The organism is Kribbella sp. NPDC049174 (assembly GCF_043197365.1).
Taxonomy (GTDB): Bacteria; Actinomycetota; Actinomycetes; order Propionibacteriales; family Kribbellaceae; genus Kribbella.
Map to the genome: position 1 here is coordinate 392,568 of NZ_JBICSZ010000008.1, position 52,340 is coordinate 444,907.

Annotated in this window: 58 protein-coding genes and 3 tRNA genes (1 of these 61 only partly in view); 38 read left to right on the forward strand and 23 right to left on the reverse strand. The window is 67.3% G+C overall.

Features of this window, described 5'->3' with window-relative positions; genetic code table 11:
* Positions 1 to 201 carry the 5' portion of a hypothetical protein gene (locus ACGFIF_RS33880; RefSeq protein WP_393160166.1) on the reverse strand. The gene continues 21 nt to the left of window position 1, outside the view, so the window shows 201 of its 222 coding nt (coding positions 1-201); its start codon is at positions 199 to 201; the stop codon falls past the left edge of the window.
* A gap of 406 nt (positions 202 to 607) precedes the next feature.
* Between ACGFIF_RS33880 and ACGFIF_RS33885 the strand changes: the two genes are divergently transcribed.
* Together ACGFIF_RS33885 and ACGFIF_RS33890 are read left to right on the forward strand one after the other, a co-directional pair.
* Positions 608 to 1,156, forward strand: a complete 549-nt coding sequence (locus ACGFIF_RS33885) for a hypothetical protein (protein ID WP_393160167.1) — start codon at positions 608 to 610, stop codon at positions 1,154 to 1,156.
* A 507-nt stretch (positions 1,157 to 1,663) separates the two neighbouring features.
* Positions 1,664 to 2,584, forward strand: coding sequence for a DUF4238 domain-containing protein (locus ACGFIF_RS33890; RefSeq protein WP_393160168.1), 921 nt, complete (start codon positions 1,664 to 1,666; stop codon positions 2,582 to 2,584).
* Positions 2,585 to 4,172: 1,588 nt separating this feature from the next.
* Here the strand turns inward: ACGFIF_RS33890 and ACGFIF_RS33895 are convergent.
* The 5 genes from ACGFIF_RS33895 to ACGFIF_RS33915 form a co-directional block, all read right to left on the reverse strand.
* Entirely contained in the window at positions 4,173 to 4,406 is a 234-nt protein-coding gene (locus ACGFIF_RS33895) for a hypothetical protein (RefSeq protein ID WP_393160169.1), read from the reverse strand.
* 78 nt (positions 4,407 to 4,484) lie between these two features.
* Complete coding sequence (locus ACGFIF_RS33900; RefSeq protein WP_393160170.1) at positions 4,485 to 5,483, reverse strand: hypothetical protein; 999 nt, start codon at positions 5,481 to 5,483, stop codon at positions 4,485 to 4,487.
* Positions 5,484 to 5,513: 30 nt separating this feature from the next.
* On the reverse strand, positions 5,514 to 6,077 hold the full coding sequence (locus ACGFIF_RS33905) for an isochorismatase family cysteine hydrolase (protein ID WP_393160171.1): 564 nt from the start codon (positions 6,075 to 6,077) through the stop codon (positions 5,514 to 5,516).
* Positions 6,064 to 7,242: a hypothetical protein gene (locus tag ACGFIF_RS33910; RefSeq protein ID WP_393160172.1), complete on the reverse strand. Its 1,179-nt coding sequence runs from the start codon at positions 7,240 to 7,242 to the stop codon at positions 6,064 to 6,066. The genes ACGFIF_RS33905 and ACGFIF_RS33910 overlap by 14 nt, the downstream gene beginning before the upstream one ends.
* A 119-nt stretch (positions 7,243 to 7,361) precedes the next feature.
* A complete protein-coding gene (locus tag ACGFIF_RS33915; protein WP_393160173.1) occupies positions 7,362 to 7,613 on the reverse strand; it encodes a hypothetical protein in 252 nt (83 codons plus the stop codon).
* A gap of 166 nt (positions 7,614 to 7,779) precedes the next feature.
* Between ACGFIF_RS33915 and ACGFIF_RS33920 the strand changes: the two genes are divergently transcribed.
* The 10 genes from ACGFIF_RS33920 to ACGFIF_RS33965 all read left to right on the forward strand — a co-directional run bounded on the left by ACGFIF_RS33920 (position 7,780) and on the right by ACGFIF_RS33965 (position 16,006).
* Complete coding sequence (locus ACGFIF_RS33920) at positions 7,780 to 8,028, forward strand: DUF6284 family protein (protein WP_393160174.1); 249 nt, start codon at positions 7,780 to 7,782, stop codon at positions 8,026 to 8,028.
* On the forward strand, positions 8,025 to 8,276 hold the full coding sequence (locus ACGFIF_RS33925) for a hypothetical protein (protein ID WP_393160175.1): 252 nt from the start codon (positions 8,025 to 8,027) through the stop codon (positions 8,274 to 8,276). The genes ACGFIF_RS33920 and ACGFIF_RS33925 overlap by 4 nt, the downstream gene beginning before the upstream one ends.
* Positions 8,273 to 9,091, forward strand: coding sequence for an ABC transporter permease (locus ACGFIF_RS33930; RefSeq protein WP_393160176.1), 819 nt, complete (start codon positions 8,273 to 8,275; stop codon positions 9,089 to 9,091). Before ACGFIF_RS33925 ends, ACGFIF_RS33930 begins: the two co-directional genes overlap by 4 nt.
* Before the next feature lies 1 nt (position 9,092).
* Positions 9,093 to 11,288, forward strand: a complete 2,196-nt coding sequence (locus tag ACGFIF_RS33935) for a cell division protein FtsK (protein ID WP_393160177.1) — start codon at positions 9,093 to 9,095, stop codon at positions 11,286 to 11,288.
* 195 nt (positions 11,289 to 11,483) lie between these two features.
* Positions 11,484 to 11,819, forward strand: a complete 336-nt coding sequence (locus tag ACGFIF_RS33940; RefSeq protein WP_393160178.1) for a hypothetical protein — start codon at positions 11,484 to 11,486, stop codon at positions 11,817 to 11,819.
* Positions 11,819 to 12,232, forward strand: a complete 414-nt coding sequence (locus ACGFIF_RS33945; protein ID WP_393160179.1) for an RRQRL motif-containing zinc-binding protein — start codon at positions 11,819 to 11,821, stop codon at positions 12,230 to 12,232. The genes ACGFIF_RS33940 and ACGFIF_RS33945 overlap by 1 nt, the downstream gene beginning before the upstream one ends.
* Positions 12,233 to 12,373: 141 nt before the next feature.
* The gene (locus ACGFIF_RS33950) at positions 12,374 to 13,240 is read left to right on the forward strand and encodes a bifunctional DNA primase/polymerase (protein WP_393160180.1); all 867 of its coding nucleotides are present in this window, start codon (positions 12,374 to 12,376) and stop codon (positions 13,238 to 13,240) included.
* Positions 13,237 to 14,559 (forward strand): DUF3631 domain-containing protein, encoded by a 1,323-nt coding sequence (locus ACGFIF_RS33955; RefSeq protein WP_393160181.1) that lies wholly within the window; start codon positions 13,237 to 13,239, stop codon positions 14,557 to 14,559. Before ACGFIF_RS33950 ends, ACGFIF_RS33955 begins: the two co-directional genes overlap by 4 nt.
* A 32-nt stretch (positions 14,560 to 14,591) precedes the next feature.
* Positions 14,592 to 14,798 carry a helix-turn-helix domain-containing protein gene (locus ACGFIF_RS33960; protein ID WP_393160182.1) on the forward strand — a complete coding sequence of 69 codons (207 nt, stop codon included), beginning with the start codon at positions 14,592 to 14,594 and terminating at the stop codon, positions 14,796 to 14,798.
* On the forward strand, positions 14,795 to 16,006 hold the full coding sequence (locus ACGFIF_RS33965; RefSeq protein ID WP_393160183.1) for a tyrosine-type recombinase/integrase: 1,212 nt from the start codon (positions 14,795 to 14,797) through the stop codon (positions 16,004 to 16,006). The genes ACGFIF_RS33960 and ACGFIF_RS33965 overlap by 4 nt, the downstream gene beginning before the upstream one ends.
* Before the next feature lie 74 nt (positions 16,007 to 16,080).
* Here ACGFIF_RS33965 and ACGFIF_RS33970 read toward each other — a convergent pair.
* From ACGFIF_RS33970 to ACGFIF_RS33985, 4 genes are all read right to left on the reverse strand, one after another.
* Positions 16,081 to 16,153, reverse strand: a tRNA-Phe gene (locus ACGFIF_RS33970).
* Between the two features lie 45 nt (positions 16,154 to 16,198).
* A tRNA-Asp gene (locus ACGFIF_RS33975) sits at positions 16,199 to 16,275 on the reverse strand.
* Positions 16,276 to 16,334: 59 nt separating this feature from the next.
* Positions 16,335 to 16,407: transfer RNA gene (locus tag ACGFIF_RS33980), tRNA-Glu, on the reverse strand.
* A gap of 166 nt (positions 16,408 to 16,573) precedes the next feature.
* Positions 16,574 to 17,752 (reverse strand): hypothetical protein, encoded by a 1,179-nt coding sequence (locus ACGFIF_RS33985; RefSeq protein WP_393160184.1) that lies wholly within the window; start codon positions 17,750 to 17,752, stop codon positions 16,574 to 16,576.
* A gap of 124 nt (positions 17,753 to 17,876) precedes the next feature.
* Between ACGFIF_RS33985 and ACGFIF_RS33990 the strand changes: the two genes are divergently transcribed.
* Both ACGFIF_RS33990 and ACGFIF_RS33995 read left to right on the forward strand, forming a co-directional pair.
* Positions 17,877 to 18,827: a hypothetical protein gene (locus tag ACGFIF_RS33990; RefSeq protein WP_393160185.1), complete on the forward strand. Its 951-nt coding sequence runs from the start codon at positions 17,877 to 17,879 to the stop codon at positions 18,825 to 18,827.
* 17 nt (positions 18,828 to 18,844) lie between these two features.
* Complete coding sequence (locus ACGFIF_RS33995; protein ID WP_132216573.1) at positions 18,845 to 19,195, forward strand: metallopeptidase family protein; 351 nt, start codon at positions 18,845 to 18,847, stop codon at positions 19,193 to 19,195.
* 55 nt (positions 19,196 to 19,250) lie between these two features.
* Here the strand turns inward: ACGFIF_RS33995 and ACGFIF_RS34000 are convergent, their stop codons facing one another.
* The 3 genes from ACGFIF_RS34000 to ACGFIF_RS34010 form a co-directional block, all read right to left on the reverse strand.
* Positions 19,251 to 19,979 (reverse strand): polyprenol monophosphomannose synthase, encoded by a 729-nt coding sequence (locus ACGFIF_RS34000; RefSeq protein WP_393160186.1) that lies wholly within the window; start codon positions 19,977 to 19,979, stop codon positions 19,251 to 19,253.
* A 103-nt stretch (positions 19,980 to 20,082) separates the two neighbouring features.
* Positions 20,083 to 20,466, reverse strand: coding sequence for an STAS domain-containing protein (locus ACGFIF_RS34005; RefSeq protein ID WP_393160187.1), 384 nt, complete (start codon positions 20,464 to 20,466; stop codon positions 20,083 to 20,085).
* 221 nt (positions 20,467 to 20,687) lie between these two features.
* Entirely contained in the window at positions 20,688 to 22,043 is a 1,356-nt protein-coding gene (locus ACGFIF_RS34010) for an LVIVD repeat-containing protein (protein WP_393160188.1), read from the reverse strand.
* Between the two features lie 89 nt (positions 22,044 to 22,132).
* Between ACGFIF_RS34010 and ACGFIF_RS34015 the strand changes: the two genes are divergently transcribed.
* The 4 genes from ACGFIF_RS34015 to ACGFIF_RS34030 all read left to right on the forward strand — a co-directional run bounded on the left by ACGFIF_RS34015 (position 22,133) and on the right by ACGFIF_RS34030 (position 24,888).
* A complete protein-coding gene (locus ACGFIF_RS34015) occupies positions 22,133 to 22,768 on the forward strand; it encodes a DUF305 domain-containing protein (RefSeq protein ID WP_393160189.1) in 636 nt (211 codons plus the stop codon).
* Positions 22,768 to 23,232, forward strand: a complete 465-nt coding sequence (locus ACGFIF_RS34020; RefSeq protein WP_393160190.1) for an SDR family NAD(P)-dependent oxidoreductase — start codon at positions 22,768 to 22,770, stop codon at positions 23,230 to 23,232. The genes ACGFIF_RS34015 and ACGFIF_RS34020 overlap by 1 nt, the downstream gene beginning before the upstream one ends.
* Positions 23,233 to 23,296: 64 nt before the next feature.
* Complete coding sequence (locus ACGFIF_RS34025; RefSeq protein ID WP_393160230.1) at positions 23,297 to 23,998, forward strand: DNA alkylation repair protein; 702 nt, start codon at positions 23,297 to 23,299, stop codon at positions 23,996 to 23,998.
* Positions 23,999 to 24,081: 83 nt separating this feature from the next.
* Positions 24,082 to 24,888, forward strand: a complete 807-nt coding sequence (locus tag ACGFIF_RS34030; RefSeq protein WP_393160191.1) for a M23 family metallopeptidase — start codon at positions 24,082 to 24,084, stop codon at positions 24,886 to 24,888.
* Positions 24,889 to 24,933: 45 nt separating this feature from the next.
* Here ACGFIF_RS34030 and ACGFIF_RS34035 read toward each other — a convergent pair whose 3' ends face one another.
* Both ACGFIF_RS34035 and ACGFIF_RS34040 read right to left on the reverse strand, forming a co-directional pair.
* Positions 24,934 to 26,403, reverse strand: coding sequence for an MFS transporter (locus tag ACGFIF_RS34035; protein ID WP_393160192.1), 1,470 nt, complete (start codon positions 26,401 to 26,403; stop codon positions 24,934 to 24,936).
* A 17-nt stretch (positions 26,404 to 26,420) separates the two neighbouring features.
* Positions 26,421 to 27,197, reverse strand: a complete 777-nt coding sequence (locus tag ACGFIF_RS34040) for a hypothetical protein (RefSeq protein ID WP_393160193.1) — start codon at positions 27,195 to 27,197, stop codon at positions 26,421 to 26,423.
* A 249-nt stretch (positions 27,198 to 27,446) separates the two neighbouring features.
* On the opposite strand from ACGFIF_RS34040, the gene ACGFIF_RS34045 reads away from it, so the two are divergent.
* From ACGFIF_RS34045 to ACGFIF_RS34065, 5 genes are all read left to right on the forward strand, one after another.
* The gene (locus tag ACGFIF_RS34045; RefSeq protein ID WP_393160194.1) at positions 27,447 to 28,259 is read left to right on the forward strand and encodes a DUF4397 domain-containing protein; all 813 of its coding nucleotides are present in this window, start codon (positions 27,447 to 27,449) and stop codon (positions 28,257 to 28,259) included.
* A 71-nt stretch (positions 28,260 to 28,330) separates the two neighbouring features.
* Positions 28,331 to 28,963 (forward strand): sortase domain-bontaining protein, encoded by a 633-nt coding sequence (locus tag ACGFIF_RS34050; protein ID WP_393160195.1) that lies wholly within the window; start codon positions 28,331 to 28,333, stop codon positions 28,961 to 28,963.
* 30 nt (positions 28,964 to 28,993) lie between these two features.
* Positions 28,994 to 29,614, forward strand: a complete 621-nt coding sequence (locus tag ACGFIF_RS34055) for an L-threonylcarbamoyladenylate synthase (RefSeq protein ID WP_393160196.1) — start codon at positions 28,994 to 28,996, stop codon at positions 29,612 to 29,614.
* Between the two features lie 90 nt (positions 29,615 to 29,704).
* The gene (locus ACGFIF_RS34060) at positions 29,705 to 30,664 is read left to right on the forward strand and encodes a penicillin-insensitive murein endopeptidase (RefSeq protein ID WP_393160197.1); all 960 of its coding nucleotides are present in this window, start codon (positions 29,705 to 29,707) and stop codon (positions 30,662 to 30,664) included.
* Positions 30,665 to 30,676: 12 nt separating this feature from the next.
* The gene (locus tag ACGFIF_RS34065; protein ID WP_393160198.1) at positions 30,677 to 31,321 is read left to right on the forward strand and encodes a nitroreductase family protein; all 645 of its coding nucleotides are present in this window, start codon (positions 30,677 to 30,679) and stop codon (positions 31,319 to 31,321) included.
* A gap of 6 nt (positions 31,322 to 31,327) precedes the next feature.
* Here ACGFIF_RS34065 and ACGFIF_RS34070 read toward each other — a convergent pair whose 3' ends face one another.
* Positions 31,328 to 31,822: a DNA polymerase ligase N-terminal domain-containing protein gene (locus tag ACGFIF_RS34070; protein WP_393160199.1), complete on the reverse strand. Its 495-nt coding sequence runs from the start codon at positions 31,820 to 31,822 to the stop codon at positions 31,328 to 31,330.
* Entirely contained in the window at positions 31,819 to 32,643 is an 825-nt protein-coding gene (locus tag ACGFIF_RS34075) for a SigB/SigF/SigG family RNA polymerase sigma factor (RefSeq protein ID WP_393160200.1), read from the reverse strand. Before ACGFIF_RS34075 ends, ACGFIF_RS34070 begins: the two co-directional genes overlap by 4 nt.
* Before the next feature lie 133 nt (positions 32,644 to 32,776).
* Between ACGFIF_RS34075 and ACGFIF_RS34080 the strand changes: the two genes are divergently transcribed.
* A complete protein-coding gene (locus tag ACGFIF_RS34080) occupies positions 32,777 to 33,148 on the forward strand; it encodes a VOC family protein (protein ID WP_393160201.1) in 372 nt (123 codons plus the stop codon).
* Here ACGFIF_RS34080 and ACGFIF_RS34085 read toward each other — a convergent pair.
* Positions 33,145 to 33,366, reverse strand: coding sequence for a hypothetical protein (locus ACGFIF_RS34085; protein WP_393160202.1), 222 nt, complete (start codon positions 33,364 to 33,366; stop codon positions 33,145 to 33,147). The genes ACGFIF_RS34080 and ACGFIF_RS34085 overlap by 4 nt on opposite strands.
* Positions 33,367 to 33,619: 253 nt before the next feature.
* On the opposite strand from ACGFIF_RS34085, the gene ACGFIF_RS34090 reads away from it, so the two are divergent.
* The gene (locus tag ACGFIF_RS34090) at positions 33,620 to 33,796 is read left to right on the forward strand and encodes a hypothetical protein (protein ID WP_393160203.1); all 177 of its coding nucleotides are present in this window, start codon (positions 33,620 to 33,622) and stop codon (positions 33,794 to 33,796) included.
* Between the two features lie 30 nt (positions 33,797 to 33,826).
* Here ACGFIF_RS34090 and ACGFIF_RS34095 read toward each other — a convergent pair whose 3' ends face one another.
* Entirely contained in the window at positions 33,827 to 34,909 is a 1,083-nt protein-coding gene (locus tag ACGFIF_RS34095) for a serine hydrolase domain-containing protein (protein WP_393160204.1), read from the reverse strand.
* A gap of 83 nt (positions 34,910 to 34,992) precedes the next feature.
* On the opposite strand from ACGFIF_RS34095, the gene ACGFIF_RS34100 reads away from it, so the two are divergent.
* The 12 genes from ACGFIF_RS34100 to ACGFIF_RS34155 all read left to right on the forward strand — a co-directional run bounded on the left by ACGFIF_RS34100 (position 34,993) and on the right by ACGFIF_RS34155 (position 47,688).
* The gene (locus ACGFIF_RS34100; RefSeq protein ID WP_393160205.1) at positions 34,993 to 35,925 is read left to right on the forward strand and encodes a LysR family transcriptional regulator; all 933 of its coding nucleotides are present in this window, start codon (positions 34,993 to 34,995) and stop codon (positions 35,923 to 35,925) included.
* Positions 35,926 to 36,019: 94 nt separating this feature from the next.
* On the forward strand, positions 36,020 to 36,766 hold the full coding sequence (locus ACGFIF_RS34105; protein ID WP_393160206.1) for an SDR family oxidoreductase: 747 nt from the start codon (positions 36,020 to 36,022) through the stop codon (positions 36,764 to 36,766).
* A gap of 29 nt (positions 36,767 to 36,795) precedes the next feature.
* On the forward strand, positions 36,796 to 37,686 hold the full coding sequence (locus tag ACGFIF_RS34110; RefSeq protein ID WP_393160207.1) for an SDR family oxidoreductase: 891 nt from the start codon (positions 36,796 to 36,798) through the stop codon (positions 37,684 to 37,686).
* 116 nt (positions 37,687 to 37,802) lie between these two features.
* A complete protein-coding gene (locus ACGFIF_RS34115) occupies positions 37,803 to 38,720 on the forward strand; it encodes an amidohydrolase family protein (protein WP_393160208.1) in 918 nt (305 codons plus the stop codon).
* Positions 38,717 to 39,403, forward strand: coding sequence for a GAF and ANTAR domain-containing protein (locus tag ACGFIF_RS34120; protein ID WP_393160209.1), 687 nt, complete (start codon positions 38,717 to 38,719; stop codon positions 39,401 to 39,403). Before ACGFIF_RS34115 ends, ACGFIF_RS34120 begins: the two co-directional genes overlap by 4 nt.
* A 457-nt stretch (positions 39,404 to 39,860) precedes the next feature.
* Positions 39,861 to 41,159: an SWIM zinc finger family protein gene (locus tag ACGFIF_RS34125; RefSeq protein WP_393160210.1), complete on the forward strand. Its 1,299-nt coding sequence runs from the start codon at positions 39,861 to 39,863 to the stop codon at positions 41,157 to 41,159.
* Positions 41,156 to 42,559, forward strand: a complete 1,404-nt coding sequence (locus ACGFIF_RS34130; RefSeq protein WP_393160211.1) for a DUF5691 domain-containing protein — start codon at positions 41,156 to 41,158, stop codon at positions 42,557 to 42,559. The genes ACGFIF_RS34125 and ACGFIF_RS34130 overlap by 4 nt, the downstream gene beginning before the upstream one ends.
* The gene (locus ACGFIF_RS34135) at positions 42,556 to 43,638 is read left to right on the forward strand and encodes an AAA family ATPase (RefSeq protein ID WP_393160212.1); all 1,083 of its coding nucleotides are present in this window, start codon (positions 42,556 to 42,558) and stop codon (positions 43,636 to 43,638) included. The genes ACGFIF_RS34130 and ACGFIF_RS34135 overlap by 4 nt, the downstream gene beginning before the upstream one ends.
* A complete protein-coding gene (locus ACGFIF_RS34140) occupies positions 43,635 to 45,815 on the forward strand; it encodes a DUF5682 family protein (protein WP_393160213.1) in 2,181 nt (726 codons plus the stop codon). The genes ACGFIF_RS34135 and ACGFIF_RS34140 overlap by 4 nt, the downstream gene beginning before the upstream one ends.
* On the forward strand, positions 45,812 to 46,969 hold the full coding sequence (locus ACGFIF_RS34145) for a VWA domain-containing protein (protein ID WP_393160214.1): 1,158 nt from the start codon (positions 45,812 to 45,814) through the stop codon (positions 46,967 to 46,969). Before ACGFIF_RS34140 ends, ACGFIF_RS34145 begins: the two co-directional genes overlap by 4 nt.
* Before the next feature lie 24 nt (positions 46,970 to 46,993).
* On the forward strand, positions 46,994 to 47,281 hold the full coding sequence (locus ACGFIF_RS34150; RefSeq protein WP_393160215.1) for an antibiotic biosynthesis monooxygenase: 288 nt from the start codon (positions 46,994 to 46,996) through the stop codon (positions 47,279 to 47,281).
* Positions 47,282 to 47,304: 23 nt separating this feature from the next.
* The gene (locus ACGFIF_RS34155) at positions 47,305 to 47,688 is read left to right on the forward strand and encodes a cupin domain-containing protein (protein WP_393160216.1); all 384 of its coding nucleotides are present in this window, start codon (positions 47,305 to 47,307) and stop codon (positions 47,686 to 47,688) included.
* Here the strand turns inward: ACGFIF_RS34155 and ACGFIF_RS34160 are convergent.
* Together ACGFIF_RS34160 and ACGFIF_RS34165 are read right to left on the reverse strand one after the other, a co-directional pair.
* Entirely contained in the window at positions 47,685 to 48,032 is a 348-nt protein-coding gene (locus tag ACGFIF_RS34160; protein ID WP_393160217.1) for a YciI family protein, read from the reverse strand. The genes ACGFIF_RS34155 and ACGFIF_RS34160 overlap by 4 nt on opposite strands.
* A gap of 9 nt (positions 48,033 to 48,041) precedes the next feature.
* Positions 48,042 to 48,971 carry an aldo/keto reductase gene (locus ACGFIF_RS34165; RefSeq protein WP_393160218.1) on the reverse strand — a complete coding sequence of 310 codons (930 nt, stop codon included), beginning with the start codon at positions 48,969 to 48,971 and terminating at the stop codon, positions 48,042 to 48,044.
* Between the two features lie 65 nt (positions 48,972 to 49,036).
* On the opposite strand from ACGFIF_RS34165, the gene ACGFIF_RS34170 reads away from it, so the two are divergent.
* Complete coding sequence (locus ACGFIF_RS34170; RefSeq protein WP_393160219.1) at positions 49,037 to 49,606, forward strand: TIGR03086 family metal-binding protein; 570 nt, start codon at positions 49,037 to 49,039, stop codon at positions 49,604 to 49,606.
* Here the strand turns inward: ACGFIF_RS34170 and ACGFIF_RS34175 are convergent.
* Positions 49,577 to 50,869, reverse strand: coding sequence for a hypothetical protein (locus tag ACGFIF_RS34175; RefSeq protein WP_393160220.1), 1,293 nt, complete (start codon positions 50,867 to 50,869; stop codon positions 49,577 to 49,579). The two genes, ACGFIF_RS34170 and ACGFIF_RS34175, sit on opposite strands and share 30 nt — an antisense overlap.
* Complete coding sequence (locus ACGFIF_RS34180) at positions 50,760 to 51,773, reverse strand: glycosyltransferase (RefSeq protein ID WP_393160221.1); 1,014 nt, start codon at positions 51,771 to 51,773, stop codon at positions 50,760 to 50,762. The genes ACGFIF_RS34175 and ACGFIF_RS34180 overlap by 110 nt, the downstream gene beginning before the upstream one ends.
* Positions 51,774 to 52,340: the final 567 nt, after the last annotated feature.

Below are 52,340 nucleotides of genomic sequence, written 5' to 3' on the forward strand. Positions count from 1 at the left end.
GTACACGAGCGGGTGTGTGGGGTCGGACGTCTCGACGACCAGCCTCCTTGCGCCCATGTCAGTGGCCAGTCCGCCCCGGAACGTCAACGGCCCGGGGCAGGCGTTTCTCGTCAGCACTGTGATTGGGTCAACAGCCTTCGGCTGGACGAACCCGCTATCGGCGACAAGCGTGCGCAGACCCTCTGGTGTGGTCCTGAACATGACAGTGAAGTTGTACTCGCCGAAGAACGGATTGAACCCTGAGGTGAAGCGAAGCCCGGCTGCATCGTCGGGCAGCTTGACGGCGAAGTGCTCGGCCGCCTCTGCGAGCTCGACGTTACTGCCTGCGCAGGCGCGAGCATCAGTAATGTCAGCCGGCGGCTCGGGGAGACCCAGATCCGCGGCACCAGGACGGCGAGCGCTCCGACTATGCCAGCCACGCCCAGCACGAGTGCGACCGGCACGTAGGCATTCCGTCCACGGACCCACACCTTAGGTGCTTCATGAGTTGCGCGGCAGAGCCCAAGGCCGGTCTCGAACCGCTGGCCTTCGCCTTTCAGTTCGCTGGACCGGTGCGCGGGATCCCGCAGCGCGTCGTCTGACGGTGGCGCTGCTACAGACTGGATGGATGTCGGAGCAGGTTCTCGCCGCGGAGATGAAGGAGTGGTCCAGCAGTCAATTCAGGCTGTGGATCACGACGCTGACCGAGGCTTCCGCACCAACCGAGATCAACTGGTGGTTGCGAGTGCGGATCATGCCTCAGAGCCGTGTCTATAACCGCACGTTGCCGGCCGATGTTCGCCGCGAGTGGGCGATGGTGTTCTTGTTGCTTGTCGAGGGCAGTGAGAGGTTCGCCGACCTTGACCGATGGGAGGCGGCCACGGACGCCGCCAACATGCGAGCGCTGCTGATCAACGAGCTTGGGCCGCTGCCTGGTGACGAGACCTGGGATCCGGCGGCACTGGTCCGGAGCGTTCTCGCAACTACGACTCTGCATCCACAAGCCGCCAGTGAGATGGCTCGTCGATGGAGAGCGCTACCTCGCGAGGAGACGCTGCTGCTCCGGCGCCACAAGAACCTGCTCGCACCACTGACAATGGTGATTGACCAGGCACCCGCCGGATCCGACCGAGATATCGCCCGAGCATGGCTGGCCGTACGAGCGAGCCTGCCATGACGTCGATGTGCTCGGACGGCGTGATCACGGTCACCTTGCCGAATGTGGCCGGCGTCGGGGTCGATTGCGCGCGGCAGCGCGCAGGTGCGGGCGACAGCCCGCAAGACCGTGGGCGGTAGCCCACAAGGAAACTTCGGGTGGGTGGGAGCGCGCGGAGCCGGCGCGATGAGGAGCGGAGCGACGAGGGAGCGGCTGCGTAGCACGCGTGGGAAAGAAAAATCCCTCCCCGGCGTCGGAGAGGGTTCTGGTGGTCAGGGGCGGTCTCGAACCGCCGACCTTCCGCTTTTCAGTTCGACTGCGGCCTACCGTCGGCGCAGCAACAGCGTAGCCGTCTGGGCCTTCTTGGCGGCGCGAAGCGGTCGTTGGTGCAGGCTGTTGCGGTCGTCGTTGCGGTCACTCGTCGCCGCCAGTTAAGAGATCGTTGGGGGCAGAGGCCCGGTCGCATCGAGCAGGGCAGAGTGCGCAAATACTCCAGAGAATCGACGGACGTAGTAGTACGATCCGTACGTGCTTGATCCATTCTCTGAGATGCATCATCTTGTATCTAAGGCTTATCAGCGGAACTTCGCGAACGACGTTCGTCGTGTCACTGTCATCGCTGCGCGCTCGGGTGAGGTTGTTGATCGCGCGAGGGCGATAAAGAACAATTTCGTACGTGCAGGATATAGTGCTCAGATTGATCGCGCTGGTGTAGCGGACTCGCGGCTTGAGCTGGAATTCTCCAAGATCGAGACCCCAATTCTCCATCAAATCCGGCAGATTACGCCTGAAAACTGCGGCCCCGAACTGAGTGCGGCTGTAGTAAATCTCTTCGCTCTGCATCTCGTGCGCAGCGAGGCTTTCGAGGCCAAGCATAACCGGATTGTCGATGACCTCCGGCGTGAGTGGCTGCCGGATCTCGCTTCCAAGCCTGAGTTACGCGAGCGATACGCGGCTGACTTCGGCACGCGTCCAACTGACCAAGATATCATCGACATTGGTGAACGGATCCTGATCGAGAATGTGCGCACCAATCGACTGCACGTTGGCGGTATGGTGCGTATGCACAACAAGATCGCCAATCAGCTCGCGAAGTTCCATGTGCAAGTGATCACGTCCGATCAGTTGGAAATGGGCTTTGCGCTTGGCGATGTGCCGGTAGTTCACGCCAACATCAAAACAGCTCGATATGGATTTCGCGACAATCTCGCCATCGGAGATGCGGATCTAATCGTCGGTCCGCTCACCCGCACAACCGCAGCCGCATTGTCTGTGCGTCCGCGGAAGCCGATCAAGTTGACCGTTAAGAGACGGATGCAGGAAATCAATGCGGTGTTCGCGCGAGCGGCCCTGAATGAAGTCGCCTGCCATCCGGATGATGCACTTGAAGTTCGCCGAGTGTGTCAACAACTGGACAGGCTGTCCCCCAATCGGCTCGTTGACGGGTGAGGCGCTCGGTGCGCAGTCCGTAGCGCCGGGACCCGCTACGGCTCCTGTGTCTGATTAAGTCGACCGAGAATGTAAGAATCCAAGCCGTCCCCCGTCCAAGATGTTGCGTCGTTCAAACGAGCCATTAGTAGTTCGCGTAGTAAGTAGCATGCAACAGACCCGGTCTCGAATTCCTTACCGGCCCGGCCAAATTGCACCTTGAGGTTCTTCTTCGAGTCTGTGCCATGCGCAATGGATGATCGACGCCCATAGATGGCCTTCATTGCCCTAAATGTAGTTTCGGCCGGGATTCCGGCAGTTCGAGCGAGGATAGCGCTCGCTCGTAGCGAATACCGAAAGTTCAGTTCATCATGCTCTTCGCCCAATAACGCCTCTAGGCCAATACATGCGTCAATCAGTCGGTCGTCTCTATCGTCCCCTCGCAAGCTCGTGAGCGAGAGGCGGCGGGCTGCGAGCCTGACGTTCCCTTTGGCGCCCATAAGTTCTTTGTACAATGCCGGAACTTTCTGGATCTGATCCGATCCGACAGTCGCTTCGCTCATTGACTTGAGCCACTTATATCTGTCAAATGACTCTGGGTACCGTCTCAGTACAGCTACGCGCTGTATATCTGGGAGAGCTCCTGTCCAGCCATCCGACCATCCTAGTGGCCTTACTAAGACCTGTGAGTATCCAAGTGGCAGAGGCGTGACGATTCGAAGTAGCTGGCAGACCGTGTCAATTATGTCCAAGGGGAGGCCGGTTGGTCCTAGTCGCCAAAGCCGATCCCAGGGGTCGTCATTAGGGATGTTGATGTTGTGTAGAACAACCGCGTGCGTGGCTGCTGACGCAACGGGCGTCGGGACAGTGCCGATGCTTGAAGCTGATTCCGTCCGAGCCGCTTGGAACTTTTCGTCCATTGTCTCGATGCTGATGTTGTCAGCCACAGCAAAAGTGGATTGTAGGTCAAATGTGATGAGTGTCAAAGGCACGACAAGATCAACGGCTAGTGCCTCTTTGAGGATCGCGTTCTCACGCAAACAGTAGAGGGCTCGCAGTTGCGAGTCGTCATCGAGGCATTCGAGTGCGTTGGCCCGGTCCAATATCGAGCTCAGCAGTCGTGAGAGTTCTAGTGTGAGCCAGAGTTTCTCGCGTCCGCCGGATAGGTTGACGCCCATGCCGTGAGGCAGCAGGCGAGCCTTGATTTCTGGACGCTCCTGATCGATGTAGCCAATTAACTCCGAGAACTTTTGTCCGGGGTCCGATGTTGAGCACCCCCCAGGAACTTCGCTGAACGTAGGTGGATCCTGTGGACCGGAAATTAAGCTATCTGACTCGAAGTTCGGCCAGCCGGATGTAAAGTAGTCAATTGACGGGATTCGCCTCGTTGGCAAATTGGCGTGACCAATTGCTGCGGCGACCTGCCGAGTCTCGGATAGTGCCGCTTGAACCTTCTGCCACATCCCGCCGTCTTGCGGCTCCACCATCGATCACCACTCTCGGCCATGCTTAAGCGACGTGAAAACAGTGCTCCGCTCATCCTGCCCGAGATGTCGCAGATCCGCACGGATGCGGCGTGACCTAAATCCGATGACGCTCGTGTGCCGATCTAGAGCAGCTCGAGAACCCATTCCCAGCGGAAGTTGTCGGTCACCTGCTCTCCGGATCCCGACTCGACGGGTGAGAGCGAGTTGATCGAGCCGTCGTGGGGATCGGAGATGTGAACACCTGCATAGCGGAGCACAGCCAGGGAAGCCAGCCCAGCCCGGATGGCCGGCAATGACTCGGAGTCGATCTCGGTAGCGGGTCGGAGTACGTCGTGCGGGTGTAAGGGCGGATCCATCCTGGCCGCGCCAAGTCCACCCTTCTACGGGCCAGACACCGTTCTTACGGCTCGGTGTGGCGTGGATCGCCCAAGACTTCATCGGCCAGCGGGGTCCGAGTGGCCCGCTTCCAGGTGCGAGCTTTCTATTGTCGTGTTGGCAAGAAGTTGAACCGCTATCAGGTCACCAACGAACAGTTCCAGGGTCGCGGCCAGGTTGTCCACCTCGTCTCGGCTAGGACGGGGAACAGCGCCGTGAACGAGGTTACTGCGCACCTTGTAGCAGCGATTGAAGAACTCTGTAGGCGACATCTCTATATAGGTCCGATCGCCAAGCGTCTTAGCCAATCTCCGCCCGGCCTGCCCAACACTCTCGCGCTTGAGATCTCGGAGTCCGCCCTTCAATGACTGCTTGTCGGACTCCGTCAGATCTGCCTCGCCCAGACTTTGAATCAGTCCATCGACGAGATCGCCAATCTCTTTCGGGCGAGGATTCTGTTCCGCGAGAGTCTCGAATGCCATCATGAGCATCATGAAGCGCGCGTCAGCTGACGGTTGGAAGAATGATCCGCTGTATAGGTCGTACGCAAGCTGCTCGGCAGGGCCTTGAGTTACGGCCCGCGCGCGAGCCTCACTTACTGCAGCTTGCAGCCATTGCTTCGGCTTAACAACTTGAAGCTGCAGGGAATTAGCTCGACCAAACACGGCCTTTTCGACATCGTCGTAAACCAGGATGCCGTGGACGTCTTCGAAGTATCTAACGCCGGTGCTCTCGGTGAAAATCCTGGATCCGTCGACCGAGATCCGGCCACCGCCAGGCGCGCGATCACCGAAATCCGCGGCGACCCCAATGCGGGCGAGCGCGACCTGAAGATAGCCACGCCACAGCGTCGCCGCATGGCTCGCTGCGTCTGCGGACTGCCAACTCGCTCCGACCAGGAGCAACTCGTCCGACTCCGCAATCGCACGCTTGTCCCCGGGGGACTTCAGCACAACACTGAAGTTCTCCTCGGGATCAGTCAGAGCAATCTCCGGGACTTCGATACCAAGGCGGCATCGCGCGGGCAGGTGGAACCGGAGTCTGAACCGAAAGGCCATCGCTGCCCCACCTCTCAACCACAGAACATCTCAGGCTGACGCAGCAGTAGCCCCAGTAGGCAGGATCTCCGCTGCTTGAACAAGCTGACCCCGACCAATGAACCGCCCTGTCACCAGCAACCCGGCCTCGTGCTCGACCTGGCCGGCGTGGCTGTAGACCAGGTCTTGGACTACCCACGGGACTAGACCTAGCTCGAAAGCGTCTACGGCTGTCTTGAGGACGCAGGACTCGGTGTCGAGTCCGACAACGATGATGTTCCTCCAGCCGTTGCGAGTCACCAGCTCGGTGCCCTCTTTGTTGAAGAGTGAGTAGGTCGGTTTGTCCATGACTGCGGCCGCGCCAGGAACCAAGTCTGCAAGCTCGTCAACGAGCTCGATCTCTGGTGTGCCCGGCATCATCGCGCTCCATCGGATTAGTTGCTCAAAGAGCGAGTCCGGGTAGTTGATGAATCGCGACATGACGTACGGCCGCCCGGCTGCGGCCCATTGGCGGGTGAACTCTGCGATTCGCGGTACGACGTGTGCCGAGCGCGGTGATACGAAGCCGTTCTGTACGTCGACCAGGACGAGAACGCTGTCGTCAGCGGGGATCACGTTGTTGCCTTTCTGCGGAGTCCTTCAAGATTTCGATCGTGTCGTTGAGATGGTTCTGCAATCCACTTGATTCAAGGATGGTGATCCTCATCGCCACATGCTGGGCCGATTCGCGTGGTCGCGAGTTTGTTAGTCGCGATGTCATTCCGCGGAGCCAGCGCCAATCGAATCCTGGCGCGACTTCCGGGTCGCGTCCATCTTCGATCTGTGATCGGATGTGGTGGCAGAAGCACCAGAGAGATTGCACGATGATTTCGAAGTCTACGATTGCTTGCTGCGGTAGTCCGCGGCGTCCCTCAAGCGGATGGTAGGAAACCGACGACCAACTCGCGTACCCGTACGAGATGCCGCTGACGCCGAATTCGTAGATTCGTGGGTCCGAGAATCCATCTCGCATGAATGCCTGTTCGACCAGCTCCGCGTGTGAGCGGGACGGTTCTTCCTCGCCGTGGTCGAGCAGGGTCTTTTGTGCGCACAGCAGCCGCATCGCGGTGACGAGCTGGTCGCCCTTCCACTTCAAGGTGTCCACCCAGAAGGCGCTAAAGATGTACTCCGGGCCCGACTGAGACGGCCCGAGCAGAGATCTCGCGTGCTGCTCAGCCCAGTCGAGCTCGCGTGGGTACGATCCGTGCCGCCACACCGCAACGTCGGCAACAGATTCTTTGCTGAGCGGTTCTTGGATGTGATAGACGAGGCAGCCCCAAGGGAAGCCGTACGGCGTGCATTCTCCGCGCGGGTGGTCGACTTTGATCGCCCAGCATTCGACCTGCTCGACCACCGTTTGCTGGACTGGCAGCGTTGTGGCGAGTTGGGCTACCACGTCGGGACCGACGTACACCGGCGAGAACTTGTTGCTGCTGAGATGGAACTCGGCTTCGCCCGGTTCGCGAGAGTCGGTCAGCCCTCCGAACAGTTCGTGTGGCGAGCATTCAAACGCTCCGCAATAGAGGCGAACGTAGATCTCATCGGTGACGTGACTTGCACCGGTCTCGTGGCGGTAGATCGCCTTTTCCATCGCGGCCCGGGACGGGACGCTGAGGCCCAGCTCACGACCGATGCGCTCGAACTCGGCTGCAAGCCTGCCTCGTCCCCATCCCTTCGCCTGGCGCTGCTCGAGGAGAACGCCGTTTTGGGCGGAGATCGGCCGTGGGGCGGTGGTGGACATCGGTCACGTCCTCCCGTGTCCAGGGACATGCGACATGTCTAGATCCGTCCTGCGCTGTCGACTACTGACAGTGCGCGTGCCACGACATGGTTGTTGGCATGAACAGCAACGACGCAACGTCATCGCGACTCCGAGCCGACCTTGCGCGGCTTCGGTCCTGGCGGTGCCGGCGGGATGCCTTCGGCGCGGGCGAGCCTGCGCACGTACGCCGCCGTGAAGGGGGACAGTTCCTCGACCTCGTTGGGGGTCACGCCATCCCGGAGAGCTGCCAAGGCGGCCGCAATGACCGCCTGGCGGGCGGCCTCGTGGGCGCTCTCGGTGTCCCGGTAGCGGCGGGTCTTGTCGGCCAGCTCTTCGCGTATGTCAGCCACACCGACATGGTATCGGACCACACTTGCGAAACTCAGATCTATCGCGCTACCGTGATCCGAAACAGAGATCCGAAACAGGGATCGCAAATATCAGAGTGACGCCCCGGCGGTTGCAGCCGCCGAGGCGTCCGGGTCGCGCTAGTCCATGGAAGAGGAGCACAACCCAATGAGCATCATCCACCTGTCAGCAGTAGGCGGCCAGGAACCATCGGCTGCGGATCTTGCCGGAATCGAGAGCGAATGGCCGCTGATCGCGGCTGAGCTGGACCTGCTGGACGCACAGATCGCCTGCGTCAACGCAGGGCCGTACGCATCGGTCCTGGACCGTCGTCGGGTACGCCGTGCCGAGCGCCGGGTCCTGGTCGTGAGGCGCGAGCTGGCCGACTGTGAAGCCGTCGAGGACGGTGCCGCATGAGCCGCCGCGTGATGACCTTGGAGCAGACCTGGGCCGATCGGCTCGGTATCGACAGCTCCGCGGCCGTGGGCGACGAGCTGGCCGCGCGGTTCGAGCATCTGTCGCGGTTCGTGCTGGGCGGTGAGATGTCCCCGGCCGGTAAGCCGGTGTCGGCTGAGGCTGCGACGGCGTACGGGGAGCTGTGGGTCCTTGCGGGGTTCCTGGCCGATGTCCGCCGCGCGATGACTGGTCCGGGGGTGGAGTGGTGAGCACCCCGCTTCGTACGTCGTACCCGGTGTCGGTCGAGGAACTGATCCCGGCCGCCCGCAAGCTTGCTGAAGACCTGGGTTCGGTCCCGTCGCGGAACCGGATCATGAAGGAGTTCCGGATCGGCGCCGACAAGGCCCGTTCGATCCGGGACGCTCTCGCCGTACCGGACGTCAAGCCCACGCCGGAATCGGTTGAGCGCCCGCTTCACTCCGTGCCCGACCCGGACGAGACCGGGCACGATGGCGACACGGATGAGATGCCCCCCGCGTCGGAGAAGGGGGCATCTCCGCAGGTCACGGCGCACACAGACCCGGTTCCGACGCCGGAGTCAGCCACGGTCGAGGTGGTTCCCGCGGCTTCGGTTGATGACGGCAAGCCGGTGCGGTCGTGGCCGGTGCTGCTGCTGGCGCTGCCCGCGTTCGTCGCGGTCTGGTCCGGCTGGGTCGGACTGGGTGAGCTGACCGGCTTCGGCGTGGTCCACCCGCTGCCCGGGATCGCGGACGGCTTCACCATCAACTCTGCTATCACACTGCCGATCGGCCTGGAGACCTACGCCGCGTTCGCGCTGCGGGTGTGGCTGTCCGACCGAGTCCCCGCCCATGCCCGCCGGTTCGCGAAGTGGTCCGCGCTGTCCGCGCTCGGTCTGGGCGCGCTCGGGCAGGTCGCCTACCACCTGCTGGAGGCCGCTGGCGTCACCCGCGCGCCCTGGCAGATCACCACCGTCGTCGCCTGCCTGCCCGTTGCCGTGCTTGGCATGGGTGCCGCGCTGGCTCACCTGATCCACACCCGCCCCACCACGAACGGGGAGAGCTGACATGACCGAGCCGCTGAACAACGAACTGCCCGAACCGATCAACCTGGACTCGCGCCGCGCCCGCCGCGACGACACCCCTGAGGAATCGGCCGGCGCGCTGGTGCCGGTGCCGGTCGACGCCGCTGAGGTCGAGCGGATGGACACCGCCTACGAGATCGCCCTGGACGAGGAAACCGACAACGGCAAGGTGCTGGTGCCGGTGGACACCGCGCGTCTGGCGGTACCGATCGCGGACGGTACTCGGCTGCCGATCATCCCGACCCACCTGCGCCCGGAGAACCTGCGCGCGACCATCACCCGCGCCCTCGCGCGGGCCGGTCACGTCGGCGCATATCACGCGGTGCGGTCGCCCTGGTACGCGACCAAGCTGGGCTGGTTCGCGAGTCGCGGCCTGTCGCGACTGATCAGCCAGCAACTGCGGTGGTGGTGGGTGCCGAACTCGGTCGCACTCGAGCAGAAGGCCGCCGACGCAGGCGAGTTGAAGGAGTGGGAGAAGATCCACCGCCAGCTCAAGGCCACCCGTCTATGGCGCGGTGGCGTGCTGGCGCTGCAGAACCTGGGTCTCCTGATCGGTGCCCCGATCGCCTGGAACGCCGCCCCGGCCGCCGGTCTGGCGGTCGCGGGTGCGGCTTTAGTGGCGGGTCTGGCGCACTTCGGCCGCCCGGCGGGGCAGACGCTGGTGGGTACGGCGGTGGTCGCGCCGAGGTTCCGCAAGCTCAACTCCGACATCGTGCTGCGCGCCTACTACGCCGCCGGTCTGGGTCGCCCGGACCGCACGGACCAGGAGGTCCGCTTCGGGTCTGCGATGTCCAGGGACGCCCGCAACACCGGGTCTCAGGTGGTTGTGGATCTCCCGTACGGCAAGGGCTGGTCGGACGTGGCCGGTGCCCGCGAGAAGATCGCGTCGGGTCTGGATGTCCACGCCAACCAGGTGTTCCTGACCCCGGACAAGACCAGCTCGCGCCGTCACATGCTGTTCGTCGCCGACCGCGACCCGCTCGCCGTGCCGGTGGGCCGCACGGACATGCTGGACTGCAAGCCACGCAGTGTGTGGCGGCCGGTCCGGTTCGGCAAGGACGAGCGGGACGCGCTGGTGAGGCTGCCTCTGCTGTGGTCGTCGCTGCTGGTCGGCGCCCAGCCGCGCAAGGGCAAGACGTTCGCCGCGCGCCTGGTCGCGCTGCACGCCGCACTAGACCCGTGGACGAAACTGATCGTTGCTGACGGCAAGAACTCCCCGGACTGGCTGGGCTTCAAGAAGATCGCCCACCGGACCGTGTTCGGGACTCACCCGAACCCCAACGACGACAACCCGATCGAGCACCTGCAAGCCATCCTGGACGAAGTCCTGGCCCACATCGACCGCGTCAACAGCGTGCTCACGTCACTGCCGGTCAGCGCCTGCCCAGACGGCAAGCTCACCGAGGAACTCGCCCGCGACCACCGCTACCCGGATCTGCGGGTGCTGGTGATGGTGATGGAGGAGTTCCAGGTCTACTTCGAGACCGAGGACCAGGCGGTGAACAAGGAGATCGCCGCCAAGCTCTCCCGTATCCAGGCGGTCGGGCCATCGGCCGGCGTCGTGCTGATCTCCAGCTCGCAGAAGCCGTCCGGTGTCGGCGCGGGCGACGTCGGCCGGTTGTTCAACCGGTTCCGCGACAACCACTCCAACCGGTTCGCGCTCAAGTGCGGCAACCGGATCGTGTCCGAAGCCGTGCTCGGCGGCGACGCCTACGCCGAAGGGTTCGACGCGTCCTCGCTGCCCGTGGGCGACGAGTACCGGGGCGTCGGCTACCTGTACGGGGTCACCGACTCCACTCCCACCGTGCGCACGTTCCTGGCCGACGCAGCCGACGCAGACAAGATCCTCACCGCCGCCCGCAAGCACCGCGAACAGCTCGGCACCCTCACCGGCGAGGCCGCCGGGGAAGACCTGGAGCGCGCCACCCGCGACGTCCTGGCCGACGTCCTCACGGTGATGGGGCCAGACAACGCCGGTCACTGGGACACCATCGCCGGGCGGCTGGCCAACCAGATGCCGGAGCAGTACGACGGCACCACCCCGGACGCGATCTCCGCGCAGGCCCGCGCGCTGGGCGTCGCGTCGGTGAACGTGAAGCGCGACGGCGTGACCCGCAAGGGCTGCCGCACCGACGACGTCCGGGCCGCGATGGCCCGCCGCGACGGCACCACCGCCTAAACCGCAGGCGACAGAGAGTAACCAGCACAACTGAGGGTGCGGGACGGTCGAAGTAGCGGCCGGAACGCTACCGGTAGCGGCTGCGCTACCCGTCCCGCTACCCCGCAACCCATAGCTGACCAGGCCATTCGCTCAGGCGTAGCGAGTAGCGGCCTCGGCTCCTCACGCCCAAAAACAGCCCGTTGGAGGCTTCCCGTGTCCATCCACCCCGCTACCGCTATCTCCACCGCCGCTACCCACGGTAGCGACCTCGCCGCCACGGCCCAGACAGCCGGGCAGGTCGCCACGGTGGCACTCATCGTGACCATCGCCGTGTCGCTCTACCTGCTGGGCTGCCTGATCTGGCCGTTCGGCAAGTGCCGCCGCTGCAAGGGCGTCGGCAAGTTCAAGTCCCCGTTCGGCCGCGCCTACCGACACTGCGGCAAGTGCGACGGATCCGGGCTGCGGGTCCGGCTCGGACGCCACGTCATCAACCACATCCGCGCGGTCCACGGTGCCGGAGACAACTCGACCAGCAAGGGCAAGCGCTGATGGCCGCCCCTATCGACCGCGCCAGCCTGCACCCGGCCGCGTCGCGCTGGATCGAGCTGTGGAACGGCCAACAGGCCCTCGGCTGGGACCACTGCGGGACACCGGTATTCCGGTTCCGGTGGGCACCCGCAGGCCTGGCCACCCGCCGCCAGCTCCGCGCCATGCGCCTGTGCCCGGGCGGACAGGAACCGTACGCGTTGCTTGCCTGGCGCAACGGCAAGCGCTGGGCCTGGCTCTACCGGCTCGACCTCGCCCGCCCGTCCCGGGTGCCGTCACCGGCCCAGCTCAACGCCCTGGACAAGGCCATGCAAGCCCGCCGGACATGCCAGCTCTGTAAGGCCGTCACCGACTACTGCATCCCGACCTCAGACGGCCGCTGCAACGACTGCATGACGAGCCATGCGGCGGCCTGACCACACGGCTCCGGCGCTGTGTGTTTCAACGCCGGAACCTGGCGAGTCGTGGGTACGGCCGCACCCGCGTTCGCCTACCGCACAGGTACCCGACCCTGACCCCACCAACCAGCCCGATCGCCCCTCGAGGAGGACAACCCGATGAATGACATGCTGACCGCCGCCCTCGCTGCCGCTGGACGTGGCTGGCCGGTCTTCATGCTCGGTCGCTCCAAGCGGCCGGTCGCCAACTGCGACGACTGCCCCAAGGACGCCCACGACCCCGCGAGCTGCGGGCACCTGACCTGCCACGGGTTCTACGCCGCCACCACCGACCCGGCCCGCGTCGCCGCCATCGTGGACGCCGTCCCGCGCGGACAGCTCGCGGTCCGTACCGGCGCCGTATCCGGGCTGCTGGTCGTCGACGTCGACCCCGCACACGGCGGCGACTACAGCCTGTCCGACCTGATGGCGCACCGGCTGGTGCCGCGCACGTTGTGGGTCCTCACCGGATCCGGGGGAGTGCACCTGTACTACCGGCACCCCGGACAAGAGATGCAGTCGCGGCCGATGCCGCACCGGGCCGGGATCGACGTCAAGGCAGACGGCGGGTACGTCGTCCTCCCACCGTCGACCCACCACCGCACACGCCGCCCCTACCAATGGGGCAACGGACCCGCCGAACCGGTCGAGATGCCCCCCGCGCTCGTCACTGCCTGCCTGCCACCACCGGCAGACCTGACGCCGAGCGCCGGCCAAAATACCACCACCGAAGCGGGGGGCATCTCCCACCCCGAGCGACTGCTGACCGCGCACCTGGACGCCGTCCGCAACGCACCCGAGGGACGCCGCCGAACCACGCTCTACGGCGCCGCGCGAGGCATTGCGCGGATGGTCGCGGCCGGAGCGATCAGCCACACCGACGCCGTTGCCGCACTGACCGATGTGGGGCAGCAAGCCGAGCAGACCGCCCGCGACATCAGAGCCGCCATCACTGGTGGCTTCCGTGACGAAGGGATCGCCGCATGACCACCCCCAGCACCGACAGAACACAGCCGATCGACGGCGCGAGACTGCTGGACGACGTGGCCGCAACCATCGCCCGGTACGTCATCCTGCCCAGCACCTCGGCAGCCGTCGCGGTCGTGCTGTGGATCGCCGCCACCCATGCCGTGAAGGCGTGGAACTGTGCTCCGCGGCTGGTGATCCGGGCACCCGAACGGCGGTGCGGAAAGTCTCGGCTGCTCGACATGGTCGAGGCGATGTGCCACCGGCCGCTGATGACCGTCAACGCATCCCCGTCAGCGGTCTACCGGTCCATTGGCATGGCGCCGTCCGACCCGCCGACGCTGCTGATCGATGAGGCCGACACCATCTTTGGCCCCAAGGCAGGCGAAAACGAGGATCTGCGCGGGCTGCTGAACGCCGGTCACCAGCGCGGCCGCCCCGCCCTGCGGTACGACGCCGGATCACGGTCGGTGGAGAAGATCCAGACCTTCGCCATGGCGGCGCTCGCAGGTATCGGTGCGATGCCGGACACGATCGAGGACCGCGCTGCCGTGATCCGGATGCGTCGCCGCGCGCCCGGTGAGCAGGTCGCGCCGTACCGGGTCCGTCGGGATGGCCCGGAGCTGGGCGAGCTGCGCCAGCTGCTTAACCAGTGGCTTGCCCCACAGGTGATCGAGCTGACCAAGGCCGCGCCGGACATGCCGCTGGAAGACCGCGCTGCCGACACCTGGGAGCCGATGATCGCCGTTGCCGACCTGGCAGGCGGGCAGTGGCCACGGGCTGCCAGAAAGGCCGCTGTAGCGCTCACCAGCGACCGCGATGCGGGCGACGAAGGATCGACCCCGACCCGGCTCCTGTCCGACTGCCGCACTGCGTTCCAAGACGCTGACGCGCTGCCGACACAGATCCTGCTAGAGCGGCTCCGCAGTGACCCGGAGGCGCCCTGGGCAACGATCGGAAAGGCCGGGCTCACGGCGATGCGGATGGGCAACCTGCTGCGGGACTTCGAGATCCACAGCGACACCATCAGGTTCCCCACCGGACAGGCCAAGGGCTACTACCGCAGCGATTTCACCGACGCCTGGAACCGCTACTGCCCCGAGCCGAAACCGGCCGGTGGAGAAGCCGTACCAGCCGTACCAGCCTCAACATCGCAGGTCAGAGTCGATGAGGCTTCCGCCACTGGTACGGCTCAAGCCGTACCAACCACCCAAGCCTCCTTGGACCTGACCAGCCAAAACGAGGCTGGTACGGCTGGTACGGCTTGGGTCCCCAGAGCTGTCCCCATGCCGAATGACGATGCCGGCATCTCCACTCACCCGACCTCGGTCAGCGCCTGACCATGCCTGGACAGAACGGAGTCACGCCTCAGATGAGCACGATCCAGATTGCCGACGCCGACCGCCTGCTGATCACCACCGATGACGCTGCTGCCCGACTCGGTATCCATCGCTCGACGCTCTACGACCTGATCCGAAGCCGGAAGCTGAAGACCGTGAAGATCGGTGCTCGCCGGTTGGTTCGGGTCTCAGCTCTGGAGGAAGCCATTCAACTCCTGGAGGAGGAAACCGCAGCATGAAGGCCGCTAACGGTGACGGCTCGATCTTCTACCGCGCCAGCAAGGATCGGTGGTTCGGCGCGGCGTATCTCCTGCAGCCTGACGGTACGTACGCCCGGAGAGAGGTGTCACACAAGGACCGGGACCAGGTCGTGCAAAAGCTCAGGAACATGCAGACACGTTCCGACCAAGGCATTCCGGCTGAGGCGACCAACTGGCAGGTCGAGGCATTCCTGAAGTACTGGCTAGAGCACATCGTGAAGCCGTCGAAGAAGCCGAAGACCTATCAGGGGTATGAGCTGGTGGCGCGGGTGCATCTCATTCCCCAACTGGGCAAGAAGAAGCTGCACAAGCTGACCGGTGCCGATGTCCGCTTGTTCATGAAGCGCCTGCGGAACAGCTGCCTTTGCTGTCTGCACGGGTACGACGAACGACGCGGTGATAAGGCGAGCTGCTGTGCGGTTGGTCGTTGCTGCGAACGGCGTCCGTCAGACCGACTGGTGGAGCAGGTACACGCCGTATTGCGCAATGCACTTCAAGCCGCCGTGCGGGAGGAAGTACTTCAACGCAATGTGGCAAAGCTGGTCCAGGTGAAGGGCGCGCAGTACGACATCAACAGGGGCGCAACGGAGGAACAGGCTCGGCTCCTGCTCGAGGCAGCCAGGGCGACCCGGCTTCACGCCCTGTTCGTGCTCGCGCTCTTCCTGGGCCTGCGTCGCGGCGAGCTGCTCGGGCTGAAGTGGGAGGACATCGACTGGGCAGAGAACACCGTGCAGATCCGCCGCACGCTGCAACGTGTCGACGGAGCCCTGCAAGCCGTGACACCGAAGACCAATCGCTCGCGCCGCACGGTGCCGCTGATCGCGGTCTGTGCGGAAGCCCTCCGGAGCCACAAGCGCCGGCAAGCGATGGAACGGTTGCTGGCCGGTGAGAAGTGGGTGGACACCGGCTACGTCTTCACAACTGAGATCGGTACGGCGATCGAGCCGGACAACCTGCGGCGGGTCTGGTATCCGCTGCGGGAGGCGGCCGGGCTGGGGGAGATGCGCCTCCACGACCTCCGGCATAGCTGTGTGACCTTGCTCCTACGGCTGAAGGTGCCGCCGCACATCGTTCAGGCGATCGTGGGGCACGCAGACATTCACGTGACGATGACGATCTACGCGCACGCATCGCTGGACGACCAGCGGAAGGCGCTTGATCAGCTCGCGGAGCTGGTTGCCGGGTAGGCGTTGCGGTACTGGTTGCGGTACTCGCGGGAGGTTCGGCGGATCTCGGACCGAGATCCACGCTCAAGAAAGGGTGGTCAGGGGCGGTCTCGAACCGCCGACCTTCCGCTTTTCAGGCGGACGCTCTACCAGCTGAGCTACCTGACCGGAGGAGAAAATATGGCGGCGGTGTTTGACACCGCCGCCTTCTCCTGGCGACCCAGACGGGACTCGAACCCGCGACCTCCGCCGTGACAGGGCGGCACGCTAACCAACTGCGCCACTGGGCCAGATTTCTCGATGATCCTACAGTATCTTCGAGGTGGTTCTGACACCGGTCTTTCGACCGTATCCCCAACGGGATTCGAACCCGCGTTACCGCCTTGAAAGGGCAGCGTCCTAGGCCACTAGACGATGGGGACTCGGACCCGCGGGAGCCGAAGCTCCAGGGACAGCCGTAAGCATAGAGGAGTTGGGCGCCGACGCCAAAACGAGTTCCTGAACGGCTGATGAGCTCGATCGAGACCGCAGACGGGACGGGCGCCGTACGCCGGGGGACATTCGGCGTACGGCGCCCTGGGGGGAGGGCTAGCTGGTGGCGTCAGGGGCGATCAGCTGCGGGTACTGCGCGACGAACAGCTCGTAGAAGCTAAGCGCCGGCAGGATGTATCCCTGTGGGCGGGCACTGTTCGCGACGTCGTAGGCCCACAGCGCGGACCGCATCCGCTGGTTCGGCGTGCCGTGGTGGCCGTCGGCGGTGAAGCCGCAGTCGCCCAGCTGGAAGAACAGTTGGCCGAACGATGCGACCCGCTTCCACTGCATCGCCGCGCCGCGGGCGTGGGTGAGGAAGTACGAGCTGTACGCGTCGGCCATCAGCTCGGCCCAGCGCGACGCCTCGGGCGCGGGCAGGTCGTTGCGCATCAGGTCGTCGGCGTACTGCACCTGGTGACCGAACTCATGCGCGAGGATCGCCTGCGGTGCCACGTCGCCGAGTCCGACCCGGGCGAAGCCCTCCAGTACGCCGTCGCCGAACGCGATCCGCTTCGGCGAGACGCCGTACCCCGGGATGACCTCGCCACCCGGTGCGGCGTACGCGTTGAAGGTGAAGATCGGCAGGTCGCCGTACTCGAGCACCGGGCTGTTGAGCTCGCGGGCGACCAGGTCGGCGGATACCCGCGACGCGACCGGGTCGAAGCCGTAGACGGCGGTGAAGACGCGGTAGTTCACATCCGGGTCGAGCATCGACCGGCCGTGGGCGGGCACGAGTTCGATGTCGCCGGACGGGATGTCCCAGAACTGCCGCAGGTCGCGGATCGTGCGATTGACCACATTGGTGAACTCGCCCCGGATGCCGTACGTGTACGGAGCGGGCTGGGGCAGGTACGCCGCGTCGACCAGCGCCATCTGGAACAGCAGCACATGGAGGACCGCCAATCGCTGCTCGAACGTCCAACTGGACACGTCCGGTGTGACCGCAGCTGCCACCGGCGGAGTGGCCGCGGAGCACTCGTACTGCGTCGGGTCGATGGCCTCCAGTACGGCGTCCTGCGCGGGGTTGTCCGGCAGCCCGAGCTGCGCCTTGACCGCGGCCGCGCGCTCCCGCATGGCCGGCAGATTGTCGACGATCTGCTGGATCTCGGGTGACAGTTGCTGCGGTACGGCGCTCTGACTCGGAGCAACCGGGGCCGCACTGGCCGCAGGTGGTGCTGCTAGACCGAAGGCCAGGGCAACGGCGGCGAGAGCCGGCCAGGCCAGACGCTTTCTCATCAGGGACTCCTTGGGGACGGGTATGCGGCATCAGTATTGGCAGCCGGTAGCACCCGCTACGAGAGTCCGCGGTGTCAGAAACCGGCATGGCGACAACCTGTCGCCGCCGGTGGTACACAAAGACATGGAACCGCTCCGGGCGCTGGGTCTCTCGGCACCGGCCGAGGCCCTTCTGCTCGACCTGCTGCAGCACCCCGATGCCACGCCGGCAGAGCTGGCCGCGCAGCACGACCGCGTGGACGCGAGCCTCGAGGAGTTGAGCGCCCTGGGTCTGGTCGAGCGCACCGATGGCGCCCTGACGATCCGCCCACCGCGGCTGGCGATGGAGGCGCTGGCGGAGCGCCACACCCAACAGGCCTCGCTCGCCCGCGACAGTGCGGAGACGCTCAGCGAGCTCTGGAAGGCGGCCGCCGGCAAGCAGGACTATCTGGAGGTCCTGCCCACGTATGCCGCCTCACAGGCCGTCCTGAACTCGGTCCAGACCGACGCCCAGGAGCAGGTCCGGGCGATGACGATGGGCAACCTCGCGGCCCGGGAGCTGCGGATCGTCGACGGGATGTTCGAGGCGCTCGAGCGAGGCGTCAGGTACGACGTGATCTACGGAGCGCACGTCCTCCAGGACGCCAACGCGCTGCACCTGGTGCAGGCCTGTATCGACGCCGGCGAGACGGCCCGGGTCTTCCCGCACGTACCGCTCAACATCACGATTGTCGACAATCGCTGGGCCTTGGTCGGGGCACGATCCGAGGTACGGCGGGGGCCCGAGTTCACCGCGGTCGTGGTCCACGACTCCCCGCTGCTCGCCGGACTGGCCAGGATCTTCGAGGCGCTGTGGCGGATCGCCGTACCGATCACCGGCGGCACCGAGCTGAACGACGTGACCGCCGGGCCGAGCCTCGACGCGAAGCGGCTGCTGACGTACCTGAGTGCCGGTCTGACGGACGAATCGATCGCCCGGGAGTTCGGTGTCAGCGAACGCACCATCGCGCGCCGGATCGGCCGGTTGCAGGAGGCCCTCGGCGCGCAGACCAGGTTCCAGCTCGGCGTCCAGGCGTCCCGGCAGGGTTGGCTTTGAGTTACTAGGCTGGCTGCGTGATCGAGATGAGCCGGGCGGACTTCGAGGTGCTGGTGTCCGAGGCGCTGGACGAGGTGCCGCCGGAGCTGGCGGCACTGATCGACAACGTCGCGATCTTCGTCGAGGACGAGCCGCCGGCCGGTGATCCGCAGTTGCTCGGGATCTACGAGGGCATCCCGCTGACCGAGCGGGGGCACTACTACGGCGGCGTCCTGCCGGACCGGATCACGATCTACCGCAATCCGACCCTGGCGATCTGCGACACCGTCGAGGACGTCGTCGATGAGGTGAACATCACGGTCGTGCACGAGATCGCCCACCACTTCGGCATCGACGACGCCCGGCTGCACGAGCTCGGCTACGGCTGAGACCTCAAGCGGGCTGAGACCTCAAGCGGGCTGAGACCTCAAGCGGGCTGAGACCTCAGGAGCGCCGGAACAGCAGCTTCCAAGGCATCAGCGCCGACTCCAGCTGAACCTTCAGGCTCATCTTCGAGGCACCCGCCGTACGCTCCTCGAACCGGATCGGGACCTCCGCGATCCGCAGCCCGCGGCGGACCGTGCGGTGGTTCATCTCGACCTGGAACGAGTACCCGTTGCTCTCGATCGTGGTGACGTCGATCCACCGCAGCGTGTCGGCCTTCCAGGCCTTGAACCCGGCGGTGGCGTCCTTCACGTGCAGGCGCAGGATCGCGTTCACGTAGAAGTTGGCCCAGGCGGACAGCGCCCGGCGGTGCCAGCCCCACTCCGCGGCCGCGGAACCGCCCTCGACGTACCGCGACCCGATCACGACGCCGGCGTCCGTGGTCCGCAGCGTCTCGACCATGATCGGGACCACCGAGGCGGGGTGGGACAGGTCCGCGTCCATCTGGATCACGATGTCCGCGCCCTCGTCCAGCGCTCGGCTGATGCCGGCGATGTACGCGCGGCCGAGGCCGTTCTTCTCGGTCCGGTGCAGTACGCCGACCTGCTCCGGCGACGCCTTCGCCAGCTCGTCGGCCACATCGCCGGTGCCGTCGGGGGAGTTGTCGTCGACCACGAGCATCTGCAGGCCCGGCAGGTTCAGGTCGGACAGCAGCCCGGCCAGCACGGGGAGGTTCTCCCGCTCGTTGTAGGTCGGTACGACGACGACGATCTTGCTCAGCTCACCCATGACTTTCCTTCTTCGGGGACCACCGGACGCTATCGCATCCACCGGCCGAGAACCGAAAGGTGATCTGGCCAAGCGTCGAAGGAGCTGTCCGCCGGGGCGAAGTTCAGAGCGAGGCGAGGGCCTCGGTGACGTCAGAGTAGATCCGGAACTGGCCGCCCAGGCCGGTGACGGCCAGGGGGCGGTCCACGGGGCGGCCGACGCCGACCAGGGCCAGGGTGATGTTGTGCTGGCCGGCCAGGTTGCGGGCCTCGACCAGATTGCCGAGACCGGCTGAGCTGCAGAAGGTGACAGCCGAGACGTCGATCAGAACCAGCCGGGCCGGCGGTGCCACCGCGGCACGGATCGACTCGGCGGCGAACTCGGTGGTCGCGATATCGATCTCACCGGACAGCCGGACCAGCAGTACGCCGGGTTCCAGCTCCTCGGTCACAGCGTCGAACGTTGTCTTGATCATCTCGCCGTCCCGCGGCTCAGGCTGGCTTGTCACGCCGGTCTCTCCCCCGGGTCGTTCCGCGAAACGCCGGTCGGTCCTGGCGGAGTGGAACTGCCCTGCTCTCACCGTATGCCCCAACGCGCAGGCGTCACAACGGGTCTGAGCGGGATGACCTCGGAGCGTGATCTAACCAGGGATGTAAGCGCTACCAGCTATTGCATCTGCCTGTGCAGATGCCTCGGTCATCTACCTGTGCAACGCATCGAACAAACACATCACCCCCAGAAGGCCGGTTGGGTCTGGACGTTGAGCTCGGACAGCTTGACCCGGCCGGCCGAGTCGGTCCGTGCGTCGGAGATCTTGAAGGTGTCGAACGCGGTCACCGACTCGGTGCCGTAGATCGTGCCGTTGTAGTAGTACGCGGACCAGTACCCGCCGAACGAAGCAGGCCGGCGCGGTGGCCGGTCGAAGTACCCGATCTCGTGGGGGTTCGCCGAGTCGGTGAAATCCCAGACCGAGAAGCCACCCTGGTACCACGCCTGCACCATGATGTCGCGGCCGCGGACCGGGATCAGCGACCCGTTGTGCGAGACACAGTTCTCGCCCTCGGCCTGATGCCGCGGGATCTTGTAGTAGCTGCGGAACTTCAGCTTGCGGTGCAAGATGTCGAAGACCGCGGTCGCACCCTTGTCCGGACCGACCGCTTCGTTGCACTCGGCACCGCCACCGCCGCCGAGCTCGTCCATGAAGACGACCTTGGTGCCGTCGCCGTTGAACGTCGCGCCGTGCCAGAAGGAGAAGTTCTCCGCGTCCTGGACCCGGTCGATGACCCGCGGTGCGGCCGGGCGGGAGATGTCCAGCAGGACGCCGTCACCCATGCACGCGGCGGCCGCGATCCGGCGGGCCGGGAAGGCGGTGATGTCGTGGCAGCCGCTCGTCGCGTCACCGGTCTCGCTGCCCGGGAACCCGCCGTCCGGGAACAGCACCGGCGACGCCACCACGGCGGCCTTGGCCGGGTCCCGTAGCGGCACCTTGATGATGTCGATCCGGTCGTTCGGCGGCTGACAGTCCGGGTAGGTCGCGTTCGGGAAGAACGACGAGTTGTAGATGTACACCGAGCGGTTCGACGGCTCCGGGATCAGGGTGTGCGTGTGCGAACCGCACTTGGTCTCGACGGCGGCGACGTACCGGGGGTTGGCCGGGTCGCGGACGTCGAAGATCTTGATGCCCTCCCACGACTCCTTGATTGTCGGCGACTGCGGCACACTCTGGCACGAGTTGTTGCTGCGGGACTGGTCGGTGCTCAGGAACAGCAGGCCGCCGTACACGCTGATGTCGTTCTGGCTGCCCGGACAGGCCACTTGGCTGATCATCCGCGGGTTGGCGGGGTCGCCGACGTCGTAGATCGCGAAGCCGGCGAAGTTGCCGACGTACGCCTTCTTGCCGGCGAACGCGATGTCGGTGTTCAGACCACCGGTCAGCGCACCGGTCATCGGCACACTGGCCAGATGCGTGATGTTGTCGCTCTTCGAGGCGCCCGTGTCGGGTGGGTCGGCCGAGGCTGTGCCGGCCAGACCGGTGAGCAGAGCAACAGTCAGGGCAAGACGGACGAGCGTGCGGGGGCGGCGCATGCCTGGGTCCCTTCTCCGGTCTTCTTCGGTCCCCCAGCCTAGGCGTGATAGACACGTTATGGAAGCGATCTGACACAAGGAGTGAGGCCGTGGGGATCCGCCGCTCAGTGGTTGCGGCTGCGCTCGTCGCAGTACTGGCAGGCTGCAGTACGACGGAACGCGCGGCCGAACCGCCCGCCACGCAGGCACCGGTGATCGTCCCCGGTACGCCGGGCGGCCCGAACCAGACCTTGTCGGCGCCGCCCAGCCGGACCAGCGGCGTCGACCCCGACGATGTCGCGTTCCTGGCCGACATGATGGTCCACCACACCCAGGCACTCCGGATGGCCGGCTACGCCGCGACCTCGGCGGAGAACGCGAAGGTCAAGGCGCTCGCCGAGCGGATCCGGGTCGGCCAGCAGCCGGAGATCGAGGCGATGCGGCAGATGCTCGTCGCCCGCGCTCAGACACCGCCTGACCTGACCCACGTCGACCACATGGACCACAGCGACATGCCCGGCATGGCCACCCATGACGAGCTGACCACCCTGGAGAAGACGCGCGGCAAGGCGTTCGACCAGCTCTTCCTGAGCCTGATGATCAAGCACCACCAAGGTGCGGTCACGATGAGCGGCACGGTGATAGACAAGGGGACAGACCCTCAGATCGGGGAGCTGGCCCAGGAGGTCGGCGTCACCCAGACGAAGGAGATCGCGACGATGCGGCAACTGCAGAAGGGGCTGTGATGGGCGTACTCGACGGCAAGGCGGCCCTCGTCACGGGCGGTTCGCGCGGGATCGGCGCGGCGATCGTACGGCGCTTGGCCGCCGACGGTGCCGTGGTCACCTTCACTTACGTGTCCAGCGAGGCCGCGGCCGCGGAAGTGGTCAACGAGGTGAAGGCGGCCGGCGGCGAGGCGATCGCGGTGCAGTCGGACCAGGCGGACCTGGCCGGCATCCCCGAGCTGTTCGAGCAGGCCTCCGAGCCGACCGGCGCCCTCGACATCTTCGTCTGCAACGCCGCCGAGGTCGTGGTGAAGCCGATCGACCGCGTCACCGAGGACGACTACGACGACCTGTTCGCGACCAACGTGAAGGGCCCGTACTTCGCCATCCAGCAGGCCGCCCGGGTCCTCCCGGACGGTGGCCGGATCATCGCGCTCTCGACCCTGAACACGGTCGTGCCCGGCGCCCTGACAGCCGCTGGCTGACCGGTCAGAACTTGCGCGCCACCGGAGGGCTGCTGATCTGAGGACTGCCGACCTCATCGCCGACATCGACGCCGCCGCGGACCCCGCGGTGGCGAAGATCCTCGCGGGCTACTTCAAGCTGGGCCCCGGCGGCTACGGTCACGGCGACCAGATGATCGGCGTGAAGCTGTCCACCATCCGCGGCCTGATCAAGCCCTACCTGCGTGCGGATCTGCCGCTGGCCGAGCTCGAGCAGGCGCTGAAGAGCCCGATCCACGAGCACCGGATGGCCGTCCTCTGTCTGCTCGCCGATCGCGCGGCTCGCAGTCTCATGCCGCGTACGGCGAACCCGGCAGAGGTCACCGCGATCTACGAGCTATATCTGCGCAGTACGGCGTACATCAACAACTGGGACCTGGTCGACTGCAGTACCTCGGGGATCGTCGGCGGGTATCTGCTCGACAAGCCGCGGGACGTTCTCTACACACTGGTCCGCTCGTCGTCGCTGTGGGAGCGGCGGATCGCGCTGGTCGCGACCCATCTGTTCATCATGCGGGGTGAGAGCGCGGACACGTACGCGCTGTCCGCACTGGTGCTCGACGACCGGGAAGACCTGATCCACAAGGCGTCCGGCTGGATGTTGCGCGAGGCCGGCAAGCGGGTCTCGGAGGACGAGTTGCTCGCGTTCCTCGACCGGCACGCGACGGTGATGCCGCGGACGATGCTCCGCTACGCGATCGAACGGTTGGCGCCGGACGTGCGAACGGCCTACCTGGCGATGCGCTGAGGTTTCGGCGGACGTCGAAAGGCCTCGGCATCCGGCAGCCCGGCGCTACCCTGAGCGCAACAGATCGCGAAAGGGCCGCCCCCATGAACCTGAAGCGCATCATTCATCTGTTGCTGATCGCAACACTCGTCGCCGCCGGTCTGATCGGCGTGCAAACCCCGGCCATGGCCGCACCCGGCTTCCAGATGCCGATCCCGTGCGGTCTTCGCTGGACCACCGCGACCCACAGCGGTCACGCCAGCCAGTGGATGCTTGACATGGTCTCGCCGAGCGGAGCCACCCGCGGTACGCCGGTCCTCGCATCGGCCGGCGGGACCGTCAGTGCCTCGCTGCTGTCGTCCAGCGGTGGTCACATGGTCGTCATCGACCACGGTGGCGGCTGGCAGACCCGGTACCTGCACATGGACCGCCGAGATGTTGCCGTCGGCAACGTGGTGGCCCAGGGCAGGCAGATCGGCATCGTCGGCAACACCGGCGACAGCACCGGGCCGCATCTGCACTTCGAACAGAAACTCAACGGCGTCGTCCAGCAGTCGTGGTTCAACGGGCACGCGGTGCCGCTGACCTGGTCGTACAACCAGCACTTCGAGACCAGCGCCAACTGCGGTGCCGGCGGCGGGAAGTACTGGGTCGACACCTTCGCCAACGCACCTGGTCACAGCACTCCTGGCGGAACGCAGACCGGCACGCTCTACCAGGGCACCAACTACGTCTTCTGCAAGGTCTGGGGACCCGAGGTCCGGGTCGGTTCGGCGTACAACCACTGGTGGATGAAGACGGACCTCGATGTGGGTCCGGCGAACCAGTGGGTGTCGGCGTACTACCTCTCCCGCTGGGGCAACGACGAGGCCAAGGACAACAACGGCGTCGACCTGCCGAACTGCACCTGAGCGAAACCCCACGGATTTGTCGACATGTCGCTGTGGCGGCCGGGGTCAGGATTCGCGGCTTTGGGCGTACGGCGGTGCCGTCAGAGCGCAGTGCGGGTGGTGATGGACGTCCACCGGCCGCACTGCGCGGTCGGCCAAGGTGACCCAGGCCAGCACTGCGCCCGCCGCGGTCATGGCGGCCGAGATCCACAGGGCGTTGGCGAATCCATTGCTGAAGGCAACCGGATCGCGGTACGAGTCCCCGGTGATCCCGGCCGCGATCGGGATCGCGGCGACCGCCATCAGTTGCGCCGAGCGGGCGACAGCGTTGTTCACACCCGACGCCATCCCGGCGTGGTGATCGTCGACCGAGGACAGCACGGTGGCGGTCAACGGTGCGACGGTCGCGACCAGCCCCAGGCCGAGGACGGTGACCGCCGGCAGCACCGCGTTGACGTAGCTCACACCCGGCTCGATCCGCAGCATCAACAGGAAGCCCACGGACATCAGCGACGGCCCGACCGTCATCGGGATCCGCGGGCCGATCCGGTCCGCGAGTCCGCCGGCGTACCCGGACAGCGCGAGCATCAGCACAGTCATCGGCAGTAAGGAGGCGCCGGCCCAGAGGGCGGAGTACCCGAGCACGGTCTGGAGGTACACGACCAGGAGGAAGGTGGCGGTACCGAGGCCGCCGTACACGACGACCGTGACCAGGTTCGCGCCGGTGAAGCGGATGTTGGCGAAGATGCCGGGCGGCAGCATCGGGTGCGAACTACGGCGCTCGACCTCGACGAACACCGCGAGGGCGACCACCCCGACCGCCAGCGAGACCAGCACCAGGGCATCGCCGAAGCTGTGGTCGCCGGCCCTGATCAGGCCCAAGGTGAGGCCGGCGAGTCCGGTGGTCGCGAGGACGGCGCCGGCGATGTCGAGCTTGCCGGTCGCGGTCTCGTCGCGGGTCTCCGGCACATGCCGCAGCGTGATGAGGACGGTCACCAGCGCGATCGGGATGTTGAGCAGGAAGATCAGCCGCCAGGAACCGCTGTCGACCAGGCTGCCGCCGACGAACGGCCCGACCGCCGCGGCGACCGAGGTGAGGCCGGACCAGGCGCCGACCGCCCGGCCACGATCCCCCGGCGCGAACGACGTCTGCAGGATGGCCAGGCTGCCCGGGGTGAGCAGCGCGCCGCCGACGCCCTGCAGGACCCGGCCCGCGATCATCACCTCGAGATTCGGTGCCACCGTGCAGATCACCGACGCGATCGCGAACCAGATCACCCCGACGACGAACACCCGCCGCCGGCCGAGCCGGTCGCCGAGTGAACCGCTGAGCAGGATCAGGGCCGAGAGCGGCAACATGTACGCGTTGATGATCCACTGCAGGCCGGCCACATCGGCGTCGAGGTCGTCGCCCATCGCCGGGAGCGCGACGTTCACCACCGTGCCGTCGAGGAAGGCCATCCCCGATCCGAGGGCCGTGGCCGCGAGTACCCACCTGGCCCGGCTGGTCCCGAACGTGATCCGCTCGTCCGTCATGGACTCACAGTAGGCGGTTACTGCAGCTGCGGAAGGTCCAGTTGAAGAACGACGAGGGCCTTGTCGGCGGGGATGCCCTGCAGGACCGTGAGTTTCGGCGGATCGCCGACCGCGCACCGGGTCTCGGTCAGCAGTGGGCAGACCGCGTTGAGCAGGTCGCCGCCGGTGACGGTCAGGTTGGTCGGCAGCCCGCCGTCGGAGATCGCGGTGAGCGGCCGGATGGCCGACGAGGCCCGCTCCGGCTTCGACTCGGTACGCCGGACCGTCGAGCCGGACAGGCGGTAGGTCAGGCGGATGTTCGTGGCGGCGGTGGTCAGCGGCACGTCCGTCGTCGTGGTGACGCTGGAGCTGGCCAACGGGATGGGGATCCCGTTCGCCTGCATCCGGAGGTTGGTCGCGATCGGCGACGTCTTGGTCATCATCCCGGGCAGCTCCGCACCGGACGCTGGGAGCTGGACCTGCAGGATGTTCGTCGCCCTCGGCAACATCACGTCCTCGGTGACGTCGAACGATCCGTCCGGGCGCGCGACCACGTTCATCCGGATCCCTGGCCTGGTCGCCCCCGGGCCGGGGCTGGTGGACGGGGTCTGACCCGGTTGGGTGGCCTGGGTGGTGGGGCTCCCGGCCGGCCCAGGACTGGGAGCGACCGGACCGGCGACATCGGGTGAGCAGGCCGCGGTCGCGCTGAGCCCCAGAGTCAGCGCGGCCGTAGCCAGCCACCGCACCCCCGAAGCCCGCCGCCGTCTGAGGTCCTCCACCCCCGATAGCTCGATCGGGAGGAACTCCTGGCTCACCGCCGGTGCTCTGTTCGGAGAACCGCGTTCCGACATGAGTCATCGCCCCCCAACGGATCCGGCCGCTCCTCTGGCGGTCGGATCGGACTTGCGCATACGATACGCCGCAATTAGTGGGGTGCGGCAATTACTGCCGATTTTTTCATGGGGACTCCGAGGGGGCACAAAATGGTGAGACGCAGCGTGTCCGGATCATTCCAAGCAGTATTGGGGGGGATTTCGAGAATTCCTGGTCCGGTAATTCGAAGAGTGGTTCCGTTGACGCTGGCAGTGACAGTTGCGGCGGCACCGGTGATGCTGGCGGTGCCGGCCGACGGCGCCGCGGGCGGGAACCTGTACGTCGTCCAGGGCCTGCCCGGGCGGTCGCTCGACATCAGCATCGACGGCCGCACGGTGGCCACCGGGGTGGCGACGACGAAGATCGTCGGGCCTTTCGGGGTTGCTGCGGGCAAGCGAATGCTCACTGCCCGACAGGGCGGAAAAGTAGTGATTCAGCGCGAGGTCTCGGTCGGGTCCGGGGCCAGTGTCGACGCCGTCGTCCACCTGCCGGTCTCGCCCACGGGTGCGCCGGTGCTGACGTCGTACGTGAACAAGCTGAGCGCCATCCCGAAGGACAAGGCCGCCCTGCGGGTCGCGCACGACGCGGCGGTCGGACCGGCCGACATCCGGGTGAACGGAAAGGTCGCGTTCGCGAATGTGGCGAACGGAGAATCGCTCGAGGCGGTGGTGCCGGCGGCTACCTACAAGGTGGACATCGTGCCGGCCGGCGCGACTTCACCTGTTGTTCTCGGTCCGTTGGATCTGCCGGCCCAGGCCGGATATCTGACCCGGGTGTTCGCAGTCGGTAATCCGAATGCGAAGACGATGAATGTCGCACTCGGCACGATCAAGCTGCCGGCCACGGGTTCGGGGACACCCGGGCTGGTGGACACCGGGACCGGCGGTGAGGCGGCGGAGCTGAACCAGGCGCACAGCTCCACCACCAACGGCCTCTGGGTCGTGGTCGTCCTGGCCGGTCTGATGGCCGCAGTGGTGACGGTCCGGAAGGTGGTCCGTCGCTGAGGAAGCTCCTGCTCGTACTGATGCTGTGCTGCGCGGGCCTGGAGGGGTGCGCTGCGCAGACAGCTGGTTCCGTGCCAGACCCCGGGACGGACGGCGGCACCCCAACGTCGTCGTCCGTTCCGGCTACTCCTGGTGACGTCCCCGGGTTCGCTCCGCAGATCGATCCCGGGGGCACGCCGTCTCCGGTGGAGACCGATCCGACGTCCGCACCGCCGGCCAGAATCGGTACGCCGGCGCCGAGTCAGCGGATCTGGTTCGTGCCATCCCAGGTGGTGCTACCGGGTGGGGCGAAGGCTCCGGTGGTGCCCGCCAGCACGGTCAACTCCGAGCTGAAGGTCCCTGAGCAAGGTGACCGCGTCGGTTGGTGGGACGGTGGGGCTCAGGCCGGTGACCCGTTCGGGTCCGTGGTGCTGGCCGGCCATGTCGACACCAAGACCGATGGGATCGGCTACTTTGCTCGTCTGCTCCGCATCAAGCCGGGTGAGCTCGTCGTACTACATGGCTCCGGCCACACCGCGACGTACCGGGTGAGCTCGGTCGTCTCGGTGCCGAAGAACGCTCTCGCTACCCGTAGTGGCGCCTTCGATCAGAAAGTCGACCATCGCCTGGTCCTCATCACTTGCACCGGCGCGTACGACGCATCGCGCGGCGGCTACGAGGACAATCTGGTCGTGACAGCGACCGCGGTCGGCCCGGCGCGTTGAGCCGTCCGCCGGGCACTAGGCTCGGCGGTTATGGCGAGGTATTTCGACGTGCATCCGGAGAATCCGCAGCGGCGGGCGGTCGGCCAGGTGGTGGAGCTGGTCCGCGAGGGCGGGCTGATCGCGTACCCGACCGACTCCTGCTTCGCGCTCGGCTGTCAGCTCGGAAACCGGGAGGGGATCGACCGGATCCGCGCCATCCGGCACCTGGACGATCGGCACCACTTCACGCTGGTGTGCCAGGACTTCGCGCAGCTCGGGCAGTTCGTGCACATCAGCAACGCGGTGTTCCGGTCGATCAAGGCGGCCACGCCGGGCAGCTACACCTTCATCCTGCCGGCCACGAAGGAAGTCCCGCGCCGCCTGCTCCACCCGAAGAAGAAGACGGTCGGCGTTCGCATCCCCGACCACATCGTCACGCAAGCGCTCCTCGAGGAGCTGGGTGAGCCAATGCTGTCCAGCACCCTCCTGATGCCCGACGAGGAAGAGCCCATGACCCAGGGCTGGGAGATCAAGGAGCTCCTCGACCACCAACTCGACGCGGTCGTCGACTCCGGCGACTGCGGCACCGAACCCACCACGGTCGTCGACTTCTCCGACGACGTCCCCGAGGTCGTTCGCGTCGGCGCCGGCGATCCCACGCCTTTCCAATGACCTCTTGCGATCAGCAAGATTGTGGCCGATCGTGGCTGGGTGAAGGTTAGTTAGTAACCGAGTGCACCTCACCCCGCCCCGGAGGAGCCCATGAAGCGCGTTGTGTCGGCCTTGCTGGCCGTCGTACTGATGGTGGGAGTGGCTACGCCGGCGCAGGCGTATGCGAATGCGTTCTTTCCGACGCAGAGTGCTGGGAATCGTGGCGCCGATGTGCTCGCGATTCAATACTTGCTGCAGCACAACGGGCAGTCGGTGGGTGCCGATGGAGTGTTCGGTACGACGACGACGGCCGCGGCCAAGGCGTTCCAGACCGCCAAGGGTCTCGGCGCCGATGGGATCGTGGGGCCGCAGACCTGGGGTGCGTTGGTGCCGACGATCCGGTCGGGTGACAACAACGCGGCAGTGAAGGCGTTGCAGGTCGAGTTGAACGCCAAGCGGCGGCTCAACCTGCCGGTCGACGGAGTGTTCAGTACGGCGGTCCGCGACGCGGTCGTGGCGTTCCAGTCGCACGCGGGGATCGGCGCGGACGGCATCGTCGGGCCGGTCACCTGGCGCAATCTCGCCTGGCACTACGACTACCCGGACTTCGCGGCCAACCTGTGCGACCAGGACCCCGACGGCAACGGTACGGCGGCCAACTGGGCAACGTCGGCCGCCGCCGCCCAACTGGAGCAGGCGGCCCGGTCGTTCGCGAGTACGTCGCAAGGAAAGGTCCCGTTCGGCGATGCCGGCTTCGAGCACGGTGGTGACATCCCCGGTCACGGCAGCCACGAGGTCGGGCTCGACATCGACATCTGGCCGATCCGGACCGACAGCGCGCAGTGCACCGCGGGCCGGATCACCTGGGAGTCGTCGACGTACGACCGAGCCGCGACTCGTCAACTGGTACAGGCGATCCGGGCCGCCGCGCCGGGTCACGTCCGGATCGTCTTCTTCAACGACCCGGTGCTGATCAACGAGGGCCTGACCTCCGAATGGCCCGCGCATGACAACCACCTTCACGTCCGGTTCTGCGAGAAGGTGCACCCCAATTCCCTCTACACCTGCTGACATAGTGGACCGGTGACCACACTGGACCTGTCGCCTGACGAACTGCTCACCACCACTCGCACGGTCCGCAAGCGGCTGGACCTGGAGAAGCCGGTCCCGCTCGAGCTGATCCGCGAGTGCATCGAGATCGCCCTGCAGGCGCCGTCCGGGAGCAACCGGCAGACGTGGCACTGGCTGGTGATCACGGACGCGGACAAGCGTGCGGCGATCGGGGAGTTCTACCGGCTCGCGGTGGAGAGGTACCTGGCCGGTGCCGGCGCGGCTGGGAAACTGTTCGCCGACGACCCCGTCCGCGGCCCGGTGCAGCGCCGGGTCGGCGACAGCGTGGCCTACCTGGGTGAGCGGATGGGTCAGGTCCCCGTGCTCGTGATCCCGTGCCTCGAAGCGCGGTCGCTGCCGGCGGGGAACCAGGCCGGGTTGTGGGGCTCGATCCTGCCGTCCGCCTGGAGCTACATGCTGGCCGCGCGCGCCCGCGGACTGGGGACGGCGTGGACGACCCTGCACCTGAACTACGAGCAGGAGGTCGGCGAGGTGCTCGGGCTGCCCGAGGAGGTGCGGCAGACGGTGCTGATCCCGACCGCGTACACGATCGGGACAGACTTCAAGTCCGCTCCTCGTCAGCCGCTGGACGAGGTCCTGCACCTCGACTCCTGGTAGCGGGGCTCAGGAGACGGCCATCTCCTCGATGGTCAGACCGCTGAGCACCGACCGTGGCTCGGTGACGGTCAGGTCGAGGTCCGGATCGGCGGCGGCGTCGCGGACCTTCACGAGCAACCAGTCCTCACCTGTTCTGGTGAAGGCCCACGCACCGTTCAGCTTCACACCGTGCAATTGCACCTTGAAATGCCCGCGCTCGATCGCCACCGCCGGGTCCACCGGCTGGTGGCGATCGTCACGGGTGAGATTGGTGTAGATGCCGGCATCCCACACGATCACGGCGCCGCTGCCGTACTGACTGTCCGCGATCACGCCTTCGTAGGAGGCGTACTCGAGGTCGTGATCCGTGGTGAAGACCGCGAGCCGCTTCACGGTCGGGTCCAGGGACGGTCCACGCGGGACCGCCCAGGACTTCAGGACGCCGTCGACCTCCAGCCGAACGTCGTAGTGCAGCCGCCGGGCATCATGCAGCTGCACCACGAAGATCGGCTTGGACGTCAAGCGGCTGCTGCCGTGGGTGGTTCGATGCGATCGCGCAGCCGGTCGAGGATGCCGCGGAGCAGCCGGGAGACCTGCATCTGGCTGACTCCGATCTCGGCGCCGATATCGGCCTGGGTGTGTCCTTCGATGAAGCGTAGTTCCAGGATCCTACGCTCGCGCGGCGCCAGTTCACTGAGCACCGGCTCCAGTACCGCGACGGCCTCGGTCCGCTCGAACGCGGTGTCGTCGATGTCCGCGATGGTGTCGGCCAGGTTGGCGGTCGAGTCCTCGTCGACCGGGCGGTCCAGCGATAGCACGGAGAAGCAGCCGTCCGCGGCCAGCGCGGCCTCCACTTCGTTGACCTCGGCACCTATTTCGGCGGCGAGCTCCTCCAGGGTGGGATCGCGTTGCAGGTCCTGGACCAGCTGGGGGCGTACCGCGGCGATCGATCCCTGCAGTTCCTGCAGGCGACGGGGGATCCGGACCGTCCACGAGCAGTCGCGGAAGTACCGTTTCACCTCACCCCTGATCGTCGGTACGGCGTACGCCAGGAACGGTGTGTCCGTGGTCGGGTCGTAACTGCGGGCGGCCTTGACCAGACCCAGGTACGCGACCTGGTCCAGATCGTCGGCCTCGACGCCGCGGCCGCGGAACCGGGTGGCGATGCTGTGAGCGATGCTCAGATTGAGTTCGATCGCCTCGTCCAGGAGGGACTGCCGGAGATCTTCGTCCGTCGTGGCGGCCCGCCGGCTCAGAAGGGTTCGGGTCGTCGTGTCTCTGCGCTGCTTCGGATCGGCGCCGCGCTGTTCGTCGACGGTAGTACGGGTAAGTACGGTGACCATTTTTGCTGACCTCGCGACTTTGAGTCACGGCGCGGCACATGTCTGGACCGCGGTCAGAGCTTCTTGCAGACAAACCTACCCAACGGATCGCGGCTTAAGCATGTCGCCCCCTCGGGCGCAGTAGCTTGCTCCCATGGACTGGAAGCTGGAGCTTGTGTCGGTACCGGTCGCGGACGTGGACCGGGCGAAGGCGTTCTACACCGAGAAGGTCGGTTTCAACGCCGATCACGACCACCGGGTCACCGAGGAACTGAGATTCGTTCAGCTGACGCCGCCGGGGTCGGCGTGCTCGATCGCGATCGGTTCGGGGATGCCGCAGGGGGAGCCCGGGTCGGTCCGGGGGCTGCAGATCGTCGTACCCGATGTCGCCGCCGCCCGCGCCGAGCTGGCCGGCCGCGGGGTCGAGGTGTCGGACCTGCAGGAGTTCCCGTGGGGAATCTTCGCCTTCTTCAGCGACCCCGACGGGAACACCTGGGCCCTGCAACAGCTGCCCCCGCGCGACTAGCTGTCGAAGCGGGGAAGCTGGTCGTCCGGGTTCTCCTCCGGCTGGTCCGGGTTGGAGGCCGGTTGCGACAGCGGTGAATCGTCGTCGGGGCGGGTGCCGACGGTGGTTTCTTCTTCAACGGTGGGGTCGACCAGGTCCGGCATGTCCGGATCCGGGTTGTCCGGGTTCTGGGAGTCGCCGGGCCCGACCGGCACGGGTGGGATCGGATTGGTACTCAAGATCCACCTCCTAAGTGAGATTCTTTCCGGTACCCAGGCCGCGACAACGGCACGCGGTGCGAGGTTCTCGGTCAATTCGAGTTATCGCTAACGCTGTGTCATCCGGCGGTTGTAGGGTGGCCTTTGGTTGAGTAGCCAGCCCCCAGATGTTGGCTGCCGTGTCCCTGCGAGGGCGACGATGACCGATCTTCAGCACCACCCCAGCGCAGTACGCCGCCATCCCGTGACCGCCCCTGTCCGGAAGTCAGATGCCATGTCTGTAGCCACTTCTCCGGTCCGGCCCGTTGCCGTTCAAGTCCGCATCGGCGGCCGCTGGATCGCCGGTCAGGAAGTCGGTCGCCGTACCGGCGCGGCCGGCGCCGACGAGATCCTCGTCAGCCACCACGGCCACCTGGTCTGGGTCGACCACCAGTCCGTCCGCAGCGCCTGAGCCCTGGAAAGCCCTTACACACAAGGCCTTTCAGCAAAGAGCTTTCGCAACCAGGTTGCCGATCTCAACCGCCGAGTCCGACTGAGCCGGGTCGAACAACGTCCTGGTGAGGGCGAACGCGACGCCTGACCGCGTATCGGCCCAGGCGGCACTCCCACCCATGCCCGGCAGGCCGAACGTCGTCGGACTCTCCTCGCCCGTCGACCCGAGCCGCCCGATCGCGTAGCCCATCGCCCACGAGGCGTCGTTGCCCAGCAGTTCGTCTTTCCCGGTGAAGACAGGGCCGGTGACCTCCGCGACGCGCTCCGGCCGGATCAGTCGGACGCCGTCCACCTCACCGATCAAAGCGGCGTACAGCTTCGCGATGCCGCGCGCGCTCAGGACGCCGGCGGACGGGGTCTCGGCGGCGAGGTGCTCAGTGCTGTTGCACATTGCGGCCCGGGGCATGATCGCGGGCGGAGTGACCTTGGCGAACATTCCGGCCAGCATCGCGACCGTGTCCTCGACCCCCTCCGGCTCGACCAGGGTGGCAACCCGGTGCTGCTGTTCCTTTGGCACGCTGCAGTAGACCTCGTCCGCGATCCCGAGGGGCTCCGCGATGTCCCGCAGTACGTCGGAGATCGTCCGGCCGGTCGCGCGTCGGACGATCTCGCCGACCAGGTAGCCGAACGTCTCGGCGTGGTACGTCGTTTTCGTACCGGGCTCCCACCACGGCTCGGCCGCCGCGAGGTATGACGTGATCTTCGCCCAGTCGTGCAGATCCTCGACCGTGGTGTCGGGCGCCAGCGCCGGCAGTCCGATCGAGTGCGTCAGGACATGCCGCAGGGTCGCCTTGTCCTTGCCATGCGTGGCGAACTCGGGCCAACTGTCCGCGATCGGAGCGTCGTACTCGAGGATGCCGCGGTCGACCAGGGCGTTCGCCACCGTCGCCGTCGCGCCTTTGCCGGTCGATGCGCTGTAGAAGAGTGTGTCCGAGGTGACCCCGGTGCCGGCGACGGCGTCGACGACCAGTTCGCCGTGCTGGTAGACGGCCACTTGCAGGCCGAGCTCGGTGGCGGCCAGCTCGTCGAGTCGCTGCTGCACCTGATCCTGGAGGTTCGTCACGTTGGTCATCCTGTCTCTGTGAGTGGACCTTCACGAACAGGTCGGAGCTCAGCCTGAGGCTTTGACACGGCTTCGTTCCGTAGTCTCGTGCCGTGGAACTGCGGCAGTTGGAGTACTTCGTGGCGGTGGCGCATGAGCGTAGCTTCACGCTGGCGGCTCGGCGGCTGCATGTGGTGCAGAGTGCGGTGAGTGCCGCGATCGCCGCGCTCGAACGGGATCTCAAGGTCACGCTGTTCGAGCGCAGTGCGCAGCGGGTGGTGTTGACGGAGGCCGGTACGGCGTTGCTGCCGGAGGCGCTGGCCGTGATGGACGCCGTCCAGGGTGCTCGTGACGTCGTCGACGAACTCGGTGCGGGGATGCGCGGTTCCGTCCGGGTCGGACTGCTGCCCGGCCTCGGGCTGGTCGACCTGCCGGCGGCGGCCGGTGAGTTCCGGCGGCGGTACCCGAACGTCGAGCTGCAGCTGCGGGTCGAACCCGAAGGCTCGGCCGGTGTCATCGTCGGTCTGCGCAACGGCGACATCGACATCGGCTTCCTCGGCATCGCGGCCGGCAGTGCGCCGCGCGAGCTGACCACCTGGGAGTTGCTCCGAGTCCCGCAGGTGCTGGCCGTCCCGGTCGGGCATCGATTGGCCCGGCGGCGGTCGGTGACGCTCGCCGACCTGGCCGACGAAGCGTTCGTGGACTTCCCGCCCGGCTTCGGCACCCGGACCCTGATCGACCAGAAGTTCGAGGCGGCCGGTCTCGAACGGCAGGTCGTGGTCGAGGCGCTCGGGATCGAGAACGGCGTCCAGTTCGTCACCCACGGCGTCGGTCTCGGCGTCCTGCCCGCGTACGCCGTCCAGGGCATCGACGCGATCCGGGTGGTCCGGATCGCCGACGAGTCCTTCCAGTGGTCGCTCTACATGGCCACGCTGAAGAAGCGGAAACCGACCGCCGCGCTCCGGGCGCTGCTCGGCCTGGTCAGCACCCATCTCCGGCAGCCTCCCGGGACCGAACTCGGACAGGACTTGGATCAACAGAATTGATTTACCTATCGACTTGAGTCGTTGGACTTGATCCATCGCCCGCAGCAAGATTTTGGTGTCAGCACGAAGCACCAAGATCTGAAGGAGCAGGGCGATGACCGAGAACAACACCACCGGCCGGGTCGCGATCGTCACCGGCGGTTCGAGCGGAATCGGCCGCGAGGCCGCGACCCGGCTGGGCCAGGACGGCTACGCGGTGGTGATCGGGTACGCCGGGAACCAGGCCGCAGCCGAGGAAGCCGTCAAGGAGGTCGAGCAGGCCGGCGGCCGGGCGATCGCGGTCCAGGCCGACGTCGCCGACGAGACCGCGGTGGCGGCCCTGTTCGACCGGGCCGAGCAGGAGTTCGGCGGCATCGATGTGGTCGTGAACGCGGCCGGCATCATGCCGCTGGCGCCGCTGGCCGACCTCGACCTCGAGGTGTTCGACCGCGTCGTCCGGACCAACCTGCGCGGCACCTTCGTGGTCGACCAGCAGGCAGTACGCCGGGTGCGCAGCGGCGGCGCGATCGTGAACGTCTCCAGCTCCCTCACCAAGCTGGCCCGGCCGAACTACTCCGCCTACTCCGCCACCAAGGGCGGCGTCGAGGCGATCACGCTGATCCTGGCCCGCGAGCTGCGCGGCCGCGACGTCACTGTCAACACCGTCGCCCCCGGCCCGACCGCGACCGCCCTGTTCTTCGAGGGCAAGTCGCAGGAGCTGATCGACCGGATCACCGCCGAGCCGCCGCTGGAGCGCCTCGGGCAGCCGTCCGACATCGCCGAGATCATCGCCTTCCTGGCCGGTCCGGCCCGCTGGATCAACGGCCAGGTCATCTACGCCAACGGCGGCTCGGCCGCCTGACAACCCCTTGAGCTGAAAGGAAAACCATCATGAGCAAGACAGTGTTGATCAGCGGCTCGTCCAGCGGTTTCGGCGCCCTCACCGCCCGAGCCCTCGCCGACGCCGGTCACATCGTGTACGCCGGGATGCGCGACCTCTCCGGCCGGAACGCGACCGCCGCGGCCGACGCCAAGCAGTACGCGAGCGAGCACAAGGTGGACCTCCGCCCGGTCGAGCTCGACATCAGCTCGGACGCCTCCGCCCAGCAGGCCGTCGACACCGTGATCAGTGAGCAGGGGCACCTCGACGTACTGATTCACAACGCCGGGCACATGGTTACCGGACCGGCCGAGGCGTTCACGCCCGAGCAGCTCGCCGAGCTGTACGACACCAACGTGCTCGGCACGCAGCGGCTGAACCGGGCCGCGTTGCCGAAGCTTCGCGCGCAGCAGGACGGACTGCTGCTGTGGGTCGGCAGCTCGAGCACGCGCGGTGGCACCCCGCCGTACCTGGCTCCGTACTTCGCGGCGAAGGCGGCGATGGACGCGCTCGCGCAGAGCTACGCGCTGGAGGTGGCGCGGTTCGGGATCGAGAGCACGATCGTCGTACCGGGTGCGTTCACCCACGGGACCAACCACTTCGCGCACAGCGGCTCGCCGGCCGACGCGGACGTGGTCGCGGCGTACGAGACGAAGTACGCCGGACTGATGGAACAGGTCAGCCAGAAGCTTGCCGAGCTCGAGCCGGAGTGGGCCGACGTGGCCGAGGTGGCCAAGGCGATCGTGACCGTGGTCGACACCGCGAAGGGCCGGCGGCCGTTCCGGGTGCACATCGATCCGTCCGACGACGGCGCGGCCGTGGTGAACGCGGTCGCCGACCGGGTCCGCACCGAACTCCTCCGCCGGATCGGCCTCGAGGACCTGCTCCACCCGGCGGCATGAGCAGTACTGATGCCACGCCTCCGGCGCGGCGGGTCATGGGGCTTTGACTCCCGGCCTTCCCTCGTCACTCCAGTCGCTCCGCTCCCTCCGCTCCTCCGTCCAGGCCGGGAGGCCCCATGACCGGCTTGATCGACGTCCACTCGCACTTCCTGCTGCCGGAGTACGTCGCCGCAGCGGAACGGGCCGGGCATCTCCGTCCAGACGGGATGCCCGGCTGGCCCGGGTGGACCGTCCAGAAGCACCTGGACCTGATGGATCGGAACGAGATCGCCACTGCCTTGTTGTCGGTCTCGTCGCCCGGTGTGCATTTCGGCGACGACTTCCGGGCGCAGGTACTTGCGCGGCGAGTCAACGAGAGTGCGGCCGAGCTGGGCCGGGACCACCCCGGCCGGTTCGGGTTCTTCGCCAGTCTGCCGTTGCCGGATGTCCAGGGCGCGTTGGTGGAGTTGGAGTACGCGTACGACGTGTTGCACGCGGATGGCGTCGTACTGATGAGCAATGCGGGTGGACTGTATCCGGGTGAGCCGTCGTGGGAGCCACTGTGGCGGGCACTGAACGACAGGTCGGCCGTGGTGCTGTTGCATCCGACGTCGCCACCGCAGTGGCGTCAGGTGGCGCTGGACCGGCCGCGGCCGATGATCGAGTTCCTGTTCGACAGCGCTCGGGCGGTCACCGATCTGGCGTTGACCGGGATCTTCACGCGGTACCCGGACATCCAGTTCGTCGTCGCGCATGGCGGCGTACTGCCCCTGCTCGGCGATCGGCTCGACCACTTCCGTCGTACCTTCGCCCCGGACAGCCTGCCCAGCGTCACGCCGCAGCTGGACAACCTCTGGTACGACGTCGCCGGTACGCCGGACGCCGTCATGGGGGATCGGGTGCTGTACGGGAGTGACTACTGCTTCACGCCGGCTGACGCGGTCGGGCGGCAGTTCGCCGCGCTGGATGCCCGTTCCGGCGACTGGCGGGAGCGTGTTCGGGCGAACGCCGAGCGTCTCGCCGGGGCCAAATCGCGTCGTAAAGTTGCGATGTGAGCGATGACGGCGCGAATGTCGCCGATATCTTCGCAAAGCTCGCCCTCGAGCTGCACGAGGAGGTCGGTGTCGGTGAGACGGTCGATGCGGTGGTGCAGTTCGCCCTGCACGCGGTGAGCTGTACGCACGCCGGTGTGCAGCTGACTCAGCGCGGCGGGCAATGGGAGACCATCACCGCGACGGATCCGTTGGTCGAGGAGTCCGACCGGCTGCAGGCGGAGCTGGGTGAGGGGCCCTCCACCGACGTGGTCGCCGAGCGCGACACCATCCTCATCCCTGACACCGCGACCGACCCACGCTGGCCACTCTGGGCGCCGAAGGTCGCCGCCCTCGGGTTGCGCAGTGTGCTCAGCGTCCGGCTGGCAACCAGCGGGAGCACGATCGGTGTCCTGCAACTCTTCAACACCGAGCCCTACGCCTTCGAGCCGGACGACGACGCGGTCGCCCACATCCTCGCCCGGCACGCCTCCGTCGCGTTGGCCAACGCCCGCCAGGAAGCCTCGCTCTGGCAGGCGATCGACGCCCGCAAGCTGGTCGGCCAGGCCCAGGGCATCCTGATGGAACGCTTCGACATCGACAGCGACCAGGCCTTCGCCATCCTCCGCCGCTACTCCCAGGACCACAACATCAAGCTCCGCGACGTGGCCCAACGCCTGATCGACACCCGCAAGCTCCCTGACTAGCGGCGCGTCCCGGATGACGTGAGAGACCCCGGCGGGCCCTGACAGCTCCGCCGGGGTGGCTGTTGCTCTCTCAACAGCCACCGGATCGTACGCGGTGAGCCCTGTCCTGAGGAGGGCTCGTCTCAGAAAAAGACTGCGGGTGGTGATCGGATGCTGACAGTGCGGGACTATTGTTGGCTCTTGCAACCACATAGGGCTGGGTGAGGACGCGCCGGCCGTTTCCGCCCCGGGGCCGAGGCGAGTGCCGAGGAGCGGGAGATCCGCCACCGCATCGCTGAACTGGAGGCCGTCGAGCAACGCCTTCTCGGAACCATCCGCGACGGCCTGTCCGCCACCCCGGTGCCCCACCGGGCTGCCAACGGCTACCCCGAGCCCGAACGCCAACCCTTCGGCTGACGGTGTCGGCAGTGGATGGCATGCTCTCGACTCAAGGGACACCGATCGAGCGAGGAGTGCCGTGGGGCCGTGGGACGTGGATCAGGTGCTGGCGTTGGCGCCGGATCCTGCGTCTGCCAAGTCAGCCCAGGCCCAGGCCCGTACGACGAAGTGGCCGGAGACCGGTAGCTCGGAGCGGGCGGTGTGGGGGCTGTGTCAGGGGAGCGGCAAACAGCCGTATCAGACCACGGTCGATCTGAGCGGTCCGGCGTACAAGTGCTCCTGTCCGAGCCGGAAGTTCCCGTGCAAGCACGCGCTCGGGCTGTTGTTGCTCTGGGCGACGGGCGAGGTCCGGCCCGGCGATGAGCCGGAGTGGGCGAAGTCCTGGGTGGATCAGCGTGCGGCCCGCGCCGAACGTCCGGAACGCAAGCCGGGTGAAGTCGCCGACCCGTTGGCGGCTCAGCAGCGCGCGTCGAGGCGAGCCGATCGAGTGTCCGCCGGTCTGGCCGAGCTGGCGAGTTGGCTCGACGACCAGGTCCGGCAGGGGCTCGGCGGGTTCGACCAGCGGGCGTACAGCGAGCTGAGTCGGCTGGCTGCGCGCATGGTGGATGCCCAGGCGCCAGGCGTTGCCGGAGCGGTACGGCGTGCAGCCGGTGTCGTCGGACGTGGACACGGCTGGCCCGGCGAACTGCTGGAGGAACTTTCACTCATCCACTTGATCGTCTCCGCCCATTCCCGGCTGGCCGAGCTGCCACCGTCACTCGCCGACACTGTGCAGTCGAGGATCGGCTGGACCGTCGAGACCGCGCGGGTGCTGGCCGAGGGAGAGAAGGTGGAGGACGACTGGCTGGTGCTCGGTCGGGTGATCGAACCCGACGACCGGCTGACCGTCCGGCGCGTGTGGTTGCGCGGGGCAACAACCGGCCGGCTCGGCCTGATCCTCAACTTCGCCGCCGCCGGACGTCCGCTCGATCCACTGCCGGCCCGGCCGGGCGAGTACGTCCCTGCCGCGCTCTCCTTCTACCCCGGCGCTCTCCCGATGCGCGCCTTCCTCACCCAGACCGCCCCACGCCTGCCCGCACCCCGGCCCACCGGATTCACGGCGCGACAGGCCTTGGCGTCGTACGTCGAATCCGTCGCCGCGGACCCGTGGAACGAACGCTGGCCGCTGGTCCTGCAGGACGTCCGCCCAGCCGCGTACGGCGAGGGCTGGGCGCTGGTGGACGCATCAGGCGATGGACTCGAAATCCTGCCCGGCGTGGATCCGTTGAAGCTGCTCGCGGTGTCGGCCGGTGATCCGGTCACGGTCGCCGGTGAGTGGAACCGGGCCGGGTTCCGCCCGATGACGTGCTGGCACGGGGACAGGCCGGTGATCCTGTGAAGGGCTGGGACGGGCTGGTCAGTTCGGCGCTACTCGGGACCGAACGACGGCCGGTGCATTTCGAGGAGTTGCCTGAGCACATCCAGGAGCGGCTGGGTGAGGGCGGTCTGCTGGACGCGGCCGCGCTGGCGACCGTCTACAAACGGGCGGGCCGCACGCCGTTGCGCGAGCTCGAACCGTTGCCCGCGGCTCCTGGTGAGGATCGTCCGTTGCCCCGGCCGGTCGCCATCCGTCGGTTGGCCGCGATGCTCGGCGGATTCCAGACGCCGGCGCTTGGTGAGTGGTTGCGTGCCGCCGATGCCAAGGGTTGGGGAGTGCCGCCGGAGCACCTGCCGGCGTTGGCCGACTATGCGCGCAATCGCGCGGAGTACCGGCCGCTTGTCGTCACCGCGGCCGGCCGGCGCGCGACCTGGCTGGCCGATCTCAATCCTGAGTGGAAGTTCCTGCACGCAGCGGTTGCTCTCAGCAATGACCCCGAACTGTGGACACATGGCAACTCGCTCCAGCGACGCACCTGGCTGCAGACGACGCGACAGCAGGATCCCGCCGCCGCACTCGAGGCACTGCGGGAGGTCTGGCCGACCGAGTCGGCAGCGACCCGGACCGAGTTCCTCGGCTTGCTGGCCGATGGATTGTCCTTGGACGACGAGGAGTTCCTCGAGGCGGCGCTCGACGACCGTGCCAAGGACGTCCGCCGGGGTGCCGCCCAGTTGCTCGCCCGGATCCCGGGATCGCGGTACGGCGACCGGATGGCTGAACGGATGTGGTCGCATCTGGTCGTCAGCCAAGGCGTGCTGGCGGTCGACCTGCCGAAGCGTCTCAGTGCGTCGATGGAACGGGACGGCATCGACTCCCAGAACCCGGAGGGGATCGGCAAACGCGCCTGGTGGTTCATCCAGATCATCGCGAACACCCCGATCGGCGAGCTGGACCCGGCCTGGCTGGCCATGCCGGTGGAGGGTTGCGCGCCGGAGATCCTGCAGTCCGCCTGGGCGGAGGCCGCCGTACGAGAGAAGTCGGAGCCCTGGGCACGAGAGTTGCTGAAGGCACATGCTTCGACCGGCAGCCGGAGTGCGGCCGAATTGCTGCGGGTGCTGCCTGCTGACGAATGGGTCCGGGCAGTGACCGCGTTGAAGGACACCATTGACCTGACCGAGTTGGTCGGCGGCCTGCCCGTGCCGTGGCCGGCCTCGCTCGGTTCGATGATCCTGGACCAGTTGGCCGTGGCCGGGACCGCGCGAGGCTGGGCCCGGTTGGCCAGTATCGCGGCGCGCGCGGTGCCGGCCGACGTACTGAACCATCCGATCACCCGCGAGCCGACCGGCGAGGAAGACACCTGGCGCCGCCGGCTGGTGGAGACCCTGATCTTCCGCCGTGAAATGTACGAGGAGCTCTCATGACCACTGAGGTACTGCGGCCGCACGCCGAGACCGAGTACGCCGGCGAACTCGAGGCGCTGGCCGCGACGGACGACCGCCCGCGACCGCCTGCGTGGCAGCTCTCGCCGGCCGCGGTCGTCACCTACCTCCTGGGCGGGCGGGCCGGTGACATGGAGATCTCACCCAAGTACGTCGGTCCGCGCCGGCTGGTCGAGGTCGCGGTCGCCACGCTCGCGACGGACCGGGCGCTGCTGCTCCTCGGCGTGCCCGGTACGGCGAAGACGTGGGTCAGTGAGCATCTCGCGGCCGCGATCAGTGGTGACTCGACCCTGCTCGTGCAAGGTACGGCGGGCACGGCCGAGGAGTCGATCCGCTACGGCTGGAACTACGCGCAGTTGATTGCCCAAGGCCCCAGTGAGGCGGCGCTGGTGCCGAGTCCGGTGCAGCGGGCGATGACGGAGGCGAAGATCGCCCGGATCGAGGAGCTGACCCGGATGCCGTCCGACGTGCAGGACGCGCTCATCACGATCCTGTCCGAGAAGACGCTGCCGATCTCCGAGCTGGGCACGGAAGTCCAGGCCCGCAAGGGTTTCAACGTCATCGCCACGGCCAACGATCGCGACAAGGGCGTCAACGAACTGTCCAGCGCCCTGAGGCGACGGTTCAACACCGTCGTCCTGCCGCTGCCCGACTCGGCCGACGACGAGGTGGAGATCGTCTCCCGCCGGGTGGCGCAACTCGGCTCCGCGCTCGAGTTGCCGCAACCGGACGACGCGCTGGACGAGATCCGCCGGGTGGTGACGATCTTCCGCGAACTGCGCTCCGGCCGGACCGAGGACGGCCGTACCGCGGTGAAGTCGCCGTCCGCCACCCTCTCCACCGCCGAGGCGATCAGCGTCGTCACCGGCGGCATCGCACTCGCCGCCCACTTCGGCGACGGCGTCCTGCGCCCCACCGATGTGGCCGGCGGCATCCTCGGCGCCGTCGTCAAAGACCCGTCCGCCGACCGCGTGGTGTGGTCGGAATACCTGGAAACCGTCGTCCGCGAACGAGACGACTGGGCCCCCTTCTACCGAGCCTGCCGAGAAATCAGCGGATGACCGTTCACCTGCTGGGGATTCGGCACCACGGGCCGGGGTCGGCTCGGGCGGTGGCGGCTGCGCTTGCCGAGGTTCAGCCGGATGTGGTGCTGATCGAGGGGCCGCCGGAGGCCGACAAGGTGGTTGAGCTGGCCGGGTCGGAGGAGATGGCGCCGCCGGTCGCGTTGCTCGCCTATGCGGTGGACGACTCGACCCGGGCCGCGTTCTGGCCGTTCGCGGTGTTCAGCCCCGAGTGGCAGGCGATCGAGTACGCCTTGTCGGCCGGCGTACCGGTGCGGTTCTGCGATCTTCCGGCCGCGCATCAGTTCGCCTCCTCCGGTGGCGACGGCCGGCGCGGGTTGTCGATCGATCCGCTGGCCACGTTGGCGAACGCGGGTGGGTACGACGATCCCGAGCGCTGGTGGGACGACGTGATCGAGTCCCGGCGCGAGGGGGCCGAGCCGTTCACGGTGATCGCTGACGCGATGCGGGAGCTCCGGCACGGCGAGGAGGCGGCTGGCCGCGAGGCGCAGCGCGAGGCGTACATGAGGACGGTCCTGCGGAAGGCCCTCCGCGAGGGGTTCGAGCGGATCGCGGTGATCTGCGGTGCGTGGCATGTCCCGGCGCTGGAGGCACCGTTGCCCCCGGCAACACACGACCAACGGATCCTGAAGGGCCTGCCGAAGCGCAAGGTCGCCTGCACGTGGGTCCCGTGGACGCACGGCCGGCTGGCGGCGACGAGCGGGTACGGCGCCGGGATCACCTCACCTGGTTGGTATCACCACCTGTTCACCGCGCCGGACCAGATCACCGCGCGATGGTTGTCGAAGGTGGCACGGGTCCTGCGGGAGGAAGATCTGCCCGTCTCCAGCGCGCACGTGATCGAAGCGGTCCGGCTCGCGGACACCCTGGCTGCGCTGCGGGAACGTCCGCTGGCCGGCCTGAGCGAGGTCACCGAGGCGACCCGGGCGGTGCTCTGCAACGGGAACGACGTACTCCTTGATCTTGTCACCCGGGAAGCTGTGGTCGGTGAGCTCCTCGGGTCGGTGCCCGGTGAGACGCCACAGGCGCCGGTCGCGGCGGACCTGGCGGCGCAGGCGCGGCGGCTCCGGATGCGGCGGGACGCGACCGAGCGGGTGATCGAGCTCGACCTGCGCAAGCCGAACGACCTGGAGAAGTCGCGACTGCTGCACCGGTTGCGGATTCTCGGTGTGCACTGGGGTGTGCCGGCCGCCGACGAGCGACGGGCGCAGGGCACGTTCCGCGAGATGTGGCGGCTCGCCTGGGATCCGGGGCTCGAGGTCGAACTGGTCGCCGCCGGTGCCCACGGTACGACGGTGCTCGGCGCAGCGACGACCGTGATGCTGCGCGTCGCGGACGAGTCGTCGACCTTGGCCGATGTGACCGCGGCGTTGGAGAAATCGCTGCTGGCCGACCTCGCGGACGCGTTGCCCGAGTTGCTGCGTGGCGTCGACACCCGCGCGGCGGCGGATGCCGATGTCGGTCACCTGATGGCGGCGTTACCGGCCCTGGCGCGATCCTCGCGGTACGGCGATGTGCGGAGTACCGACACGGCCGGGCTGGCCTCGGTTGCCGGGCGGATGGTGTCCCGGGTGTGCGCCGGTCTCGGCCGGACTGTGCACGGACTCGACCCGGATGCGGCGGCCGCCGTACTGGAACTGATCGACGGGGTGCAGGACGCGACCGCCTTGCTGGACGAGGCGGTGCGGGCGGAGTGGCTGGCAACGCTGGAGGGGTTGAGCGACCGGACGTCGGTTCCACCGTTGATCCGTGGACGGTTGACCCGGTTGATGCTCGACACGTCGCGGCTGCCGGATCATGAGGTCGCGTTGCGGCTAGGGCGCGCGTTGTCGCCTGGTACGGCGACCGCCGATGCGGCTGGGTACGTCGAGGGCTTCCTGGCCGGCGGTGGGTTGTTGCTCGTGCACGACGAACGGCTGCTGGCGTTGGTGGATGCGTGGCTGGCGGCGATCCCGGACGACGCGTTCGTGGAGGTGCTGCCGCTGCTTCGCCGTACGTTCGGGACGTTCGCCTCGCCGGAGCGGCGGTCGATCGGCACGCGCGCCCGTGCGCTGGGTGATCCGTCGGCGGTGGTGGTTGCTGATGACGACGACCTCGACGCCGAGCTGGCCGCGTCCGTGCTGCCTGTCGTCGCGCAGCTGTTGGGGGTGTCATGAACGACGAACGGATGCGCCGCTGGCGGCTCGTCCTCGGCAGTGAAGCCGATGCGGAGACTGGTACGACGCTGTCCGCCGAGGATCGGTCGGTCGACGCGGCGTTGGCTGCGCTGTACGACGGGACACCTGGTGAGTCGGGGACGCAGCGGTCGGCCGGATTGGGGTCGTCGGCGCCGCGGGTGGCGCGGTGGCTTGGCGACATCCGGCAGTACTTCCCGAGCACGGTCGTGCAGGTGATGCAGCGGGACGCGGTCGAGCGGCTCGGCATCACCCGGATGCTGATGGAGCCGGAGCTGCTCGGCGCGGTCGAGCCCGACGTACATCTCGTGAGCACACTGCTTGCTTTGAATGAGGTGATGCCGGAGGAGACCAAGCAGACCGCGCGAGAGGTGGTCGGCCGGGTCGTCGCCGAACTGGAGGCCCGCCTGGCCGAGCGCACCCGGGCCGCGGTCACCGGCGCCCTCGACCGGGCTGGGCGGACCGGTCGTCCGCGGCACTCTGACATCGACTGGGACCGGACCATCCGGGCCAACCTCAAACACTTCTCGCCGGCCCTCGGCACCATCGTCCCGGACCGGCTGGTCGGGTACGCGCGGCGGAATCACAGCGTCCAGCGGGACATCGTGCTGGCCATCGACCAGTCCGGCTCGATGGCCGAGTCGGTCGTGTACGCGTCGCTGTTCGGTGCGGTGCTCGGGTCGATCCGGACGCTGCGGACCAGCCTGGTCGTGTTCGACACCGCTGTGGTCGACCTGACCGATCAGCTGGAGGATCCGGTCGACGTACTGTTCGGGACGCAACTCGGCGGCGGCACGGACATCAACCGCGCGCTCGCGTACTGCGAGGAGCTTGTCACCAAGCCCGCCGAGACCGTGATGGTGCTGATCTCCGATCTCTACGAGGGTGGCGTCCGCGAGGACATGCTGCGCCGGGCCCGCTCGCTGGTCGAATCCGGCGTCCAGCTCATCGCCCTGCTGGCGCTGGCCGACTCCGGCACCCCGTCGTACGACGCCGAGAACGCCGCCGCCCTCGTCGACCTCGGCGTACCCACCTTCGCCTGCACCCCCGACCTCTTCCCGGACCTGATGGCCGCCGCCATCCGCCACGAAGACATCACCGGCTGGGCCGCCACCAATGTGCTGGGAAGTAACTGACCGCCGGAGCTGTTGCTGGTCGACATGACAACGGTTGAGCTGACACGCTTCCGGGTGCGACCGGAGCAGGTCGAGGAACTACTGGCCGCACGCCCGGACATGCTGAAGGACTTCGCCGCCGACCGCGCCGGCTTCCTCGGCGCCCGCCTGGTCCGGCTGCCGAACGATGAATGGCTCGACATCGTCGAGTGGGCCGGCCCGGAGGACTTCGCCGTCTCCCGCGAGAAGGGCCCCAACCACCCCGGCATCGCCCGCTTCTTCGCAGCCATCGACTCCCTCGTCACCGCCGAGGAGGGCACCCTTGCAGACTGAGCGGCTGGTGGCAGACTGCTGATATGAGCGAGCCTGTTCGGGTGATTCGGGCCGGGGAGTTGGTCGCTGCCGATCCGACGCCGGGGATGTTCCGCACCCGGGCGTTCGAGTTGCCGATCCTGTGGGCCGGTCAGGTCGTGACGGCCCCGGGCGCCGTGTCCGGCTGGCACCATCACGACCGGAACGAGTCGAGCCTGTACATCGTCTCGGGTGTGCTCCGAATGGAGTTCGAGGGGTACGACGACTACCTGGACGCCGTGGCAGGCGACTTCGTCCACGTCCCGTCGTTCACCGTGCACCGCGAAAGCAACCCGACCGACGAACCCTCGATCGCCATCATCGCCCGCGCCGGCGGCGGAATCCCCACAGTCAATGTGGACGCGCCACCCGGCTTCTCGGAGGGTTAGTCGGCCAGCTCGAGGATGTCGATTGGGGTGTTGGGGTCGGCTTCAGCGAAGCGGAGGGCCCAGTGGACGGCCTCGGCCTTGGTCTCGACGCGGATGATCGAGACGCCGGCGATCAGTTCCTTGGTCTCAGCGAACGGGCCGTCGACGACGCGGGGCTCCTCACCGGGTGTCGGGAAGGTGATCCGGGCGCCGCGCGAGCTCGGCATCAGGCCCTCGGCGGCGAGCAGTACGCCGGCCTGCCGCATCTCCTCGAGGACGGCGTCCGCGCGGGCCAGCATGTCCGGGTCCGGCGGGTTGCCCGCCTCCAGGTTGTCGTTGGTCTTGTGAAGCAGCATGTACCGCATAGGCAGACCCTAGCGCCGGTCCAGTGCGTCCCAGAACGCTGACGGGATCTCATAGTCCATCCACGCCGCGACCTCGGTGATCTCCTGCGGGCTGCGCGCCCCGACCACCATGGTCGGTACGGCGGGGTGCGCGAGCGGGAACTGGACCGCGGCGGCCAGCAACGGCACGTCGTACCGGCGAGACAGCTCGCGCAGCCGATCAATTCGTCGTACGACCTCTGGTGCTGCTTGCGGCGCACTCTGCGCCAGTACGCCGCCCTGGAACACCCCGGCCGCGATCACAGCCACGCCGAGCTTCTCGCAGAGCGGCAGGAGCTCGTCAGCGCCCGACTGGTCGAGCAACGAGTAACGACCGGCGAGCAAGATGCAGTCCGGGCCGGCTGACCCCGTGTCCCGGAGGAAACGCGCAGCGACGTCCGCGTGGTTCACCCCCAGCGAGATCGCCCGGATGGTCCCGCGCCCGCGCAGCTCGGTCAGAGCACGCAGAGCCTCGGTCGACGCGGTCAGGTAGTCGAGATCGGGGTCGTGGATGTGCAGGATGTCGATCCGGTCGATGCCCATCCGCTCCAGGCTCTCCTCGAACGACCGCATCACCGCGCCGTACGAGTAGTCGAGCCGCGGCCCCAGACCGGCCGGCGGCTCGGCCCAGATCGGCTGGATGTCCGGACCGCCCGGCTCGATCAGCCGGCCGACCTTGCTGCAGAGCACGAACCGGTCCCGCGGCCGCCCGCGCAGCGCGAGCCCGGCCCGCTGCTCCGACAGGCCGTAGCCGTAGACCGGCGCGGTGTCGAACAGCCGGATGCCGAGATCCCAGGCGCGGTCGATGGTCGCGATGGCCTGCGACTCCGGCACGGCGGCGAACATGCCCCCGATCGAGGCGAGCCCGAGACCCAGCCTGCTCACCCGCAGCCCCGTCCGGCCCAGCTCCACACTCCGCATGCGGCCGACCCTAGAAGTCGCCGCCGACACTTCCGCGCGAGGTGCGGAAGCGGCACTATGCGGAGATGGGTGAGATCGCGGAGCGGTACCGTCGGCGGGCCGAGGCGTTCGAGCGGAAAGTCGCCGCGGTACGGCCGGAGCAGTGGGACAACCAGTCGCCGTGCGAGAAGTGGACGGCCAAGGACGTGGTCGACCACATCGTGATGATGCACGGGTACATGCTGATGCCGGTCGCCCGGAAGCTGGAGCCGGCCGACGACCCGCTGACCGCGTTCCAGGAGGCCCGTGCGGCGGTCGAGGACGTGCTCGACGACCCCGTGCTCGCCCTGACCGAGACCGACACCCCGGCCGGCCAACTGACGGCCGAGCAGAACATCGATCAGGTGGTCTCCGACGACCTGGTGCTGCACGGCTGGGACCTGGCCCGCGCGACCGGTCAGGACGAGACGATGGACCCGGTCGACGTGGAGCGCCTGTGGGCCAGTACGGCGGCCATCCCCGCGGACGTGATGGAGAAGTACCGCACGCCGGGCGCTTTCGGTGAAGGTGTCGAGGTCTTTGGCGCCGAGGTCAAGGTCCCGCCGGACGCTCCGCTCCAGGACCGCCTACTCGGCCTGATCGGCCGCCAGCCGTAGATTGCTCGGCGCGTAGTACGCCTCCGGCGTCGAGCACAGCGGTGCGCTCGTCAGCTGGGTCGGTTTGGTCATCAGCAGAGCGTGGCCGCTGGTGATGGGCCGCTCGAGGTACTCGTGTCCCGGGAGGTTGGCCACGGCGGTACGGCAGCCGAGCGCCATCCCCTCGAAGAGCGCGGTCGTGGACACGCCGACCTGGTACGTCGCCGCGGCCAGGAGCTCGAGAGTGCTGCCCTCGGTGGACAGCCGGACGCCGGAAGGGATCGTGTAGTCGGACGCCCGCTCACTCGGATGCAGCCGGAAGACAACGTCCAGCGTCGGGTCCTCCTTGGCGACCGACTCCGCGACGTGCAGCAGCTCGGCGCCGATGGTGCCCTGAGACAGGAAGACGGCCAGCCGCGGATCCTTCCTCTCGGCCTTTGGCAGGTACGACGCGCCGACCACAGCCGTGCTCATCCCAGCCGGAAGGTCGGCGACATCGGTCCAGTACGACCCGAAGCACCACAGTTCGTCCGGCTGGTCGGCCACCGCCGGACGACCCGGATAGCTGTAGCCGAGGTGGAACTGGCTGATCGCACCGTGCTGGAGCTCGATCACGCGAATGCCCAGGTCGCGGGCCGCGCCGACGATGTGCTGGTGGAAGTACCCGACCACGACGTAGACCGTCTCGATCCGGTGCTTCCGCAGCAGCCTGCGATAGAGCGCCCGCAACCTTTGGTGTTTGGGCACCTCCCGCGCCAGCAGCGCGCCGACCGGCACCGAGACGCCGGTCAGTTCCCTCAACGCGGTGCTGATGCCGCGGTCGTCCACCTGGCGTTTGTGCACCGCTCCAGCGGCTGAGGTGAAGAAGTCGAGGTTCCGGCTGCCTGGGAGCGGTGTTCCGTTGATACCCGAGTCCAGGATCAGCGCCTGGGTACCGAGCGCTTTCCGGAGCTCGTCGGTGTAGATCTCGACACCGCCCGGTTTCCGCGGGTGCGGGACGACCAGAGCGTCGTACGAGCCGAGGAACGGGTTGCGGGTGACCAGTCCGGTCACGTGCCGGGCCACGAGTCGCGCTTTGTCGTACGGCGTACGTCGTACCGGGTGGGCGGCGCCGTGGATGCCGGTGCGCCGGGTCAACTCATGGAAGATGCGCATCCGGATGACGGGCCACGGGCTAACGCCGTCGATCCGCCAGTCGAGCAGACTCAGCTCCCGCTCCACCTGCCAGATCGCCCGGCACAGGCCCGCCACCGTCGGCTCCGTGCCGTTCCCGGTACTCGTCATGGTTGATCCCTACTATCCCCGCGAGACTGCCGACGCCCGAGAAGAACCGCCGGACTGCCTTCAGCAGGTGCGTCTTCCGGCCGAGCAACAGCCCGGCGAGGGCGAACCCGATCGCCGAGACCACCCGGGCCGAAGCATAGGCCAGCACGAGCAGATAGCTCACCGCGCCGGGCCGGATCAGCAGCCGGCTGATGGTGTCGCCGCTGCCGGACCGGAACGCCCGCCGGACCAGCCAGCGCAGTGTGGTCCGCGCGGCCGGCACCTCCTCGGCGATGCACGCCTCCTCGCACCACACGATCCGGAACCCGGCCCGGTGCACCCGGAGGAAGAAGTGCAGGTCGCTGGAGCCGGTGTAGCGGAACGCGGGATGAAAGCCGGGCGTGACCGCGTGGTAGACCCGTCGGCTGACCAGGGTGTTGTTCGTGTACGCCTTGCGCAGTTCCTCGCCGGTGGTGTGCTTGCCGGTCGAGTCGTGGACGTCGCTGTAGTGGTTCCAGGGCGGCGCGCCGGGCGGCAGGTTGCCCTTGACCGGACCGGTGACAACGTCGGCGCCTGACGTCTCCCACGCGTGCAGCAGCGTCGCCAGCCAGTTGGGCGGCGCCACCTCGTCGTCGTCCACGAAAACGAGCGCGTCGTCGTTCCAGCACAGCTCGACCGACTTCTCCCGGGCGAACGGGATCCCCGGCTCCGGCTCGACCACGGATTCGATCGGGTACGGCGTACCTTTCCCGAACTCCTCGACCACCCGCGCCGCCGACCCGTCCGCGTCGTTGTCCACCACCACGATCCGAATCACGTAATCCCCGTCCGCGGGGAGTTCCTGGGCCTGCAGGCTGGTCAGCAGAGCGCGCAACAGAGCAGGTCGCCGGAAGGTGATTACCGCAATGGCGACGCTGGTGCTCATGGCGCCCGAGACTATCGGTCGTGTCCAACCCCGGGCCATCCGGTGTACCTGCAGGTACGTACAAATTCACACCCCGGAAACACCACAAGGGCAGGCCGCCGCCTCCGGCTGGTGAGGTTTCCGGTTGTGATCCCCGCGAAGCGGACACCGCTCCGCGGCGGCTGCTCTCCCGGCCGCCTCCGGCGGCAGCTGCGGATGATTCACGGGCCGCTGTGATCGGCGCGGTCGGATGTGAAACGCGGGCAATGCACACGGCCGACGGCCACGCCGGATCATTTCGCCGCCTCCGGCGCCGACTGGGGACGCGGAACAACGCGACGGGCGCTTGGGATGTGGACGTCGGCAAGGACACTGCCTCCGACGGCAACTGACATTCGGCTGTCTCCGGCGGCGCTGCTGAGTCGGGTGAAACGTGTTGGTGGATGAGTGATCGCACGGCAGGTCGGCACCTCTTCGCGCCGGGTTCGTGCTGGGGCCTTGACCCTGGTTCTTGGACACGCTGATTCCAGCCATCGGCTGGGGAAGCGAGATGATCAGGACCATGGCCCGCAAGAACTATTCCGAGGA

Coding starts and splice junctions, on each gene's coding strand:
- ACGFIF_RS34020 (WP_393160190.1), top strand. CDS start 22,768: ATGGGCGTACTCGACGGCAAGGCGGCCCTCGTCACGGGCGGTTCGCGC.
- ACGFIF_RS34060 (WP_393160197.1), top strand. CDS start 29,705: ATGAAGCGCGTTGTGTCGGCCTTGCTGGCCGTCGTACTGATGGTGGGA.
- ACGFIF_RS34010 (WP_393160188.1), bottom strand. CDS start 22,043: ATGCGCCGCCCCCGCACGCTCGTCCGTCTTGCCCTGACTGTTGCTCTG.
- ACGFIF_RS34110 (WP_393160207.1), top strand. CDS start 36,796: ATGAGCAAGACAGTGTTGATCAGCGGCTCGTCCAGCGGTTTCGGCGCC.
- ACGFIF_RS34140 (WP_393160213.1), top strand. CDS start 43,635: ATGACCGTTCACCTGCTGGGGATTCGGCACCACGGGCCGGGGTCGGCT.
- ACGFIF_RS34180 (WP_393160221.1), bottom strand. CDS start 51,773: ATGAGCACCAGCGTCGCCATTGCGGTAATCACCTTCCGGCGACCTGCT.
- ACGFIF_RS34160 (WP_393160217.1), bottom strand. CDS start 48,032: ATGCGGTACATGCTGCTTCACAAGACCAACGACAACCTGGAGGCGGGC.
- ACGFIF_RS34095 (WP_393160204.1), bottom strand. CDS start 34,909: ATGACCAACGTGACGAACCTCCAGGATCAGGTGCAGCAGCGACTCGAC.
- ACGFIF_RS33945 (WP_393160179.1), top strand. CDS start 11,819: ATGGCCGCCCCTATCGACCGCGCCAGCCTGCACCCGGCCGCGTCGCGC.
- ACGFIF_RS34000 (WP_393160186.1), bottom strand. CDS start 19,979: ATGGGTGAGCTGAGCAAGATCGTCGTCGTCGTACCGACCTACAACGAG.
- ACGFIF_RS33960 (WP_393160182.1), top strand. CDS start 14,592: ATGAGCACGATCCAGATTGCCGACGCCGACCGCCTGCTGATCACCACC.
- ACGFIF_RS34055 (WP_393160196.1), top strand. CDS start 28,994: ATGGCGAGGTATTTCGACGTGCATCCGGAGAATCCGCAGCGGCGGGCG.
- ACGFIF_RS33950 (WP_393160180.1), top strand. CDS start 12,374: ATGAATGACATGCTGACCGCCGCCCTCGCTGCCGCTGGACGTGGCTGG.
- ACGFIF_RS34155 (WP_393160216.1), top strand. CDS start 47,305: ATGAGCGAGCCTGTTCGGGTGATTCGGGCCGGGGAGTTGGTCGCTGCC.
- ACGFIF_RS33985 (WP_393160184.1), bottom strand. CDS start 17,752: ATGAGAAAGCGTCTGGCCTGGCCGGCTCTCGCCGCCGTTGCCCTGGCC.
- ACGFIF_RS34115 (WP_393160208.1), top strand. CDS start 37,803: ATGACCGGCTTGATCGACGTCCACTCGCACTTCCTGCTGCCGGAGTAC.
- ACGFIF_RS33965 (WP_393160183.1), top strand. CDS start 14,795: ATGAAGGCCGCTAACGGTGACGGCTCGATCTTCTACCGCGCCAGCAAG.
- ACGFIF_RS34090 (WP_393160203.1), top strand. CDS start 33,620: ATGTCTGTAGCCACTTCTCCGGTCCGGCCCGTTGCCGTTCAAGTCCGC.
- ACGFIF_RS33910 (WP_393160172.1), bottom strand. CDS start 7,242: ATGTCCACCACCGCCCCACGGCCGATCTCCGCCCAAAACGGCGTTCTC.
- ACGFIF_RS34075 (WP_393160200.1), bottom strand. CDS start 32,643: ATGGTCACCGTACTTACCCGTACTACCGTCGACGAACAGCGCGGCGCC.
- ACGFIF_RS33895 (WP_393160169.1), bottom strand. CDS start 4,406: ATGGATCCGCCCTTACACCCGCACGACGTACTCCGACCCGCTACCGAG.
- ACGFIF_RS34175 (WP_393160220.1), bottom strand. CDS start 50,869: ATGACGAGTACCGGGAACGGCACGGAGCCGACGGTGGCGGGCCTGTGC.
- ACGFIF_RS33885 (WP_393160167.1), top strand. CDS start 608: ATGTCGGAGCAGGTTCTCGCCGCGGAGATGAAGGAGTGGTCCAGCAGT.
- ACGFIF_RS34165 (WP_393160218.1), bottom strand. CDS start 48,971: ATGCGGAGTGTGGAGCTGGGCCGGACGGGGCTGCGGGTGAGCAGGCTG.
- ACGFIF_RS33990 (WP_393160185.1), top strand. CDS start 17,877: ATGGAACCGCTCCGGGCGCTGGGTCTCTCGGCACCGGCCGAGGCCCTT.
- ACGFIF_RS33900 (WP_393160170.1), bottom strand. CDS start 5,483: ATGGCCTTTCGGTTCAGACTCCGGTTCCACCTGCCCGCGCGATGCCGC.
- ACGFIF_RS34030 (WP_393160191.1), top strand. CDS start 24,082: ATGAACCTGAAGCGCATCATTCATCTGTTGCTGATCGCAACACTCGTC.
- ACGFIF_RS34170 (WP_393160219.1), top strand. CDS start 49,037: ATGGGTGAGATCGCGGAGCGGTACCGTCGGCGGGCCGAGGCGTTCGAG.
- ACGFIF_RS34035 (WP_393160192.1), bottom strand. CDS start 26,403: ATGACGGACGAGCGGATCACGTTCGGGACCAGCCGGGCCAGGTGGGTA.
- ACGFIF_RS34145 (WP_393160214.1), top strand. CDS start 45,812: ATGAACGACGAACGGATGCGCCGCTGGCGGCTCGTCCTCGGCAGTGAA.
- ACGFIF_RS33920 (WP_393160174.1), top strand. CDS start 7,780: ATGAGCATCATCCACCTGTCAGCAGTAGGCGGCCAGGAACCATCGGCT.
- ACGFIF_RS34150 (WP_393160215.1), top strand. CDS start 46,994: ATGACAACGGTTGAGCTGACACGCTTCCGGGTGCGACCGGAGCAGGTC.
- ACGFIF_RS33935 (WP_393160177.1), top strand. CDS start 9,093: ATGACCGAGCCGCTGAACAACGAACTGCCCGAACCGATCAACCTGGAC.
- ACGFIF_RS34105 (WP_393160206.1), top strand. CDS start 36,020: ATGACCGAGAACAACACCACCGGCCGGGTCGCGATCGTCACCGGCGGT.
- ACGFIF_RS34135 (WP_393160212.1), top strand. CDS start 42,556: ATGACCACTGAGGTACTGCGGCCGCACGCCGAGACCGAGTACGCCGGC.
- ACGFIF_RS33955 (WP_393160181.1), top strand. CDS start 13,237: ATGACCACCCCCAGCACCGACAGAACACAGCCGATCGACGGCGCGAGA.
- ACGFIF_RS34080 (WP_393160201.1), top strand. CDS start 32,777: ATGGACTGGAAGCTGGAGCTTGTGTCGGTACCGGTCGCGGACGTGGAC.
- ACGFIF_RS33925 (WP_393160175.1), top strand. CDS start 8,025: ATGAGCCGCCGCGTGATGACCTTGGAGCAGACCTGGGCCGATCGGCTC.